General features: G+C 59.4%; 51 protein-coding genes, 1 tRNA gene and 3 pseudogenes (1 of these 55 cut by a window edge). 33 read left to right on the top strand and 22 right to left on the bottom strand.

Going from position 1 to position 57,494, the window contains the following annotated elements:
- Positions 1-65 precede the first annotated feature (65 nt).
- From ACEN2T_RS19990 to coq7, 4 genes are all read left to right on the top strand, one after another.
- On the top strand, positions 66-1,031 hold the full coding sequence (locus ACEN2T_RS19990; protein ID WP_032883827.1) for a DUF805 domain-containing protein: 966 nt from the start codon (positions 66-68) through the stop codon (positions 1,029-1,031).
- Between the two features lie 60 nt (positions 1,032-1,091).
- Positions 1,092-1,880, top strand: a complete 789-nt coding sequence (locus tag ACEN2T_RS19985) for an SDR family NAD(P)-dependent oxidoreductase (RefSeq protein ID WP_181642903.1) — start codon at positions 1,092-1,094, stop codon at positions 1,878-1,880.
- A 47-nt stretch (positions 1,881-1,927) separates the two neighbouring features.
- Positions 1,928-2,266 carry a histidine triad nucleotide-binding protein gene (locus tag ACEN2T_RS19980; RefSeq protein ID WP_032883829.1) on the top strand — a complete coding sequence of 113 codons (339 nt, stop codon included), beginning with the start codon at positions 1,928-1,930 and terminating at the stop codon, positions 2,264-2,266.
- Positions 2,267-2,404: 138 nt separating this feature from the next.
- Positions 2,405-3,052 (top strand): 2-polyprenyl-3-methyl-6-methoxy-1,4-benzoquinone monooxygenase, encoded by a 648-nt coding sequence (gene coq7 / locus ACEN2T_RS19975; protein ID WP_032883831.1) that lies wholly within the window; start codon positions 2,405-2,407, stop codon positions 3,050-3,052.
- A 62-nt stretch (positions 3,053-3,114) separates the two neighbouring features.
- On the opposite strand, the gene ACEN2T_RS19970 is transcribed toward coq7, so the two are convergent.
- Positions 3,115-3,537, bottom strand: coding sequence for an OsmC family protein (locus ACEN2T_RS19970; protein WP_003176451.1), 423 nt, complete (start codon positions 3,535-3,537; stop codon positions 3,115-3,117).
- A gap of 245 nt (positions 3,538-3,782) precedes the next feature.
- Between ACEN2T_RS19970 and crp the strand changes: the two genes are divergently transcribed.
- Positions 3,783-4,427 (top strand): cAMP-activated global transcriptional regulator CRP, encoded by a 645-nt coding sequence (gene crp, locus ACEN2T_RS19965; RefSeq protein WP_032883832.1) that lies wholly within the window; start codon positions 3,783-3,785, stop codon positions 4,425-4,427.
- Here crp and ACEN2T_RS19960 read toward each other — a convergent pair.
- From ACEN2T_RS19960 to ACEN2T_RS19895, 14 genes are all read right to left on the bottom strand, one after another.
- Complete coding sequence (locus ACEN2T_RS19960) at positions 4,424-5,119, bottom strand: lipoate--protein ligase family protein (RefSeq protein ID WP_032883833.1); 696 nt, start codon at positions 5,117-5,119, stop codon at positions 4,424-4,426. The genes crp and ACEN2T_RS19960 overlap by 4 nt on opposite strands.
- Positions 5,120-5,280: 161 nt before the next feature.
- Positions 5,281-6,117 (bottom strand): indole-3-glycerol phosphate synthase TrpC, encoded by an 837-nt coding sequence (gene trpC / locus ACEN2T_RS19955; protein WP_442117350.1) that lies wholly within the window; start codon positions 6,115-6,117, stop codon positions 5,281-5,283.
- Positions 6,114-7,163 carry an anthranilate phosphoribosyltransferase gene (trpD, locus tag ACEN2T_RS19950; RefSeq protein WP_032883837.1) on the bottom strand — a complete coding sequence of 350 codons (1,050 nt, stop codon included), beginning with the start codon at positions 7,161-7,163 and terminating at the stop codon, positions 6,114-6,116. The genes trpC and trpD overlap by 4 nt, the downstream gene beginning before the upstream one ends.
- A gap of 9 nt (positions 7,164-7,172) precedes the next feature.
- Complete coding sequence (locus ACEN2T_RS19945) at positions 7,173-7,766, bottom strand: aminodeoxychorismate/anthranilate synthase component II (RefSeq protein ID WP_024077700.1); 594 nt, start codon at positions 7,764-7,766, stop codon at positions 7,173-7,175.
- Positions 7,767-7,775: 9 nt separating this feature from the next.
- On the bottom strand, positions 7,776-9,257 hold the full coding sequence (gene trpE / locus ACEN2T_RS19940; RefSeq protein ID WP_032883839.1) for an anthranilate synthase component I: 1,482 nt from the start codon (positions 9,255-9,257) through the stop codon (positions 7,776-7,778).
- A gap of 70 nt (positions 9,258-9,327) precedes the next feature.
- Positions 9,328-10,146 (bottom strand): phosphoglycolate phosphatase, encoded by an 819-nt coding sequence (locus ACEN2T_RS19935; protein ID WP_099601621.1) that lies wholly within the window; start codon positions 10,144-10,146, stop codon positions 9,328-9,330.
- Positions 10,143-10,817, bottom strand: coding sequence for a ribulose-phosphate 3-epimerase (rpe, locus tag ACEN2T_RS19930; RefSeq protein ID WP_032883842.1), 675 nt, complete (start codon positions 10,815-10,817; stop codon positions 10,143-10,145). The genes ACEN2T_RS19935 and rpe overlap by 4 nt, the downstream gene beginning before the upstream one ends.
- An 84-nt stretch (positions 10,818-10,901) precedes the next feature.
- Positions 10,902-12,050, bottom strand: a complete 1,149-nt coding sequence (locus ACEN2T_RS19925) for an iron-containing alcohol dehydrogenase (protein WP_032883843.1) — start codon at positions 12,048-12,050, stop codon at positions 10,902-10,904.
- A 140-nt stretch (positions 12,051-12,190) separates the two neighbouring features.
- Positions 12,191-13,015, bottom strand: a complete 825-nt coding sequence (locus tag ACEN2T_RS19920) for an ABC transporter permease (RefSeq protein ID WP_017739612.1) — start codon at positions 13,013-13,015, stop codon at positions 12,191-12,193.
- A 12-nt stretch (positions 13,016-13,027) separates the two neighbouring features.
- Positions 13,028-14,275 carry an ABC transporter permease gene (locus tag ACEN2T_RS19915; RefSeq protein ID WP_032883844.1) on the bottom strand — a complete coding sequence of 416 codons (1,248 nt, stop codon included), beginning with the start codon at positions 14,273-14,275 and terminating at the stop codon, positions 13,028-13,030.
- Between the two features lie 214 nt (positions 14,276-14,489).
- Positions 14,490-15,530, bottom strand: a complete 1,041-nt coding sequence (locus tag ACEN2T_RS19910) for an ABC transporter substrate-binding protein (RefSeq protein ID WP_032883845.1) — start codon at positions 15,528-15,530, stop codon at positions 14,490-14,492.
- 43 nt (positions 15,531-15,573) lie between these two features.
- Positions 15,574-16,686, bottom strand: a complete 1,113-nt coding sequence (locus ACEN2T_RS19905) for an ABC transporter ATP-binding protein (protein ID WP_442117349.1) — start codon at positions 16,684-16,686, stop codon at positions 15,574-15,576.
- 214 nt (positions 16,687-16,900) lie between these two features.
- Positions 16,901-17,530 carry a response regulator gene (locus ACEN2T_RS19900; RefSeq protein ID WP_032883847.1) on the bottom strand — a complete coding sequence of 210 codons (630 nt, stop codon included), beginning with the start codon at positions 17,528-17,530 and terminating at the stop codon, positions 16,901-16,903.
- 18 nt (positions 17,531-17,548) lie between these two features.
- A complete protein-coding gene (locus tag ACEN2T_RS19895; RefSeq protein ID WP_122756339.1) occupies positions 17,549-19,543 on the bottom strand; it encodes a PAS domain-containing sensor histidine kinase in 1,995 nt (664 codons plus the stop codon).
- Positions 19,544-19,620: 77 nt separating this feature from the next.
- On the opposite strand from ACEN2T_RS19895, the gene ACEN2T_RS19890 reads away from it, so the two are divergent.
- Positions 19,621-20,595, top strand: coding sequence for an alpha/beta hydrolase family protein (locus tag ACEN2T_RS19890; protein WP_122763571.1), 975 nt, complete (start codon positions 19,621-19,623; stop codon positions 20,593-20,595).
- A gap of 78 nt (positions 20,596-20,673) precedes the next feature.
- Here ACEN2T_RS19890 and ACEN2T_RS19885 read toward each other — a convergent pair whose 3' ends face one another.
- From ACEN2T_RS19885 to ACEN2T_RS19875, 3 genes are read right to left on the bottom strand one after another with little or no spacing between them, the layout of a single operon-like run.
- Positions 20,674-21,441, bottom strand: coding sequence for a TerB family tellurite resistance protein (locus ACEN2T_RS19885; protein WP_032883850.1), 768 nt, complete (start codon positions 21,439-21,441; stop codon positions 20,674-20,676).
- A 1-nt stretch (position 21,442) separates the two neighbouring features.
- A complete protein-coding gene (gene murU / locus ACEN2T_RS19880; protein WP_122681324.1) occupies positions 21,443-22,117 on the bottom strand; it encodes an N-acetylmuramate alpha-1-phosphate uridylyltransferase MurU in 675 nt (224 codons plus the stop codon).
- Positions 22,114-23,139 (bottom strand): aminoglycoside phosphotransferase family protein, encoded by a 1,026-nt coding sequence (locus tag ACEN2T_RS19875; RefSeq protein ID WP_032883852.1) that lies wholly within the window; start codon positions 23,137-23,139, stop codon positions 22,114-22,116. The genes murU and ACEN2T_RS19875 overlap by 4 nt, the downstream gene beginning before the upstream one ends.
- A gap of 130 nt (positions 23,140-23,269) precedes the next feature.
- Here ACEN2T_RS19875 and ACEN2T_RS19870 point away from each other — a divergent pair, with 130 nt between their 5' ends.
- The 11 genes from ACEN2T_RS19870 to ACEN2T_RS19820 all read left to right on the top strand — a co-directional run bounded on the left by ACEN2T_RS19870 (position 23,270) and on the right by ACEN2T_RS19820 (position 37,340).
- A complete protein-coding gene (locus ACEN2T_RS19870; RefSeq protein WP_442117348.1) occupies positions 23,270-26,080 on the top strand; it encodes an LPS-assembly protein LptD in 2,811 nt (936 codons plus the stop codon).
- A complete protein-coding gene (locus ACEN2T_RS19865; RefSeq protein ID WP_032883854.1) occupies positions 26,055-27,395 on the top strand; it encodes a peptidylprolyl isomerase in 1,341 nt (446 codons plus the stop codon). The genes ACEN2T_RS19870 and ACEN2T_RS19865 overlap by 26 nt, the downstream gene beginning before the upstream one ends.
- Entirely contained in the window at positions 27,392-28,381 is a 990-nt protein-coding gene (gene pdxA / locus ACEN2T_RS19860; protein WP_122763575.1) for a 4-hydroxythreonine-4-phosphate dehydrogenase PdxA, read from the top strand. Before ACEN2T_RS19865 ends, pdxA begins: the two co-directional genes overlap by 4 nt.
- Positions 28,378-29,190, top strand: a complete 813-nt coding sequence (gene rsmA, locus ACEN2T_RS19855) for a 16S rRNA (adenine(1518)-N(6)/adenine(1519)-N(6))-dimethyltransferase RsmA (RefSeq protein ID WP_095185041.1) — start codon at positions 28,378-28,380, stop codon at positions 29,188-29,190. Before pdxA ends, rsmA begins: the two co-directional genes overlap by 4 nt.
- 103 nt (positions 29,191-29,293) lie before the next feature.
- Positions 29,294-29,674 carry a Co2+/Mg2+ efflux protein ApaG gene (gene apaG, locus ACEN2T_RS19850; RefSeq protein ID WP_032883857.1) on the top strand — a complete coding sequence of 127 codons (381 nt, stop codon included), beginning with the start codon at positions 29,294-29,296 and terminating at the stop codon, positions 29,672-29,674.
- Positions 29,674-30,525 carry a symmetrical bis(5'-nucleosyl)-tetraphosphatase gene (locus ACEN2T_RS19845; protein WP_122681320.1) on the top strand — a complete coding sequence of 284 codons (852 nt, stop codon included), beginning with the start codon at positions 29,674-29,676 and terminating at the stop codon, positions 30,523-30,525. Before apaG ends, ACEN2T_RS19845 begins: the two co-directional genes overlap by 1 nt.
- Before the next feature lie 32 nt (positions 30,526-30,557).
- On the top strand, positions 30,558-30,887 hold the full coding sequence (glpE, locus tag ACEN2T_RS19840) for a thiosulfate sulfurtransferase GlpE (protein WP_032883859.1): 330 nt from the start codon (positions 30,558-30,560) through the stop codon (positions 30,885-30,887).
- A 284-nt stretch (positions 30,888-31,171) separates the two neighbouring features.
- Positions 31,172-33,094: a PrkA family serine protein kinase gene (locus ACEN2T_RS19835; protein ID WP_003194732.1), complete on the top strand. Its 1,923-nt coding sequence runs from the start codon at positions 31,172-31,174 to the stop codon at positions 33,092-33,094.
- 113 nt (positions 33,095-33,207) lie between these two features.
- Positions 33,208-34,479 (top strand): YeaH/YhbH family protein, encoded by a 1,272-nt coding sequence (locus ACEN2T_RS19830; protein WP_016977872.1) that lies wholly within the window; start codon positions 33,208-33,210, stop codon positions 34,477-34,479.
- Entirely contained in the window at positions 34,476-36,041 is a 1,566-nt protein-coding gene (locus tag ACEN2T_RS19825) for a SpoVR family protein (RefSeq protein WP_032883861.1), read from the top strand. Before ACEN2T_RS19830 ends, ACEN2T_RS19825 begins: the two co-directional genes overlap by 4 nt.
- Before the next feature lie 63 nt (positions 36,042-36,104).
- On the top strand, positions 36,105-37,340 hold the full coding sequence (locus ACEN2T_RS19820) for a multifunctional CCA addition/repair protein (protein ID WP_099601627.1): 1,236 nt from the start codon (positions 36,105-36,107) through the stop codon (positions 37,338-37,340).
- Here the strand turns inward: ACEN2T_RS19820 and folK are convergent.
- Together folK and folB are read right to left on the bottom strand one after the other, a co-directional pair.
- Positions 37,329-37,853 carry a 2-amino-4-hydroxy-6-hydroxymethyldihydropteridine diphosphokinase gene (gene folK, locus ACEN2T_RS19815; RefSeq protein WP_095185045.1) on the bottom strand — a complete coding sequence of 175 codons (525 nt, stop codon included), beginning with the start codon at positions 37,851-37,853 and terminating at the stop codon, positions 37,329-37,331. The two genes, ACEN2T_RS19820 and folK, sit on opposite strands and share 12 nt — an antisense overlap.
- The gene (gene folB / locus ACEN2T_RS19810; RefSeq protein WP_032883867.1) at positions 37,844-38,197 is read right to left on the bottom strand and encodes a dihydroneopterin aldolase; all 354 of its coding nucleotides are present in this window, start codon (positions 38,195-38,197) and stop codon (positions 37,844-37,846) included. Before folB ends, folK begins: the two co-directional genes overlap by 10 nt.
- 72 nt (positions 38,198-38,269) lie before the next feature.
- On the opposite strand from folB, the gene plsY reads away from it, so the two are divergent.
- Positions 38,270-38,839, top strand: a complete 570-nt coding sequence (gene plsY / locus ACEN2T_RS19805; protein WP_032883869.1) for a glycerol-3-phosphate 1-O-acyltransferase PlsY — start codon at positions 38,270-38,272, stop codon at positions 38,837-38,839.
- A 43-nt stretch (positions 38,840-38,882) separates the two neighbouring features.
- On the opposite strand, the gene tsaD is transcribed toward plsY, so the two are convergent.
- Entirely contained in the window at positions 38,883-39,908 is a 1,026-nt protein-coding gene (gene tsaD, locus ACEN2T_RS19800) for a tRNA (adenosine(37)-N6)-threonylcarbamoyltransferase complex transferase subunit TsaD (RefSeq protein ID WP_442117347.1), read from the bottom strand.
- Between the two features lie 202 nt (positions 39,909-40,110).
- Here tsaD and rpsU point away from each other — a divergent pair, with 202 nt between their 5' ends.
- The 8 genes and pseudogenes from rpsU (at position 40,111) to ACEN2T_RS19760 (ending at position 50,329) form a co-directional block, all read left to right on the top strand.
- Entirely contained in the window at positions 40,111-40,326 is a 216-nt protein-coding gene (rpsU, locus tag ACEN2T_RS19795) for a 30S ribosomal protein S21 (protein WP_002551877.1), read from the top strand.
- Between the two features lie 443 nt (positions 40,327-40,769).
- The gene (gene dnaG / locus ACEN2T_RS19790) at positions 40,770-42,737 is read left to right on the top strand and encodes a DNA primase (protein WP_032883872.1); all 1,968 of its coding nucleotides are present in this window, start codon (positions 40,770-40,772) and stop codon (positions 42,735-42,737) included.
- Between the two features lie 67 nt (positions 42,738-42,804).
- On the top strand, positions 42,805-44,655 hold the full coding sequence (rpoD, locus tag ACEN2T_RS19785) for an RNA polymerase sigma factor RpoD (RefSeq protein WP_032883873.1): 1,851 nt from the start codon (positions 42,805-42,807) through the stop codon (positions 44,653-44,655).
- Between the two features lie 123 nt (positions 44,656-44,778).
- On the top strand, positions 44,779-48,522 hold the full coding sequence (locus ACEN2T_RS19780) for an EAL domain-containing protein (RefSeq protein ID WP_095185048.1): 3,744 nt from the start codon (positions 44,779-44,781) through the stop codon (positions 48,520-48,522).
- Positions 48,523-48,537: 15 nt separating this feature from the next.
- Positions 48,538-48,614, top strand: a tRNA-Ile gene (locus ACEN2T_RS19775).
- Positions 48,615-48,739: 125 nt separating this feature from the next.
- Positions 48,740-48,975: pseudogene (locus ACEN2T_RS19770) on the top strand (site-specific integrase); the annotation flags it as partial.
- A gap of 600 nt (positions 48,976-49,575) precedes the next feature.
- On the top strand, positions 49,576-50,076 hold the full coding sequence (locus tag ACEN2T_RS19765) for a hypothetical protein (RefSeq protein WP_442117346.1): 501 nt from the start codon (positions 49,576-49,578) through the stop codon (positions 50,074-50,076).
- A 10-nt stretch (positions 50,077-50,086) separates the two neighbouring features.
- Positions 50,087-50,329: a hypothetical protein gene (locus tag ACEN2T_RS19760; RefSeq protein ID WP_095185049.1), complete on the top strand. Its 243-nt coding sequence runs from the start codon at positions 50,087-50,089 to the stop codon at positions 50,327-50,329.
- 764 nt (positions 50,330-51,093) lie between these two features.
- On the opposite strand, the pseudogene ACEN2T_RS19755 reads toward ACEN2T_RS19760, so the two are convergent.
- A pseudogene (locus ACEN2T_RS19755) lies at positions 51,094-51,396 on the bottom strand (VOC family protein); the annotation flags it as partial.
- A gap of 8 nt (positions 51,397-51,404) precedes the next feature.
- On the opposite strand from ACEN2T_RS19755, the pseudogene ACEN2T_RS19750 reads away from it, so the two are divergent.
- The 7 genes and pseudogenes from ACEN2T_RS19750 to pqqB form a co-directional block, all read left to right on the top strand.
- Positions 51,405-51,557: pseudogene (locus ACEN2T_RS19750) on the top strand (LysR family transcriptional regulator); the annotation flags it as partial.
- A gap of 36 nt (positions 51,558-51,593) precedes the next feature.
- Entirely contained in the window at positions 51,594-52,040 is a 447-nt protein-coding gene (locus ACEN2T_RS19745) for an Lrp/AsnC family transcriptional regulator (RefSeq protein WP_442117345.1), read from the top strand.
- 146 nt (positions 52,041-52,186) lie between these two features.
- The gene (locus ACEN2T_RS19740) at positions 52,187-53,878 is read left to right on the top strand and encodes a flavin monoamine oxidase family protein (protein ID WP_032883896.1); all 1,692 of its coding nucleotides are present in this window, start codon (positions 52,187-52,189) and stop codon (positions 53,876-53,878) included.
- An 11-nt stretch (positions 53,879-53,889) separates the two neighbouring features.
- The gene (locus tag ACEN2T_RS19735) at positions 53,890-54,684 is read left to right on the top strand and encodes a carbon-nitrogen hydrolase family protein (protein WP_122681314.1); all 795 of its coding nucleotides are present in this window, start codon (positions 53,890-53,892) and stop codon (positions 54,682-54,684) included.
- A 48-nt stretch (positions 54,685-54,732) separates the two neighbouring features.
- Positions 54,733-57,087 carry a pyrroloquinoline quinone biosynthesis protein PqqF gene (gene pqqF, locus ACEN2T_RS19730; protein ID WP_442117344.1) on the top strand — a complete coding sequence of 785 codons (2,355 nt, stop codon included), beginning with the start codon at positions 54,733-54,735 and terminating at the stop codon, positions 57,085-57,087.
- Between the two features lie 174 nt (positions 57,088-57,261).
- Positions 57,262-57,336 carry a pyrroloquinoline quinone precursor peptide PqqA gene (gene pqqA, locus ACEN2T_RS19725; RefSeq protein ID WP_003194766.1) on the top strand — a complete coding sequence of 25 codons (75 nt, stop codon included), beginning with the start codon at positions 57,262-57,264 and terminating at the stop codon, positions 57,334-57,336.
- A 71-nt stretch (positions 57,337-57,407) separates the two neighbouring features.
- Positions 57,408-57,494: the beginning of a pyrroloquinoline quinone biosynthesis protein PqqB gene (pqqB, locus tag ACEN2T_RS19720; protein ID WP_442117343.1), read on the top strand. It continues 825 nt past the right edge of the window; only the first 87 of its 912 coding nucleotides appear in the window; its start codon is at positions 57,408-57,410; its stop codon lies beyond the right edge, outside the window.

Genomic DNA, 57,494 nt, shown 5'->3' with positions numbered 1-57,494 from the left:
AACCGACAGGCCTGCCAATTGAGCAGGCCCGCACCCCCACCTGAATAAGTGACAAGGAAGCCCGCATGAGCGACAACCGCTTCAAGATTGTTTTTGATGGAGCCTTGCTCCCGGGTGTCGAAAGCACCACGGCCAAGCTGAACCTGGCTGAGCTGTTCAAAAGCACCGTCGAGGACATCGAGAAACTCTTCACCGGTCGCCCGGTTGCACTAAAACGCGACCTGTCACGCCCCGACGCCGAAACCTACCTCACCGCTCTGAAGAACGCTGGCGTCGACGCGCGCATCGAGGCCGAACAGCCCGTAGCCTTCAGCCTTGCCGAAACACACGAGACGAGCTCTGGTGCAACAGACTTCTCTCGCCCAGCCGCTTCACCGTACGCGCCTCCGCGTGCTGCCGTGGGTGACAGCCACCCTGAATACGCCGATCTCAAGATCTTCACGATCAATGGCCGTATTGGCCGTCTGCGGTATTTGGCATGGACGCTGGTACTGACCGTCGCAATGCTCGTCGCAGCAGGCATCCTTAGTACTGTAGGCTTCGCCATCGCGACCGCGTCACCGACGATAGCCATCATTGTTGGCTCGCTGCTCGGTTTAGCGCTGTTCGTTGCGGTTGTAGTCGTGAGTGTGCAAATCGGGGTCCAGCGCTTGCACGACCTGGGCTGGTCTGGCTGGCTGTACCTGCTGAACCTCGTGCCGCTGGTAAACAGCATTTTCCCGCTGTTGCTGCTGGTAGTGCCAGGTAACTCGGGTGCCAACCAATACGGCGCACCGCCACCGCGTAACTCCACTGCGGTAAAGGTTCTGGCCTCTCTGTGGCTGGCATTCATTCCTCTGATGCTCATCCTCGTCGTGTCGCTGGGCATGAACGGCTACCTGGACCAACTCGAATCCAACGTCGACAGCAGCTACGAAAGCAGCTCCATCACCTCCGATGAAGACGCCGATCAAAGCGTCATCGTTGATGAAGAAGACGCCCAAAGTGCTGACGAAGCGGCCGAACCTGTAGACTCTGCAGAAGAACAGTAAAGAAACGCCCCCATCCGTGATGCCTCCATCATTGATGGGGGCGTTGCGATGGAGAAAGGCATGACCCGTTACGCTCTGATCACCGGTGCCTCCAGCGGCATTGGCCTCGCCTTGGCAGAAGCCCTGGCCCGTCGCGGCCGCAGCTTGATTCTGGTGGCCCGCCAGCGTGATCAGTTGGAAAGCATTGCACTCGAATTGACTCAGCGCTTCGGCGTCGAGGTGCTGTTTCGTGCCTGCGACCTGGGCGAGCCGCTGCGCTTGTCCGGATTCCTGTTGGAGCTTGAAGAAGGCGAGCGGCAGATTGATTTGCTGGTCAACTGCGCCGGCATCGGCACAAGCGGACCATTCCTGGCCCAGGACTGGATGACCGAGCAAGACCTTATTGAAGTCAACATCCTCGCCCTCACCCGCATGTGTCACGCCCTGGGCAATACCATGGCGCTGCAGGGCGGCGGACAAATTCTTAACGTTGCGTCGATTGCCGCGTTTCAACCCGGTCCGTGGATGAGCAGTTACTACGCCAGCAAGGCCTATGTGCTGCATTTCTCCGAGGGTTTGCGCGAAGAACTGAAGACCTGCGGCATCAAGGTATCGGTCCTTTGCCCTGGCCCGACACGCACCGCGTTCTTCGGTACCGCGCAAATGGACACCGCCAAGCTTGATCGCAGCGAACAACTGATGAGCCCGGAAGAGGTCGCGCTCTACACCGTACGCGCATTGGAAAAGAACAAAGCCATCATCATCCCCGGCCGCCGTAATCGCTGGCTGGCCTTCAGCCCACGTCTAAGCCCGCGCTGGCTGACGCGCAAAATAGCCGGTGCCATCAACAAGGCCTATTGCCCACGCTGACCGCGTGGGTACACTCACCCCTGCACGCTCATAATGGAGAAACAGCTGTGGATACTCTGTTCACCAAGATCATCAACAGAGAAATACCCGCGAAGATCATCTACGAAGATGATCAAGTCCTCGCTTTTCACGATATTGCCCCGCAGGCACCAGTGCATTTTCTGGTGATCCCGAAGAAGCCTATCCGCACCCTCAATGACCTCACGGAAGATGACAAATCCCTGGCCGGGCACATTCTGTTTACCGCCCAGCGCCTCGCCGTGGAACAAGGCTGCGAGAAAGGGTTTCGCGTAGTAATGAACTGCAATGAGGATGGCGGACAGACTGTCTATCACATCCATATGCACGTGCTGGGTCAGCGCCAGATGAACTGGCCACCGGGCTGAGGATTATTGGGGAGTTTGCGACTGCGACGCAGCCGGACGGCAGCAAGCTCCCTCGCCACAAAGGCAAATTGACTCAGGGCAAACGCTTGCCCATCTCTTGCGGTAAACTGGCCGCCGAGATTCTTCCCGGAGGTCAGCATGACTACCCAACGTCACTACTCGCCGATTGATCGCCTATTGCTGCAAGCCGACACGGCCATGCGCACACTCCTGCCCTTCAGTGGCCAACCGTACCGTCCGTCGCCCGCCATCGTGCAACCTGACGCGCAGATGAGCGAGACCGACACTCGTCATGTCGCCGGCCTGATGCGCATCAACCATACCGGCGAAGTCTGTGCCCAGGCGCTTTACCAAGGCCAGGCACTGACTGCCAAGCTGCCGCAGGTACGCGCGGCCATGGAGCACGCGGCCGAGGAAGAAATCGACCACCTGGCCTGGTGCGAGCAACGCATCCGTCAACTGGGTAGCCATCCCAGCGTGCTGAATCCACTGTTTTACGGTTTGTCGTTCGGCATCGGCGCTGCTGCCGGCTTGATCAGTGACAAGGTCAGCCTCGGTTTTGTCGCCGCGACTGAACATCAAGTGTGCAAGCACTTGGATGAACACCTGGAACAATTGCCGGCCGAAGACGAAAAATCCCGGGCCATTCTTGAGCAGATGCGTATCGATGAAGAACACCACGCTGAAAGCGCACTGGATGCAGGCGGTTTCCGCTTCCCGGCGCCAGTGCGTTTCGGCATGAGCCTACTTGCCAAGGTCATGACCAAAAGCACCTACCGCGTCTGAGCAAACCTGCAGCCGAAAAAAAGGGCGCTTTCAAAGCGCCCTTTTCTTTTGCCAATCGGCGATTAACCCAACTCGATAATCTCGTAGTCATGGGTAATGGCCACGCCGGCCGCACCGAGCATGATCGACGCCGAGCAGTACTTCTCTGCCGACAGCTCGATGGCGCGCTTGACCTGAGCCTCCTTCAGCCCTCGGCCCTTCACCACGAAGTGCATATGGATCTTGGTGAACACCTTGGGATCTTCAGTGGCGCGCTCGGCTTCCAGGAAGGCTTCACAGCTTTCCACGGCCTGTCGGGATTTTTTCAGGATGCTGACCACGTCGAAATTGCTGCAACCGCCCACGCCCAGCAGGAGCATTTCCATCGGACGTACGCCCAGGTTGCGGCCACCGGCTTCAGGCGGGCCATCCATGACCACTACATGGCCACTGCCCGACTCACCGAGGAACATGGCTTCGCCCGCCCATTGGATGCGTGCCTTCATCGCCCAGACTCCACTGCTAAAAAAGGGTCGCCAGCTTAGCACAGGGCCTGAGCGCGACAGCGTTTCCCATCTATGTGATCAATAACGGGGCTTGCTCGGTAAATTGGCTAATCGAGTCAGAATGTGTCTGTTAAGCTGACGCCAAATGAGTGGCGCATTGCCACCCTTTATAAAGCGTGTATCAATGCCGATACCGCCGAGTACAACAATTCCAACCACCTCGCGCTGCCTTTCGGGATACAACCATGGTTGCTCTGACGCCCATACCCAAGATCAAGAATCTCGACAAGCTGCTGATGCATTGCCAGCGCCGACGTTACCCGGCCAAGCACAACATCATCTGCGCCGGCGAGCGCTCCGAAACGTTGTTCTTCATTATCAAGGGCTCAGTCACCATTCTGATCGAGGATGAAGACGGCCGCGAGATGATCATCGCCTACCTGAACACGGGGGATTTCTTCGGGGAACTGGGGCTGTTTGAGCAAGCCGGCAAGGAACAGGAGCGTAGCGCCTGGGTGCGGGCAAAGGTCGAGTGCGAAGTGGCCGAGATCAGTTACACCAAATTTCGCGAGCTGGCTCAACACGATCCCGACATTCTCTACGCACTCAGCGGTCAGATCGCCCAGCGCCTGCGTGACACCACGCGCAAGGTCGGCGACTTGGCATTCTTCGACGTTACCGGTCGCGTGGCCCGTTGCCTGCTGGAGCTGTGCAAACAGCCCGATGCAATGACTCATCCCGACGGCATGCAAATCAAGATCACCCGTCAGGAAATCGGGCGAATTGTCGGCTGTTCACGAGAGATGGTCGGCCGCGTGCTCAAGGACCTGGAAGAGCGCAACCTGGTCCACGTCAAAGGCAAGACAATGGTGGTGTTCGGTACTCGCTAACCCGGCAGGAAGCTGGCCAGCATCTGACGGTACAAGGTATCCAATCGGCTGATGGCATCCGGCGCGGGGAAAGCTTCGTGCAAGGCGATATGGCTGTCGGCACGAACCCGTTGCTCCAGACCGCAGGCTTCGTTGAAGCGATTGACCGCCGCGATCAGTTCTTCGCGATCGTTATCCAGCAACAACGCACCGTGCACCAACCCTACCGGGCGGCCACCGCTTTGCCGCCAGCGCTGGGCCGTGCCGACCATTTTGCGCCCGTTCAGGTTGACGTTGTAACGACCGTCGCAGAATGCACCTTCGATTTCCCCGACGGAGGCATCGCCGCCCAACTCGATGAGTAAATCGCAAATCGGCTGGCATAGGCGCTGGTAACCGGTTTCGATGCGGCCTTGATCGCCTTCACTGCGCGGCGGAGCGTAGACCAGGGCGATATTGACCGTAGCGCTGGACTGCGGCACCGGTTCGCCACCGGTCTCACGCAGCAACACCGGCCAACCGTAATCGGCCGAGACTTGGCTGGCGGCTTCGAATGCCGGCAACCGACTCAGACGACGCGGCATCACCAAGGCTTGATCACTGGGTTGCCAGAACAGCAGGCCGAACTCCTGGTCACCAGCACAAACGGCAGCCAACAAGGCTTGCTCGGCGGCAAGGCCTGCTTCGACGGTCATCTTTACTGGCTGAGTCATCTAACACCTACCTATCGGCATAACCACAGGACCCAATGTGGAAGGGGGCTTGCTCCCGATGGCATTCTGTCAGTTGATGAACAAGTCAACTGACACTCCGCTATCGGGAGCAAGCCCCCTCCCACATTTGACTGCATTTCAAATATTGACCGTGGGTCAAATCAATCGAGATTTGAACCGCTGACCGCCACGCCACGCTCCGGGAAGAACAGACGCTGCAGTTCCGCCCCCGGGTTCTCGGCGCGCATGAAGGTCTCGCCCACCAGGAACGAGTACACGTTGCTGATTTCCATCAGCTCCACGTCGGCGCGGTTAACAATGCCGCTCTCAGTGATCACCAGGCGGTCGCGTGGAATACGCGGCAGCAGGTCGAGAGTGTTTTCCAGGCTGACTTCAAAGGTGTGCAGGTTACGGTTGTTGACCCCCACCAGCGGTGTGTCGAGGGTTTTGAGTGCGCGCTCCAGCTCATCGCCGTCGTGCACTTCCACCAGCACGTCCAGGCCGACGCTTTTGGCCACGGCCGCCAACTCGGCCATCTTCACGTCATCCAGAGCGGAGACGATCAGCAGAACGCAGTCGGCGCCCAAGGCACGGGCTTCGACGATCTGGTACGGGTCGACCATGAAATCCTTGCGGATCACCGGTAACTTGCACGCCGCACGGGCCTGCTGCAGGAACAGGTCGGAACCCTGGAAATAATCGATATCAGTCAATACGGACAGGCATGTCGCCCCGCCCTTTTCGTAGCTGACCGCGATTTCCGCTGGCACAAAGTGCTCGCGGATCACACCCTTGCTCGGCGAAGCCTTCTTGATCTCCGCGATCACCGCCGGATGCTTGAGCTTGGCCTGGGCGATCAGTGCATTGGCAAATCCACGCGGTGCGTCAGCGGCTTTCGCTTGGGCTTCCAGCTCGGCCAGGCTCACACGGGCACGGCGTTCGGCGACTTCTTCAGCCTTGCGGGCCAGGATCTTTTCCAGAACGGTCGGAACACTCATCCTTCATTCTCCATCTTGAATACAGCGGTGAATGCTCCCAGCTCTTCGAGCTTTTCACGAGCCAGACCGGTGTGCAGCGCATCGTGGGCCAATTCGACACCTTCCTTAAGACTATAGGCATGGTCGGCAGCGTAAAGTGCCGCGCCAGCATTCAGAACAATCATTTCCGCAGCTTTTTGACCGTTCTCAGTCTTACGCCGCCCCAAAGCATCGCGAATCAACTCCAGGGACGCCGCCGGGCTTTCTACCGCCAAGCCATGCAGGCTCTGGCTCTTCATGCCCAGGTCTTCTGGCTCGACCCAGTACTCGGTGATCTGGTCATTCTTCAGCTCCGCCACAAAGGTCGGCGCGGCCAGGCTGAATTCATCCAGGCCATCTTTGGAATGCACCACCAGCACATGCTTGCTGCCCAGGCGTTGCAGCACTTCAGCCAACGGTTTGCACAACGCCTGACTGAATACGCCCACCACCTGGTGCTTTACACCGGCCGGATTCGTAAGCGGGCCGAGCATGTTGAACAGCGTACGCAGGCCAAGGTCTTTGCGCGGACCGGCGGCGTGCTTCATTGCACCATGATGGGACTGGGCAAACATAAAGCCGATGCCGACGTTGTCGATGCAGCGCGCCACTTGTACCGGTGTCAGGTTCAAGTAGATACCGGCCGCTTCCAGCAGGTCGGCACTGCCGCTCTTACCGGACACCGCACGGTTACCGTGCTTGGCTACGGTGCAGCCCGCCGCCGCGACCACAAAGGATGAAGCCGTCGACACGTTGAAAATATTCGCACCGTCGCCGCCGGTGCCAACCACATCGACCACACCGTCGAGGGTTTTAAGCTCGACCTTGTCGGCCAACTCACGCATCACCGAAACCGCGCCGACGATCTCGTCGATGCTCTCGCTCTTCATGCGCATTGCCATCATAAACGCGCCGATCTGCGCGTCAGTGCATTGGCCGGTCATGATCTCGCGCATCACATCGCTCATTTCAGCGGTGCTCAGGTCCAGATGGCCGACGATACGGCTCAGGGCAGTCTTGATATCCATGGAAAGTCCTTAGCGCGTGCCGCCGCTCTGCTTGAGAAAGTTGGCGAACAGCTCGTAGCCCTGCTCGGTCAGGATCGACTCGGGGTGAAATTGCACCCCTTCGATGTTCAGTGTCTTGTGACGCAGGCCCATGATCTCGTCGACCGAGCCGTCTTCCAGCTGTGTCCAGGCAGTCAGCTCCAGACATTCCGGCAGGGTTTCGCGCTTGACCACCAGCGAGTGGTAGCGAGTCACAGTCACCGGGTTGTTGAGTGCCTGGAATACGCCCAGGTCCTTATGGAACACCGGACTGGTCTTGCCGTGCATCACTTGGCGCGCACGCACCACGTCACCACCAAAGGCCTGGCCAATGGATTGGTGGCCCAGGCATACACCCAGGATTGGCAGCTTGCCGGCGAAGTACTTGATGGCTTCGAGAGAAATACCCGCCTCGGTCGGCGTGCACGGGCCCGGCGAAACCACGATGCGCTCGGGATTCAGCGCGGCGATCTCGGCCACGGTCAGCTCGTCGTTGCGCACCACCTTGACCTCGGCACCGAGTTCGCCCAGGTACTGCACAACGTTGTAGGTAAAGGAATCGTAGTTATCAATCATCAGCAACATGGGGAAACCTCAGGAATTGGGGGTCTGTTCAGCCAGCGCAACAGCGCGGAACATCGCGCGGCGCTTGTTCAGGGTTTCTTCCCATTCGAGGGCCGGTACCGAGTCGGCGACGATCCCGCCACCGGCCTGCACATGCAGCTCCCCGTCCTTGATCACTGCCGTGCGGATCGCAATAGCGGTGTCCATGTTGCCGTTCCAGGCGAAATACCCCACGGCGCCGCCGTAGACACCACGCTTGACCGGTTCCAACTCGTCGATGATTTCCATCGCGCGAATCTTCGGCGCGCCCGACAACGTGCCCGCCGGCAGAATCGCCCGCAGTGCGTCCATCGCCGTCAACCCGGCTTTCAGCTCACCGGTGACGTTGGACACGATGTGCATCACGTTGGAATAACGCTCGATGACCATCTTCTCGGTCAGCTTCACCGAGCCAATTTCCGAAACACGCCCCGTGTCGTTACGGCCCAGGTCGATCAGCATCAAGTGCTCGGCGATTTCCTTATCGTCGCTGAGCAGGTCTTCTTCCAGCGCCAGATCCGCTTCTTCAGTCGCGCCACGCGGACGAGTGCCGGCGATCGGGCGCACGGTGATCAGGTTATCCTCGACACGCACCAGCACTTCCGGCGAGCTACCCACTACGTGGAAGTCACCAAAGTTGAAGAAGTACATGTACGGCGTCGGGTTGAAGCAGCGCAGCGCCCGGTACAGGTCGATAGGCGCGGCCTTGAAGTCGATGGACATACGTTGCGACGGCACCACCTGCATGCAGTCACCGGCGAGGATGTATTCCTTGATGGTATCGACGGCGCGCTCGTAGTCATCCTGGGTAAAGCTGGAGCGGAACACCGGATCGCTCGCCGGTGGACGGCTGAGGTCCAGGCCGCGACGCGGGGTGATCGGCTGGCGCAGTTTTTCCAGAAGGGCTTCCAGGCTGGCCAGGCCCTGTTCGAAGGCGTCAGCTTGGGATGGGTCAGCGAGCACAATCGCGTGCATCTTGCCGGCGAGGTTGTCGAAAACCACCACCGCGTCAGACACCATCAGCAGAATATCCGGCACGCCCAGCGGGTCCGGGTTCGGGCATTTGCCCAGGCGTTTTTCCACGTAACGCACGCAGTCGTAGCCGAAGTAACCCACCAGCCCGCCGTTAAAACGCGGCAGACCCGCAATGGTCGGCACGTTGTAGCGCGCCTTGAAGGCTTCGACGAAGGCAAGCGGGTCTTCAACGTCATGGCTTTCGATCTCGACGCCATCATGGGTAATGCTCACATGATGGTCGTGTACCCGCAGCACCGTGCGGCATGGCAGGCCGATGATCGAGTAACGGCCCCACTTCTCGCCGCCCTGTACCGACTCCAGCAGATAGGAGTTGGGCTCGTCGGCCAGTTTCAGGTAGATCGACAGTGGCGTGTCGAAGTCGGCCAGGGTTTCGCAGGCCAGGGGGATACGGTTATAGCCGGCAGCGGCCAAACGCAGGAATTCTTCGCGGATCATGATGTGCCTCGTGGCGTGAGGGTCTAACAGTCAGGTATGCAAACGTGCCGCAGGGCGCGGCCAGGATCAGTCAGGCGCGCCAACGCCAGCGGGCCAGGGCCTTGATGACTTTCATCCAGAGTTTGCGAGTGACCACCACGATGGAATTTCCAGAAGGGGACTTATCGATGTCGGGCAACGTTATCTCAGCGCCCGCTCCCAAGCAACCGGGGATTAGCAGTCGCAGGTCATCAATGACCAGCGCCGGCGACTCTTCGGCAATCGGCCGGCCATGGTTATAACCGTAGCTTAGGGCTACACACTGAACACCCGCGGCTTTTGCCGCCTGCACATCACTGCGCGAGTCGCCGACAAACAGCGACTGGGACGCCGGGATATTGGCCATTTTCATCACGAAAAACAGCGCCGCCGGGTCGGGTTTCTTCTGTGGCAAGGTATCGCCACCGATGATCCAGCGGAAATACCGGCCGATTTTCATCTGGTCCAACAGCGGCGCTACGAAGCGCTCCGGCTTGTTGGTGATCAGGGCCATTTCCACGCCCTGTTTGTGCAGCCATTTGAGGGTGTCGCGCACGCCGGGGTAAACCACGGTCAGTTCGTGGCCGTCCTCATAAGCAGCATTGAATAACTCCAGCGCGTGCTCGGCTTCCACGTCATCGACGCCTTCAGCGTCGATATGGTTAGCCAGGGCCCGGCGCACCAGCATCTGCACACCATTGCCAACCCATTCGCGTACAGACTCGATCCCCGCCGGCTTGCGTCCCAGCTTGAGCAGCATTTGGTCCACCGCCGCCGCCAGGTCTGGCACCGAGTCGATCAGCGTACCGTCCAGATCGAACATCACCAACCGTGGCAGTTTGCCGGGAAACAGCTGCTCAAAGCCGCTCATGGACGTGCCAGCGCCAGTTCGGCACGCATCTTGTCGATGACTTCCTGGTAGTTCGGCGCGTTGAAGATCGCCGAACCGGCCACGAACGTATCGGCGCCGGCCGCTGCGATTTCACGGATATTGTTGACGTTGACCCCACCGTCGATTTCCAGGCGGATATCACGACCGGACGCATCGATCAGCGCGCGGGCTTCGCGCAGCTTGTCGAGGGTGCCGGGGATGAACTTCTGCCCGCCGAAACCTGGGTTGACGCTCATCAGCAACACCATGTCGACCTTGTCCATCACGTACTTGAGCACGTCCAACGGGGTAGCCGGGTTGAACACCAGGCCCGCCTTGCAGCCGCCTTCGCGGATCAGTTGCAAGGTACGGTCGACGTGCAGCGAGGCTTCCGGGTGGAAGGTGATGTAGGTTGCACCGGCTTCGATGAAGTCGCCGATGATGCGGTCTACCGGGCTCACCATCAGGTGCGCATCGATCGGCGCGGTAACGCCGTATTTGCGCAACGCTGCGCAGACCATCGGACCGATGGTCAGGTTGGGCACGTAGTGGTTGTCCATGACATCGAAGTGCACGAAGTCGGCACCAGCGGCCAACACGTTGTCCACTTCCTCACCCAGGCGGGCAAAATCGGCGGAGAGAATCGATGGAGCAATGACGAAGGGCTGCATGACGCACCTTTTTTGAGCTAAATCACGATGGCGCGCATTGTATACCTCATGCTTTGCTGCGCGCACCGTGACCTGGCTCAATGGCTAGTAAGCGGCCCGGTAGATTTTCTCGATATCCGCCACGCTGAGCTTGCGCGGGTTGTTACGCATCAACCGTTCGATACCTGCCGCTTCGGCGGCCATGGTGGGAATTGCGCCTTCGGGAATCCCGAAACTGTGAAGCCCTTCCGGGATCTCCACTGCGGCGCAGAGTCGCGTCATCGCCTCGACCGCCTGGTCGGCCGCGTCATTGGCACTCAACCCCGTGATATTCACGCCCATGGCCTGGGCAATGTCCTGCATCCGCTCGACACACGCCAGCTTGTTCCAGTGCATCACATAAGGCAGTAACAGCGCGTTACTCACGCCATGGGCGATATTGAAACGCCCGCCCAGTGGATAAGCCAACGCGTGCACCGCACCCACCCCGGCATTCCCGAACGCCATGCCGGCCATCAGGCTGGCGGTGGCCATGTCGTCGCGGGCCTGGAGGTTGGCGGGGTTGGCGTAGGCCTTGGGCAGCGCCTTGGCGATCAGCTTGATTGCGCCGATGGCCAAGGCGTCCGTGATCGGAGAGGCATTCAGCGACAGGTAGGACTCAATGGCATGCACCAGTGCATCTACACCACTGGCGGCGGTGACACTGCGTGGGCAGGTCAGGGTCATTTGCGGGCTGATCAGCGCCACATCCGGCAAAAGGTAGTCGCTGACGATGCCTTTTTTCAGCTGTGCGGCCTTGTCGGAGAGGATCGCCACATTGGTCACCTCCGAGCCGGTGCCGGCCGTAGTCGGGATGGCGATCAGCGGCGGGCCCTTGCGCGGTACCTGGTCGACACCAAACAAGTCGGCCAGGGCGCCATGGTAACCGGCGTAGGCGGCCACACTTTTAGCGATGTCGATGGCACTGCCGCCGCCCAGCCCAATCAGGCCGTCGTGCCCGCCGTCGCGATAAGCCTGCATGCAGTCTTCGACGATGGCGATTTCCGGGTCGGGCAGCACGCGATCAAAAATTTCGTAGGGGCGTTCACCCAGGTGTTCAAGCGCCAGCGCCACGGTGCCGGATTTGACCAGCACGGCGTCGGTCACGATCAGCGGGTTATCCACATCCAGGCGCGTGAGTTCAAAGGCCAGTTGTTCGATGGCGCCAGCGCCGGTCAGCAATTTGTGGGCGATCTTGAATGAGGAAGTACTCATGTGCGCGGCCTCTTATTAGTCGATGGGCTGGCACAAGAGTAGCTGACCGAAACAGGTTGTCTTTCATTCAGCAGCTGAATGGTCACAGAACCCATATGGGAGGAGGCTTGCCCCCTCCCACATGGGTTCTGTGCTGGGCTTTAGACTTGGGCAGTACGCAGTTTCTCGCTACGGCCGCGCAGCCATTCCAGGGTCAGCAACAGCAACACCGAGAAGGCAATCAGCAACGTCGCCGCCGCCGCAATCGTGGGGCTGAGGTTTTCGCGGATACCGCTGAACATCTGCCGTGGCAGGGTCGCTTGTTCAGGGCCGGCGAGGAACAGCGTCACCACCACCTCGTCGAACGAGGTCGCGAACGCAAACAGCGCCCCGGAGATCACCCCCGGCGCAATCAACGGCAAGGTCACCCGACGAAACGCAGTCAGTGGCGAAGCCCCCAGGCTGGCCGCTGCACGCACCAGATTGTGGTTAAAACCCTGCAACGTCGCCGACACCGTGATGATCACAAAAGGGACACCCAACACCGCGTGCACCACGATCAGCGAGAAAAAGCTGTTACCCAAACCCAGCGGCGCAAAAAACAGGTAGCTGGCCACGCCGATGATCACCACCGGTACCACCATCGGCGAAATCACCAGCGCCATGACCAGTGCTTTGCCGGGGAAATTGCCACGGGTCAGGCCAATCGCCGCCAGCGTACCAAACACCATGGCCAGCACGGTGGCCGCCGGGGCGACGATGATGCTGTTCTTCAGCGCTCGCATCCATTCGGCCGAAGCGAAGAAGTCCTGGTACCAGTGCAGCGAGAAGCCCTGCAACGGGTACACCAGAAAACTGCCGCTGTTGAACGACAGCGGGATGATCACCAGCACGGGCAAGATCAGGAACAGCAGAATCAAGCCGCAGAGGATCCGCAAGCTGTAGAACCAAACCCGCTCAACGGGCGACATATAAGGGCTCAGCATCGCAAGGTCTCCTCAGCTCAGGCGCAGGCGGCTGGCGCCGACCAAACGGTTGTAGATCAGGTACAGCACCACGGTCGCCAGCAGCAGTAAGCCGCCCAACGCCGTCGCCATGCCCCAATTGATGCTGGTGTTGGTGTAGAAGGCCACGAAGTAGCTGACCATCTGGTCGTTCGGGCTGCCCAACAGTGCCGGGGTGATGTAGTAACCAATCGCCAGGATGAACACCAACAGGCAACCAGCGCCAACGCCGGCGTAGGTCTGCGGGAAGTACACGCGCCAAAAACTGGCGAACGGGTGGCAGCCCAGGGAAATCGCCGCACGCATGTAGGTCGGCGAGATGCCTTTCATCACGCTGTAGATCGGCAGAATCATGAACGGCAACAGGATGTGCACCATGGAGATGTAGACACCGGTGCGGTTGAACACCAACTCCAGGGGCTTATCGATCAGGCCCATGCCCATCAGCGCACTGTTGATCAGACCGCCGGATTGCAACAGCACGATCCACGCTGCCACTCGCACCAGGATCGAGGTCCAAAACGGCAGCAGTACGAGAATCATCAGCAGGTTGCTTTTACGCGCCGGCAGGTTGGCCAGCAGATACGCCAGGGGATAGGCCAACAACAGGCAGATCACGGTGATCACCAGGCCCATCCAGAAGGTACGGGCAAAGATATCCAGATAGATCGCCTGATCCGGGGTGGCCGGGGCCACTTCGCCGAGGTCGTCGATGCGGTGATCGACGGCCGCCAGCAGGTAGAACGGTGTCAGGCTGCTGGTATTACGCCGGATCGCTTGCCAGTACGCCGGGTCGCCCCAGCGTTCGTCGAGGGTTTCCAGCGCTTCTTTATAGGAGGCAGGCGCTTCGGTGAACGGCAGCGCCCGCGCGGTTTTGGTCAGCAGGCTGCGATAGCCGGCCAGCTCCATGTTCAAGCGTTTGGACAGATCGCCCAGGGTCTGGTTTTTGCGCGCCTCACCCAGGTCTTCACTGAGAGCCTGATACACCGGTTCACCCGGCAGACCACGGCCGTCCCAGGCAGTCACCGCCACCACGGTACGCGGCAGGCCGCCCACCACTTCCGGATTACCGACGCTCTTGAACAAAAGCGCGACGATCGGCACCAGAAACACCAGCAGCAAAAACAGCACCAGCGGTGCAATCAAGGCCTGGGCCTTCCAGCGATTGACCCGCTCGGCACGCGCCAGGCGCTGCTTGAGGGTGGGGCTGTTGACCTCGTTCGAGGGAACGGCGATGGCCATGGCTAACTCCGAAAATCTGAAAGTGACGACAAACCTGTGCCTGGGCTCAGACGCTGTGGTGAGCGGGCATGCCCCGCGCTGGGCGGCGAAGCGGCCCCTCTGACAGTCACCGCGTTCTTTCAGACAGAACACGGCGCCTGGTTTGGGACTGCTTCGCAGCCCAGCGCGGGGCAAGCCCGCTCACCACAAAAGCCCCTTGAACACAGCAGGCGGGTTACTTGGCAGCCCAAGAATTGAAGCGCTGCTCAAGCTGCTCGCCGTTGTCCGCCCAGAAGCTCACGTCGATCTGCACCTGGTTGGCGATGTTCTCTGGCGTAGTCGGCATGTCCTTGAGGATGTCCTTGGCCAGCAACGGTACGGCTTGGGTGTTGGCCGGGCCGTAGGCGATGTTTTCCGAGTAGGTCTTCTGCTGCTGCGGTGCGACCGAGAAGGCGATGAATTTCTTCGCTGCTTCTGCGCGATCCTTGGCCAGGCCTTTTGGAATCGCCCATGCATCGAAGTCGTAGATGCCGCCGTTCCACACCACTTTCAGGTTGCTTTCTTTCTGCACGGCAGCGATTCGGCCGTTGTAAGCCGAGCTCATCACCACGTCACCCGATGCGAGGTACTGCGGCGGTTGTGCGCCAGCTTCCCACCATTGGATCGACGGCTTGAGTTCGTCGAGTTTCTTGAACGCACGGTCTTGGCCATCTTTGCCGGCCAGCACTTTGTACACGTCCTTCGGCGCTACGCCGTCGGCCATCAAGGCGAATTCCAGGGTGTACTTGGCGCCTTTGCGCAGGCCGCGCTTGCCCGGGAATTTCTTGGTGTCCCAGAAATCCGCCCAACTGGTTGGCGCGGAAGCCAGTTTGTCGGCGTTGTACGCCAACACAGTCGACCATACGAAGAAACCCACGCCGCATGGCTGGATCGCACCCTTCACGTAGTTGGCGCTGTCGCCGAACAGTTTCGGGTCCAGCGGTTCGAACATGTCTTCGTCACAACCGCGGGACAGTTCCGGCGATTCCACTTCTACCAGGTCCCAGGACACGCTTTTGGTGTCGACCATGGCTTTGACCTTAGCCATCTCACCGTTGTACTCACCGGCGACGATCTTGCCGTTGCCCGCGCTTTCCCACGGTGCATAGAAGGCCTTGACCTGTGCAGCCTTGTTCGCGCCACCAAAGGACACGACGGTCAGGTCCGGGCCGGCCATGGCCTGTGTCGCGCCCATCAAGCTCAAGGCCAGGACGGAATACTTCAGGGATCTCAACATTGTTGTTCTCTCCACGTGCAGGGTTGGTGAAGCCATGGGGCGATCAATTCGCCTCTAGAAGTGGGTCGAGTGCGCGAACGTGCTCGACTTGCCAGCCAATCGGTACCACGTCGCCGACCGCCAGTGCTGGGTCCAGCTCGGCAATCGGTTGTTTCACAAAAAAATCGGTCTTGCCGCAGACTTCCAGGCGCACACGCACGTGGTCGCCCAGGTAGATAAATTCGGCCACCCGCCCGGAGAAGCGGTTGACGCAGCTTTCGCTGGAGCCATTGAGGCTGACCCGTTCCGGACGCACCGATAGCGTTACAGGGCCACCGATCTGGCCGACATTGATCGCCAGTGCTTCAACCTTCTCGCCCCGCGCCAGCTCGACCACGCAGCGGTCGCCGGTGTGGCTGTGCAAGCGGCCGTTGAGGCGGTTGTTCTCGCCAATAAAGTTAGCGACGAAGGTGTTCTTCGGTTCTTCATACAGCGTGCGCGGCGGGGCGATCTGCTGGATCTCGCCCTGATGGAACACCGCCACGCGGTCGGACATGGTCAGGGCTTCACCCTGGTCATGGGTCACGTACACCACTGTCACGCCGAGACGTTGGTGCAGGTGCTTGATCTCCATCTGCATGTGTTCGCGCAATTGCTTGTCGAGAGCGCCGAGCGGTTCATCCATCAGTACCAGTTGCGGTTCGAACACCAACGCGCGGGCCAGGGCCACACGCTGTTGCTGGCCGCCGGACAGTTGCGCCGGGTAGCGCTGGGCGAACGCGTCGAGCTGGACCATGCTCAGCACGCGCTTGACCCGCTCACTGACATCGGTCTTGCTCAAACCGCGCACGGACAAGGGAAACGCCAGGTTCTCGGCCACGGTCATGTGCGGGAACAGCGCGTAGTTCTGGAACACCATGCCAATGTCGCGCTTGTGCGGCGGCACGTTGTTGATGGAGCGCCCGGCCAGCTGGATTTCACCGGCAGTCGGCGTCTCAAACCCGGCGAGCATCATCAGGCTGGTGGTCTTGCCCGAACCGGAAGGCCCGAGCAAGGTGAGGAACTCGCCCTTGCGAATTTCCAGGTTGAGGTCTTTGACGATCAGGTTCTCGCCGTCGTAGCTCTTCTGCACGCCACGAAAGCTGACCAGCACATCATTTGAATCCACCTCGCTCATACCCGCACCTTTGTGTTTTGGACTGCTGTGGCACAAGCGTAGTCCAGGCGCGAGGCCCCGGAAATCGGGGGCCAGGAGAGAATTGCATCAGCAGGATGGAAGCTTGGGGGTAGGGATTGCCCTACACGGATGGCGGGGATGGAACAGTGCTGCGGTGCGAAGCGCCGGGAATGGCGTCAGCGGGGTTTGAAGCAGGTCGCAAACAGGCATGTCATCACAACAGCTTGTGTTCCATGGCGTACTTCACCAGCTCAGCCAGGGAGGTGATATTGAGCTTTTGCATCAATCGCGCCTTGTGAGTGCTGATGGTCTTGCTGCTCAGCGCCAGTTGCTGGGCGATGTCATTGACGTTGGCGCCCTGCGCCAAGCGTTCGAACACCGAGAACTCCCGTTCCGACAGCAACGAATGCAATGGCCGGGCGTCGGTCAGACCGACTTCAAACACCATACGGTCGGCCAGGTCCGGGTCTATATAACGCCCGCCGGCTGCGACTTTGCGGATCGCCGTCAGCAACAGCGCCGGGTCGCTGTCCTTGGTGGCGTATCCGGCGGCACCGACTTTCAGGGCTCGGGCTGCCATTTGCGCTTCGTCGTGCATCGACAGCACCAGGATCGCCGGCGGGTTGCTCAACGCACGGATACGCGCAATCGCTTCCAGGCCGTTGACGCCGGGCATCGAGATGTCCAGCAACACTACCTCGCACGGCACGTGGCGCAACGTCTCCAGCAACTGCTCGCCATTGCTAGCCTCCCCCACCACCAGCAGGTCTTTGGCCAGGCCGATCAGTTGTTTGATGCCTTCACGAACGATGGTGTGGTCTTCGGCTACCAGTACACGGATCACAGGGACTTCCTCTTGGCGTTATGCATCCAGCGGCACCGTCACACTCAGGGTGGTGCCCTCCCCCAACTCGCTGTGCAGGCTCAATTGCCCGCCCATGATCAGCACCCGCTCGCGCATACCGACCAGGCCAAACGATACCGCACGCCCTTCAGGCTGGACGAAACCCACGCCGTCGTCGCTGATGGTCAACCGCAAATCCGAGCCTTCTATGGCCAGCGTCAGCTCCACAGTATGCGCCTGGGCATGGCGCATCACGTTGGTCAGCGCCTCCTGCAGGATACGAAACAGGCCGATGGCCTTGGCGTCGCTCAGGGTCGGCAGGTTATCCGGCACCTGAACCAGGCAGGGAATCTGCGTGCGCGCTTCAAAACGACGGGCTTGCCATTCAACGGCGGAGGCAATGCCAGCATCGAGAATCGGTGGGCGCAGCGCCGTCGCGACGTCCCGCACCAGTTGGAACAGTTGAGCAATCAGGCGCTTCATGCTGTTCAAGCGCTCGTGCAGGCCAGGGTCCAGTTGCGCATAAGCCAGCTCGCACATGGACGTTTCCAACTTGAGCACGGTGAGCATCTGACCGAGTTCGTCATGCACTTCCCGGGCGATGCGGGCTTTTTCTTCCTCGCGCACGGTTTCCAGGTGGGCCGACAGTTCGCGTAGTTGCGCTTCGCTTTGCATCAACGCGGCCAGCGTGCGGCGCAACTCGGTGACGTCGTTCAGGTAAACCACCAAGTACTCAGCCTCGGCAAACCGCAAAAAGCTCAAGGACACGTTGGCCGGCAGGATGCTGCCGTCGGCGCGCAAACAATCGGTGGCGAAGTTCTGTGGTCCCTCTTCGCTGGCCCGTGCGCGCTTCCACAAATTGAGCCAGCGGTCCATGTCCAGGGTCGGGTCGAGGTCAACCAGCGGCCGCTCGATCAGTGCGCCAGGAGCATAACCGAGCATGCTTTCGGCGGCGTGGTTGGCGTAGCGCACATGGCTGTCCCAGTTGACCCACAGGATGCCGACGGTGCTTTGGTCGATGGAAAACTGTGTCAACCGCAGCGCTTCGGCACCAGCTGCGCGGGCGGCGCTTTCTTCACGGGCGGCCAGCAGGCCATGCTCCAACACACGTTGCTGGCGGCGCTGCCAGAACACGGTCGCCAAACTGGCGAGCAGCAGCAGGCTCAGTAACAGGCTGAGGTTCTGCCACAACCCAGGCGACTCCGATAACCGTGGGTATTTGGGTTGCAGCCAGCGGCTATGCAGTTGGTCAAGGTCTCGGGCGGGGATAGCGCCCAAGGCACTTTCCATGATGCCCGCCAGTTCGGGCCAATCGCGCCGTGTGGCCACCCGCAACAATTGCGGCAGACCGATGTCCCCCACCACCGCCAAACCGGCGAACTCGGCCTCGCCGGATAATCGGCTTAATTGCGCTTCATCTACCACGGCATAACGCGCTTGCTGGCTGACCAACAACTGCAAGGCCTGGCGTTCAATGGGCACACCTTGCAGGTTGAGGTTGGGATAAGTGCTGCGCAGGTAATCGGCCACGGCGCTGGGCATGCGCACGGCGACGCGGGATTGATCGTCCAGTTTTTCCAGCTCAACCGCGCCGCCGCCCTCGCGGATGCCGACGATATGCTGGGGCACACGCATGTACGGGTCGCTGAATAACCACAGGCGCAAGCCGGCTGGGGTTTGTTGCAGGCCGGGGGCAATGTCCACTTCGTCGTCGCGGACGGCGGCTTCCAGTTGCTCCTGGTTGGGGAAATTGCGCCAGGTCAGCTCGACATTCAGCGCCTTGGCCAGCCACTGCATCAACTCCACATTGGCCCCGGACAAGCGCTGCAAGCGACGGTCGTATTGCGCGTAAGGCAACTGCAGCACTACGCCCACCCGCAACTCCGGGTGCTGGGCCAGCCATTCGCGCTGCTGCGCATTGAGCTGCGCCTGCGGGGCGGCAGGCGTAGGGGAGGCGTTCGCCATCAAGGCGACGCACAAACAGCCGATAACCAGCAGACAGCGAAAACCCATGATCCACGTCTCACATCACTGACAAAAACTGACCAACCCATTAGGCTGCTGGAATCTCTTCTGGCCGGAAATCTACGATGCCCTATCGAAACCGTTCGGCACTGCCAGCATTGTGCCTGTCGCTGCTGTTTACCAGTGCCTTTTCTGTACAGGCCGCCGACGCCCCCGCGCCGGCCGACGAAAAACCCGTCGAGCGCCAGCCTCTGCTTGAGCGCAGCCAGGAAGACGCCACCGCGCTGGAGCGCACCATCCCTCAGCAGGAACAGCAACAATTGCAGGCTGGCAGCGACTCATTCCTCGCCCTGTGGAAACCGGCCAACAGCGCCGAACCCGAAGGTGTGGTGATTATCGTACCGGGCAGCGGTGAAAGTGCTGACTGGCCGCAAGCAATCGGCCCGTTGCGGCGCAAATTTCCCGACGCCAATTGGGGCAGCCTCAGCCTGTCATTGCCGGATGTGAGCGTAGATACCCTGCCGCCGCGCGTTATGGAAGCACCCAAAGCCACTGTCGACACCAGCAGCAAAGAAGCGAGCACCGCCGACAAACCGATCGAACAAGCCGCCAGCGCCGAAGCCGAGGGCACCGATCCGTCAGTGGTGCCGGGCGCCGACGAGCAGGACAAGACCGACGCCTCGCGCATCTTCGACCGCATCGACGCTGCCGTGGCCTTCGCCCAGACCCAGAACGCACGCAGTGTGGTGCTGCTGGGTCATGGCACAGGCGCCTGGTGGGCCGCGCGTTATCTCACCGAGAAACAACCGTCCCAGGTGCAGAAATTTGTGATGGTCGCGGCGCAGACGCCTAACGGACGCCATCCGGACGTGCAGCAACTGGCGCCCGGCCTGAAACTGCCGACTGCCGATGTCTTCTATCAAGACAACGCGCAGGCAAGCAAAAACGCTCAGGCCCGTGCGCAGGCTGCCAAGCGATTGAAGAATGATGGCTATAAGCAGGTGTCATTGAAAACCGTGCCCGGCAATAGCGCAGCCGAGCAGGAGCAGTTGTATCGCAGGATTCGCGGGTGGTTGAGCCCGCAGGCCAGCGCCGACTGAAGAACAGCACAAAAACAATGTGGGAGGGGCTTGCTCCTCTCCCACATCGGAATGTGGTTATCCGTGAAAGAGCGGCATCTAGCGAAAATCCCGGCGCTCGCGAATCAACGAGTAAGCATTGTGTAATTCACGGGTTCGCTCGGTCGCCTCACGCACTTGCGCGAGACTGGCGCCACTACCGGCCACCTTGTCCGGATGGTGACGGCTCAGCAGGCGGCGATAGGCACGTTTGATGACCGACGGCTCGGTGGTAGCGGTGACGCCGAGCAGTCGCAACGCTTCCTGATAGGTCGTGCCTCGATTGACCAGCGGCTTGCGCTCAGGCGTGTAGTCCGCCGCCAAGGCCTGAAGCTGCTGCGGCGTCCAGCCCAACCACTTGCCCCACAGGTTGATCAGGTCGCGCTCGGCATCATCCGCCTTGCCGTCCGCCCACACCATCCGCCAACAGGCGCGCAACACTCCCTCCGCCGCATGGGGCTGAGCCTTGAGCACGCGCAGATAACTGCGCATACGGTCGGAGCCCGACTTACCGCGATTGAACGCCGCAATCGCGCGGCGCTGGGCGGACTCGGTCATGTCCAGCGAGCGCATCTCCTGACGCGCCTGCTGGATATGCCCGTCCACCACGCGCCCGTTGCTTTTGGCCAGGCGCCCGAGCAATACAAACAACAACTCATCATTGCGCAGCACCGGGCGGCCGCCCATGCGCTCGCGCAACTGAGCCCAACTGCGCAATTGCATTCGGCGGTCCAACGCCTGCCCCAACAATGCACCCAACAAGGCCCCCGGAATACTGGCAATGGCAAAGCCAGCCCCGGCGCCGATCAGCGTCCCTGGCCACAACATGCTACTGCCCCGCTGTCAGCAGGGTTTCGACTTGCGCCAAGCGCTCCAGCGTGCCGACATCAATCCAGCGTCCCGCCATGTGTTCCCCCGTTACCTGACCCTTGGCCATCGCCGCACGCAGCAGCGGCGCCAGCTTGAAGGCACCGGCACTGCAACCCGCGAACAACTGGGGGTCGAGCACTGAAATGCCACTGAAGGTCAGGTTATCGGCACCGGGCGCCGCATCATGAAGCAGACCCTCATCAAGGAAGAAATCACCGCCCGAGGGATGATGCGCTGGGTTGTCGACCATCACTAGGTGAGCCAGGCCGCTGAGCGGTTGCTTGAGTTGGGTAAAGTCGTAGTCAGTCCAGATATCGCCATTGACCACCAGAAAAGGCTCGTCCCCCAGCAACGGCAACGCCTGGAAAATCCCACCGCCGGTTTCCAGCGGTTCGCCCTCCGGGGAGTAACGGATGCGTACGCCAAACTGCGCACCATCGCCCAAATAGCTCTCGATCTGCTGGCCGAGCCAGGCGTGGTTGATCACGATATCGGTGAAGCCGGCCTTGGCCAGCGCCTCCAGGTGGTATTCGATCAGACGCTTGCCGCCGGCCTGCACCAGCGGCTTGGGCGTGTGCAAGGTTAGCGGACGCATCCGCTCACCTTTGCCGGCGGCCAGGATCATGGCCTTCATACGCTGGCCTCAGCGGGTTGGCGCAGACTGGTCAGCAGCTCAGCCAATTCGCTCAACTCCGGGCGATCGGCGAGCACTGCTTCTATATAAGCAAAGAAGCGCGGCACGTCGGCCAAGTAGCGCGGCTTGCCGTCGCGATGGCAAATACGCGCGAAGATACCAATGACCTTGAGGTGGCGCTGCACACCCATCAGGTCGCTGGCACGCAGGAAGTCATCAAAATCCGGTTGCACCGGGATGCCCGCTTGGCCCGCACGCTCCCAATAACCGCGCTGCCAATCGCGTACGCGCGCCTGGGGCCAACTGAGGAAAGCGTCCTTGAACAGGCAGGTAATGTCATAAGTGACCGGGCCGTAGACCGCGTCCTGGAAATCCAGCACGCCGGGGTTCGGCTCGCTGATCATCAAGTTGCGCGGCATATAGTCGCGATGCACCAGCACTTTCGGCTGCGCCAAGGCGCTGTCGATCAGCCGGTCGCTGACGCGCTGCCAGAGGGCTTGTTGTTCTGCATCCAACTCGACACCCAAATGGCGCCGTACGTACCACTCGGGAAAGAGTTCCAGCTCGCGGCGCAACAAGGCAACGTCATAACTGGGCAGTGGTGCGTCCATCGGCAACTGCTGGAATGCCAGCAAGGCGTCGATGGCGTCGGCAAACAGCTGATCGGCGTTTTGTTCGTCAATCACGTCCAAGTAGGTTTTTCTGCCCAGGTCATTGAGCAAAAGAAAGCCGCGCGACAGATCTTCTGCATAAATTTTTGGAACATTTATGCCCGACTTCGCCAGTAAATGGGCGATATCGACGAAGGGTTTGCAGTTTTCCTGGGGGGGTGGAGCGTCCATCACCACGAAAGTCCGGCCGCCACCCTCCCAACGGAAGTAACGCCTGAAACTCGCGTCGCTGCTGGCCGCAGTCAGTGTGGCCGGGGGTACGGAGCCCCAGTCTTGAGCGTTGAAAAGGATCGGCAACTGCTCATCCAGCCAGACTTCCAGCTGTTGTAAACGTAGATCTTGCTCAGGCATTACAAGGGTCTCCGACGGCGCTAGCCGTCAAGCGGGTCATGCTTTATTATCACGCATCTTTTTCAGACCATCGAGAGGCGTGCGGCCCAAACCGCGGGCAGATGGCACGCAGGAAGCCCGGACTAATAAGATGGCATTGAAATCCCCCGCGTTTCGTAGAAAATTTCCGTTGCTGGTAACCGGCAGTCTGCTGGCCATGCAACCCTTCGCCACCTCATTCGTGGTCGCCGCGGAACAGTATGACTGCTCAGTCTCTGCTTCGGGTGCCTGGGATTGCGCGCCGAAAACCGCCGCAGCCCCATTGCCACCGCGCCCGGTGCATGACGGCGCTGCCGTCAGCTCGGCCAACAGCACGGCGCAGGCCGAAGCTGGTGGCACTGCCGCGGCCGAACCCAAGACCGCACTGGTCACAGAATCCAAGGGCCGTGGCCTGCGCTCACGCAGCGCCGACTACAGCCACTTGGACTGGGTACCTCGCGAAAAGTTGACCGCAGCCCAGTTGGCCGAAACCGGTCCTTATTGCGGCGGTGCGTACATCGAGCCGACTCGTCCTGGCATGAACGACAAGACGAACAAGAGCGATGCGCCCACCTTCATCGGTGCCAAGGCCTCTCGTTACGAGCAGGAACAACAAGTCGCGACCCTGGCAGGTGACGTCGTCATGCGCCAGGGCAGCATGCAGCTTGAAGCCGAAGAAGCCAGCCTGTACCAGGCCGAAAGCCGCGGCGAGCTGAACGGCAACGTACGACTGCGTGACAACGGTGCACTGATCGTCGGCGACCACGCTCAGGTTCAGTTGGACACCGGCGCGGCCCAGATCGACAACGCCGAATACGTACTGCACAAGTCGCGTATCCGCGGTAACGCGCTGTACGCCAAGCGCGCCGAAAACGCGATCATCCGTCTCAAGGACGGTACGTACACCACCTGCGAGCCGGACAGCAACGCCTGGCAGCTTCGAGGCAACAACATCACGTTAAACCCAGCCACCGGTTTCGGTACGGCCACCAACGCGACGTTGCGGATCAAGAACATCCCGATCCTGTACACCCCTTACATCTATTTCCCGATCGACGACCGTCGTCAGTCCGGCTTCCTGCCGCCTAGCTTCAGCACCGGCAGCGAAACCGGCTTCACCCTGGTTACGCCGTACTACTTCAACCTGGCGCCGAACTACGACGCCACGTTGTACCCGCAATACATGACCAAGCGCGGCATGATGATGGAAGGCGAATTCCGCTACCTCACCAAGTCCAGCGAAGGCCAGTTCGGCGGCGCGTACCTCAACGACGACAACGACGAACGCAAACTGCAGACCGATTACGAAAAAACCCGCTACATGCTCAATTGGCAGCATAAAGGCGGGTTGGATTCGCGTGTACTGACCCAGGTCGACTACACCAAAATCAGCGACCCTTATTACTTCCAGGACCTCAAGTCCTATCAGGAAGGTGTCGAGAGCCGGGACTTCGTCAACCAGCAGGGCTCCGTGAGTTATCGCGGCGACTCCTACCAGGCGCGCTTGAATGTCCAGGCTTACCAGCTGGCCACGATCTCCCAGATCACACCGTATGACCGACTGCCACAGATCACCTTCAATGGTCAGCTGCCATACCACCCAGGCGGGTTGAACTTCAGCTACGAAACCGAAGCAGTTCGGTTTGAACGCAGCCTGGAAAGCGGCAACTTTATCAATGAAAACGGTGATTCCGAGCGTCGCCTGGACACTTACATCAACGGCCTGACCCGTGCAAACGGTACTCGCCTGAACGTAGCGCCAGCCGTTTCATACCCGATGAACTGGACCTACGGCTTTGTGACGCCGAAGCTCAAGTACGTATACACGAAGTACGATCTTGATCTGGACAGCAAAGGCAAGAACGACATTGTTGTTGCCCAGGCAAACGCGACTGCAGCTAATCCGTATGCCGGCGGCACGTTCAAAAGCTCTCAGGATCGCGCAATTCCTGTAGCCAGCGTCGACAGCGGCCTGTACTTCGATCGCAATACCAACTGGTTCGGCAAAGACTATCGCCAGACCCTTGAACCGCGCGCGTTCTACCTTTACGTGCCGAATAAGGACCAGGCCGATATTCCGGTGTTCGACACCAGCGAGTACTCGTTCAGCTACGCGTCATTGTTCCGCGACAACCGCTTCAGCGGCTCCGACCGTATCGGCGACGAAAACAAGCTGTCCCTTGGCTTGACCAGCCGCTGGATCGAAGAAAACGGCTTCGAGCGTCAACGCGTGTCCGTGGGCCAAGCTGTGTACTTCAAGGATCGTGAAGTTCAACTGCCGGGTATCCTGGCCGCCGACCGTGCCGATGCACAGTCCGACGTGTCCCCGGTTGCCCTGGACTACGAGTTCCGCTTCAACCGCGACTGGCGCGCCACGGCCGACTACAACTGGGACACCGAAGAGCACAGCCCTCGCTCCGGCAGCGCGATGCTTCACTACCAGCCGGAAGACAACCCGAACAAGATCATCAACGTTGGTTACCGCTATCGTAACGACCAGGTTGTCTACAACCAGTTGACCGGTAAGTGGCAGTTCGGTGGCGACTACGGTCAGCCAGGCGACCAGAACTACGTGAAGGATTACTACAAAATCCAACAACACGACTTCTCGATGATGTGGCCGATCATTCCTCAGTGGAACCTGATCACCCGCTGGCAGTATGACTACGCACGCAACCGTACCCTGGAAGCCTTTGGTGGTTTCGAGTACGACAACTGCTGCTGGAAACTGCGCGTCATCAACCGTTACTGGGTTTCCAACGACGAATACAGCCAGATCGCCCCGCTGAACGAAAAGGGTGACCACGGGCTCTTCCTGCAGATCGTCCTCAAAGGACTCGGCGGCCTGACCGGCGCCAAGGTAGAGAGCTTCCTCGACAAAGGCATTGAAGGTTATCGTGAACGTGAAGACCAAGCTTTCTGATTGTCTGCGCCCGCTAGTGCTGGGCGCACTGTTCCTGGGGACCGCATCGGCACACGCTGCGGTTCAACAGCTGGATAAGGTAGTGGCCATCGTCGATAACGACGTGATCATGCAGAGCCAACTGGACCAACGGGTCAAGGAAGTTCAGCAAACCATCGCCAAGCGTGGCGGTGGTGTACCGCCTACCAGCGTCCTGGACCAACAGGTACTGGAACGCTTGATCGTCGAAAACCTGCAACTGCAGATCGGTGATCGTTCCGGTATTCGTATTTCGGACGAAGAGCTGAACCAGGCCGTCGGCACCATCGCTCAACGCAATAACATGAGCATCGACCAGTTCCGCTCAGCCCTGGCCCGCGACGGTCTTTCGTACGAAGACGCCCGCGACCAGATCCGCCGCGAGATGATCATCAGCCGTGTGCGTCAGCGTCGCGTTGCCGAGCGAGTGCAGGTGTCCGAGCAGGAAGTGAAGAACTTCCTGGCCTCCGACCTGGGCAAGATGCAGCTTTCCGAAGAACTGCACCTGGCCAATATCCTGATCCCGACCCCGGACAGTGCCAACTCCGAGCAACTGAATGCGGCAGCGGCGAAAACCCAAGCTATCTATGATCGCCTGAAAGGCGGTGCTGACTTTGCTCAGATGGCCATTGCCCAGTCCGGCAGCGACAACGCCCTTGAAGGCGGCGATATGGGCTGGCGTAAAGCCGCTCAACTGCCACCTCCGTTCGACCGTGAACTGAGTGCCATGGAAGTGGGCGGTATCACCCAGCCAGCCCGCACCCCAGGTGGCTTCATTATCCTGAAGTTGCTGGAACGTCGCGGTGGCGAGACCTCGCTGAAAGACGAAGTTCATGTTCGTCATATCCTGGTCAAACCAAGCGAAATCCGTACCGAGGCGCAAACCAAGGAGCTGGCCCAGAAGATCTATGACCGCATCGAAAGCGGTGAAGACTTCGCCACCTTGGCCAAGAGCTTCTCGGAAGACCCAGGTTCAGCCCTCAACGGCGGCGACCTGAATTGGATCGACCCGAAAGCGCTGGTGCCCGAGTTCCAACAGGTAATGGCCGATACTCCGCAAGGCGTACTGTCCAAGCCGTTCAAGACCCAATATGGCTGGCATGTACTGGAAGTCCTTGGCCGCCGCGCCACTGACAACACCAGCCAGGCCCGCGAGCAACAAGCGCTGAACGTACTGCGTAACCGCAAGTACGACGAAGAGCTGCAAACCTGGCTGCGTCAGATCCGTGACGAAGCCTACGTGGAAAACAAGCTGCCAGGCGCCGAGCAAACAGGCACCGACCAGGCAGCCCAGTGAAACCACAGCGTTTCGCGGTAACACCCGGCGAGCCGGCCGGCATTGGTCCAGACCTTTGCCTGCTGCTCGCCTCGCAGCCTCAGCCATACCCTCTGATTGCCATTACCAGCCGCGACCTGCTCCTTGAGCGGGCCGCGCAACTGAGTGTGGCTATCAACCTGCTGGACGTGGCGCCGGGCAACTGGCCTGACCTGCCGGCGCCCGCGGGCAGCCTCTATGTGTGGGATACCCCGCTGCAGGCCAAGGTGGTTGCAGGGCGACTGGACAAGGCCAATGCGGCGTTTGTGCTCGAAACCCTGACTCGTGCGGGGCAAGGCTGCATCGACGGTGACTTCGCCGGCATGATCACCGCACCGGTCCACAAGGGTGTGATCAACGAATCCGGCATCGCCTTTTCCGGCCACACCGAATTCCTCGCCGAACTGACACACACTGAACAAGTCGTGATGATGTTGGCGACACGCGGCCTGCGTGTCGCCCTGGTGACTACGCACCTGCCGCTGCGTGACGTCGCAGACGCCATCACCGCCGAACGCGTGGAGCGCGTCACGCGCATCCTGCACGCCGACCTGCAGCAAAAATTCGGCATCGCTCAACCGCGTATCCTGGTCTGTGGGCTCAACCCCCATGCAGGTGAAGGCGGGCACTTGGGCCATGAAGAAATCGACATCATCGAACCAACCCTGGAGCGTCTGCGCCAAGAAGGCATGGACCTGCGTGGCCCACTGCCAGCGGACACTCTGTTTACCCCCAAATATCTGGAGCACTGCGACGCAGTGTTGGCGATGTACCATGACCAGGGGCTGCCGGTGCTGAAATACAAAGGCTTCGGCGCCGCCGTCAACGTGACACTGGGCCTGCCGATCATCCGCACCTCCGTCGACCATGGCACTGCCCTGGACTTGGCGGGCAGCGGCAAGATCGATACCGGCAGCCTGCACGTGGCCCTGGAAACCGCCTATCAGATGGCCGAGACCCGTATATGACTGAGCATTACCAACACCGGGCGCGCAAGCGCTTCGGGCAAAACTTCCTGCACGACGCTGGCGTGATCGACCGCATCCTGCGCTCCATCCATGCCAAGCCCGAAGACCGCCTGCTGGAAATCGGCCCAGGCCAGGGCGCATTGACCCAAGGCCTGCTGGCCAGCGGTGGCCAGCTGGACGTGGTTGAACTGGACAAGGATCTGATCCCTATCCTCAACCAGCAGTTCGCCGGAAAATCCAACTTCAACCTGCATCAGGGCGATGCACTGAAGTTCGACTTCAACTCCCTCAACGCCGCGCCTAACAGCCTGCGCGTGGTCGGTAACCTGCCGTACAACATCTCCACACCGCTGATTTTCCACCTGCTGAACAACGCCGGGATCATCCGCGACATGCACTTCATGCTGCAGAAAGAAGTGGTGGAACGCCTGGCCGCAGGCCCAGGTGGTGGTGATTGGGGCCGTCTGTCGATCATGGTTCAGTACCACTGCCGCGTTGAACACCTGTTCAACGTGGGTCCGGGTGCATTCAACCCGCCGCCAAAGGTCGACTCGGCCATTGTGCGCCTGGTACCGCATGCCGTTCTGCCCCACCCGGCCAAGGACCACAAGTTGCTGGAACGTGTCGTGCGCGAAGCGTTCAACCAACGCCGCAAGACCCTTCGCAACACGCTCAAGGCCCTATTGAGCCAAGCTGAAATCGAAGCCGCCGGCGTCGACGGTAGCCTGCGTCCCGAGCAACTGGACCTGGCCGCGTTCGTGCGCCTGGCAGACCAGCTTGCCATCCAGCCTGCTCCAGCAGTCGACTGAAGCACCCAGGCATGGCCAGACACATGTCTGGCCTAGTGCCCACCTCTTGGCCTAGACTGATCCGCATCTGCTGTCCTCCGCTTTTGCTTTTAAGGCCTCTTGCATGTCCGATCCTCGCTACCAGATCGACGTCAGCGTCGTGACCCGCTTCCTGGCGGACCAATCGCAACCTGAACAGAACCGCTTTGCCTTTGCCTACACCATCACGGTGAAGAACAACGGGCAGGTGCCGGCCAAGTTGCTATCACGCCATTGGGTAATCACCGACGGTGACGGCCAAGTGGAAGAAGTGCGCGGCGCAGGCGTGGTTGGCCAGCAACCGCTGATCGACATTGGCGCCAGCCACACCTACAGCAGCGGCACGGTGATGACCTCCAAGGTCGGCACCATGCAAGGCTCGTATCAGATGAAAGCCACCGATGGCCAACTGTTCGACGCCATCATCAAGCCATTTCGCCTTGCCGTACCGGGAGCCCTGCACTGATGGCGACCTACGCAGTCGGCGACCTGCAAGGCTGCCTGGAGCCGCTCAAGTGCCTGCTTGAGCGCGTGGGCTTCGACCCGGCCAATGATCGGCTTTGGCTGGTCGGTGATCTGGTCAATCGCGGCCCCGAGTCCCTGGAAACCCTGCGCTACTTATATAGCCTGCGTGATTCCCTGGTGTGCGTGCTGGGCAACCATGACCTGCACTTGTTGGCGGCCGGCAATAATATCGAGCGCCTGAAAAAGGGCGACACCCTGCGGGAAATTCTCGAAGCGCCCGACCGAGCCGAGCTGCTCGACTGGCTGCGCCGGCAAAAGATCGTGCATTACGACGAAGGCCGCAACATGGCCCTCGTGCATGCGGGTATCCCGCCGCAATGGACGCTGAAGAAAGCCCTTAAGTGCGCAGCCGAAGTCGAAAGTGCCTTGGCCGATGACAGCCTGTACACCACCTACTTGGACGGCATGTACGGCAACGAACCGGTGAAGTGGGATAACGACCTGACGGGCGTCGCCCGCCTGCGGGTGATCACCAACTACTTCACACGCATGCGCTTCTGTACCGCCGAGGGCAAGCTGGACCTCAAGAGCAAAGAAGGTGCCGACACCGCCCTGCCCGGCTACAAGCCGTGGTTTGCCCATAAGGAACGCAAGACCCGTGATACGAAGATCATCTTCGGCCACTGGGCCGCCCTGGAAGGCAAGTGCAACGAACCCGGCGTATTCGCCCTCGACACCGGTTGCGTGTGGGGCGGCGCCATGACCCTGATGAACATCGACACTGGCGAGCGCCACAGCTGCCAGTGTGAATCTCCCCTTCCCATTACACTGCCGGCTGCCGCCAAGCGCTAGACGCTAAGCGCCGCCAAGACAAGGAGCCCGCCATGAGCGAATTCAAACGTATCCCTCCCGAACAAGCCCAAGCCCTGCGCGAGCAAGGCGCGGTGGTGGTTGATATCCGCGACCAGCCTACTTACTCGGCAGCCCATATCACCGGCGCCCAGCATCTGGATAACGTTAACATCGCCGACTTCATCCGCGCCGCCGACCTCGACGCGCCACTGATCGTGGCCTGCTACCACGGCAACTCCAGCCAAAGCGCCGCCGCCTACCTGATCAGCCAAGGCTTCTCCGACGTCTACAGCCTGGACGGTGGTTTTGAGCTGTGGCGTACGACCTATCCTGCAGAAATTTCTTCGGGCGATTCGCAATAAATATTTTCAAACCCCGCTACCCCGCGTGACGCTTGGGCTCGCGCCGTTTCTGACGAACGGCGCAGGCAAACTAATTGCGTATCACGCCTTGACCTCCCAGATTCCGAACTATCCTTAAGCGCAGGCCATCCGAATCAGGGGAGAGCCGGTACACCGGCGTGCGGGTCATCGGTAGCGTTTAGGGTGTTCTGGGGGGAAAACGGCCATTGGCGATCGTCAATGACTGCCAGCATCGACTGATAGATCCGGCGTCGGCTCCACGTATCGAGCGAGGTGACGACGTCATGAGTATCTTTAGCCACTTCCAACAACGCTTCGCGTCCACACAGCAGGAAGAACTCACGCTGCAAGAGTATCTTGAGCTGTGCAAGCAGGACCGCAGCACCTACGCATCTGCCGCCGAGCGCCTGCTATTGGCGATTGGCGAGCCGGAGCTGGTGGAAACCGCCAATAATTCGCGCCTGTCGCGAATATTCTCCAACAAGGTGATCCGCCGCTACCCGGCCTTTGAAGACTTCCACGGAATGGAAGAATGCATTGATCAGATCGTCTCCTACTTCCGCCATGCCGCCCAAGGCCTGGAAGAGAAGAAACAGATCCTCTACCTGCTCGGCCCTGTCGGCGGCGGTAAATCGTCCCTGGCCGAAAAGCTCAAACAGCTGATCGAGAAAGTGCCCTTCTACGCGATCAAGGGCTCGCCGGTCTTCGAGTCGCCACTGGGCCTGTTCAACGCCACGGAAGATGGCGCGATCCTCGAAGAAGACTTCGGCATCCCACGCCGCTACCTCAACACCATCATGTCGCCCTGGGCCACCAAGCGCCTGGCCGAGTTTGGCGGTGACATCAGCCAGTTCCGCGTGGTGAAACTCTACCCCTCGATCCTCAACCAGATCGGCGTTGCCAAGACCGAGCCGGGCGATGAGAACAACCAGGATATTTCGGCGCTGGTGGGCAAGGTCGATATCCGCAAACTCGAAGAATTCCCGCAAAACGACGCCGACGCCTACAGCTACTCGGGCGCACTGTGCCGGGCCAACCAAGGCCTGATGGAATTCGTGGAAATGTTCAAGGCACCGATCAAAGTGCTGCACCCACTGCTTACCGCGACCCAGGAAGGTAACTACAACAGCACCGAAGGCTTGGGCGCGATTCCGTTCACCGGGATCCTGCTGGCCCACTCCAACGAATCGGAATGGCACACCTTCCGTAACAACAAGAACAACGAAGCCTTCATCGACCGGATCTACATCGTCAAGGTGCCTTATTGCCTGCGAGTCAGCGATGAGATCAAGATCTACGACAAGCTACTGTTCAACAGCTCCCTGGCGAAGGCCCATTGCGCACCCGACACCCTGAAGATGCTCGCCCAGTTCACCGTGCTGTCGCGCCTCAAGGAGCCGGAGAACTCGAACATCTACTCTAAGATGCGCGTGTACGACGGTGAAAACCTCAAGGACACCGACCCTAAAGCCAAGTCAATCCAGGAATACCGCGACACGGCAGGCGTGGATGAAGGCATGAACGGCCTATCGACGCGCTTTGCGTTCAAGATCTTGTCCAAAGTCTTCAACTTCGACCCGCACGAGATCGCCGCCAACCCGGTGCACCTGCTCTATGTGCTGGAACAGCAGATCGAACAGGAACAGTTCCAGGCGGAAACCCGTGAACGCTACCTGCGCTTCCTCAAGGAGTACCTCGCGCCGCGCTACATCGAGTTTATTGGCAAGGAAATCCAGACCGCGTATCTGGAGTCCTACAGCGAGTACGGCCAGAACATTTTCGACCGCTATGTGCTGTATGCGGACTTCTGGATCCAGGACCAGGAATACCGCGACCCGGAAACCGGCGAGATCCTCAACCGCGTAGCCCTCAACGAGGAATTGGAAAAGATCGAGAAACCCGCTGGCATCAGCAATCCGAAGGATTTCCGCAACGAGATCGTCAACTTCGTACTGCGTGCCCGTGCCAACAACAACGGCAAGAACCCTACCTGGCTCAGCTACGAGAAGCTGCGGGTGGTCATCGAGAAGAAAATGTTCTCCAACACCGAGGATCTGCTACCGGTCATCAGCTTCAATGCCAAGGCCAGCAAGGAGGATCAGCAAAAACACAACGACTTCGTCACACGAATGGTCGAGCGTGGCTACACCGACAAACAGGTACGACTGCTCTCCGAGTGGTATCTGCGGGTTCGCAAATCGCAGTAAGGCAGCGATAGGCGTGCACTGCCAGGTCATGGGCCTGGCAGTTGACCGCTTGTCTCTAAGCTTCCAGCTCGCCGCTTGAAGCTTGTAACGTGAAGCTGCCCGGAGGGCTCCTCATGAGCTATGTGATCGACCGACGCCTCAATGGCAAGAACAAGAGCACGGTAAACCGCCAGCGTTTCCTGCGGCGTTACCGTGACCACATCAAAAAGGCCGTTGAAGAGGCCGTCAGCCGCCGCTCCATTACCGACATGGAGCATGGTGAGCAAATCAGCATTCCCGGACGGGATATCGACGAACCGGTCCTGCACCATGGCCGCGGCGGCAAACAGACCGTCGTGCACCCTGGTAACAAGGAGTTCACCACCGGCGAACATATCCAGCGACCTCAAGGCGGTGGTGGTGGCAAAGGTCCAGGCAAAGCCGGCAATTCTGGCGAAGGCATGGACGAGTTTGTGTTCCAGATTACCCAGGAGGAATTCCTCGAATTCATGTTCGAGGACTTGGAATTGCCCAACCTCGTCAAACGAAACCTGACCGGTACCGACACCTTCAAGACCGTGCGGGCAGGTATCAGTAACGAGGGCAACCCGTCACGGATCAATATCATCCGTACCCTGCGCTCGGCCCATGCACGGCGTATCGCCCTGTCGGGCAGCAGCCGCGCCAAATTGAAAGAGGCCAAGGAAGAGTTGGCGCGCTTGAAGCGCGAAGAACCGGATAACTTCGGCGATATCCAGGAAATCGAGGCGGAAATCGAGAAACTCAGTGCGCGCATCCATCGTGTGCCGTTCCTCGACACCTTCGACTTGAAATACAACCTGCTCGTCAAACAACCGAACCCCAGTTCCAAGGCGGTGATGTTTTGCCTGATGGACGTTTCCGGCTCCATGACCCAGGCCACCAAGGACATCGCCAAACGGTTCTTCATCCTGCTCTACCTGTTCCTGAAGCGAAACTACGACAAGATCGACGTAGTGTTCATCCGCCATCACACCAGCGCCCGGGAAGTCGACGAAGAAGAGTTCTTCTACTCGCGGGAAACCGGCGGCACCATCGTGTCCAGCGCCCTGAAGCTGATGCAGGAGATCATGGCCGAGCGCTACCCGGCCAATGAATGGAATATCTACGCCGCTCAAGCCTCTGACGGCGACAACTGGAATGATGATTCGCCCATCTGCCGCGACATTCTGATCAACCAGATCATGCCGTTCGTGCAGTACTACACTTACGTTGAAATTACCCCCCGTGAGCACCAGGCCCTGTGGTTCGAATATGAGCGCATCGGCGAAGCTTTTGCCGACACGTTCGCCCAGCAGCAACTGGTCTCGGCCGGCGATATCTATCCGGTCTTCCGTGAACTCTTCCAGCGCAGGTTAGTGACATGACCGCCAAAAAAGAGACTAAGCGCCAACCCATTTCCACCGGTTCCGAGTGGACCTTTGAGCTGATCCAGGCCTATGACAAGGAAATCAGTCGGATCGCGGCGGGTTATGCCCTGGACACATACCCCAACCAGATCGAAGTGATCACCGCTGAGCAGATGATGGATGCCTACGCGTCTGTTGGTATGCCGCTGGGTTATCACCATTGGTCCTACGGTAAACACTTCCTCAGCACCGAGAAGTCCTACACCCGCGGCCAGATGGGGCTGGCCTACGAGATCGTGATTAACTCCGACCCATGCATCGCCTACTTGATGGAAGAAAACACCATCTGCATGCAGGCATTGGTGGTGGCCCACGCTTGCTATGGGCATAACAGCTTTTTCAAAGGCAACTACCTGTTCCGCACCTGGACCGATGCGAGTTCGATCATCGATTACCTGGTGTTCGCCAAGCAGTACATCATGCAGTGTGAGGAGCGCCACGGGATCGACGCAGTGGAGGACTTGCTCGACTCTTGTCATGCCCTGATGAACTACGGGGTCGACCGCTACAAGCGCCCGTACCCGATTTCCGCGGAGGAAGAACGCCTGCGTCAGAAGGAGCGCGAAGAGCACCTGCAGAAGCAAATCAACGACCTGTGGCGCACTATTCCTAAACGCGCCGACAAAAACAGCGACAAGGACAATGCACGCTTCCCCGCCGAACCTCAGGAAAACATCCTATATTTCCTGGAAAAACACGCCCCACTGCTGGAACCATGGCAACGGGAAATCGTGCGCATCGTGCGCAAGATCGCCCAGTACTTTTATCCACAGCGCCAAACCCAAGTGATGAACGAAGGCTGGGCGACGTTCTGGCACTACACGCTCATGAACGACCTGTACGACGAGGGCTTGGTCACCGACGGCTTTATGATGGAGTTCCTCACCTCCCACACCAGTGTGGTATTTCAGCCTGGCTTTGACAGCCCGTATTACAGCGGCATCAACCCTTACGCTCTGGGTTTTGCCATGTACCGCGACATCCGGCGCATGTGCGAACACCCGACCGAAGAGGACCGCCGCTGGTTTCCGGAAATCGCCGGCAGCGACTGGCTGTCCACCATCAAGTTCGCCATGAGCAGCTTCAAGGACGAGAGCTTTATCCTGCAGTACCTGTCACCCCAGGTGATCCGCGACCTCAAGTTGTTCAGCATCCTCGATGACGACCTCAAAGACGATTTGGTGGTCCCGGCCATCCACGATGAGCCCGGCTATCGCATCATCCGTGAAACCTTGGCCGCGCAGTACAACCTGGGCAACCGGGAGCCCAACGTACAGATCTACAGCATTGATGTCCGCGGAGACCGCTCGCTGACCTTGCGTCACCAGCAACATGACCGCAAACCCCTGGGCGAATCCACCGAGGAAGTACTCAAGCATCTGCACCGGCTGTGGGGTTTTGACATCCATCTGGAAACACTGCAAGGCGATCAGGTGATGAAAACTCACCATGTTCCACCGCGCAGTGATCACAACGATAACGACTATGGTCGCCTGGACATGGCCGTCGTTCACCTCTGAAACAGCAAAGCCTCCATTGGTCAGGCACAGGCGGTATCCTGTGCCGCTAATGGAGGCTTTTTCATGAAAATCTACAAAGTCGGCGGCGCCGTGCGTGACCGCCTGCTGGGCATCAAGGTCACTGATATCGACCGCGTCGTTGTCGGTGCGACCACCGAGGAGATGCTTGCGAAGGGCTTCAAGCCGGTAGGCGCTGACTTCCCGGTGTTCCTGGACCCGAAGAACGGCGACGAATATGCTTTGGCCCGCACTGAGCGCAAGAGCGGCCGGGGCTATGGCGGTTTTGTCTTTCACGCCAGCCCCGAGGTCACGCTGGAAGAAGACCTGATCCGTCGCGACCTGACCATCAACGCAATGGCTGAAGACGATGACGGCAACCTGACCGACCCCTACAACGGCCAGCGTGACCTCGAAGCCCGCGTTCTGCGCCATGTTTCCCCCGCTTTCGCCGAAGATCCCCTGCGAGTTCTGCGCGTCGCACGTTTTGCCGCTCGCTATGCACATCTTGGTTTTACAGTGGCACCGCAGACTCTGGAACTGATGCGTCAACTCAGCGAGTCAGGCGAATTGGAAGCCCTGACGCCGGAGCGCAGCTGGAAGGAAATCTCCCGAGCGCTGATGGAAGATCAGCCTCAGGTGTTTATTCAGGTCCTGCGCGACTGCGACGCACTGAAAACCTTGATGCCGGAAGTGAATGCACTCTTCGGCGTCCCCCAACCCGAGGCCCACCACCCCGAGATAGACACTGGCGTGCATACCTTGAGCGTGCTGGAGCAGGCCGCCTTGCACAAACAGCCACTGACCGTGCGCTGGGCCTGCCTGCTGCATGACCTGGGCAAAGGTCTAACGCCTGTGGATAAGTTGCCGCAGCATATCGCCCATGAGCATCGGGGCTTGAAGCTGATCAAGGCAGTCAATGAACGTTTCAAAGTGCCAAGGGATTGCCAGGAGCTGGCGCTGCTGGTGGGTCAATATCACACCCACGGCCATCGAGCGCTGGAGCTGAAAGCCTCGACGCTGCTGGAGTTACTGCAAAGTTTTGACGTATATCGCCGACCGCAGCGCTTTGAGGAGTTTGTGGTCGCCTGTGAAATGGATGCCCGGGGCCGCAAGGGCTTCGAGCAACGCAGTTATCCACAGGCAGATTATTTGCGCGGTGCGGCGCAGACAGCACGCGAGGTGGCGGTGGCGCCATTGGTGGAGAAGGGTTTCAAAGGCCCTGAGCTGGGCGAAGCCTTGAAGCGCGAACGGCTCAAGGCGTTGCAGGCCTACAAGGAACAACGCGCCCTATCGAATTAGAAGCGCATTCGGCGTCAGGTGCTGGCCCTGCCACTCAAAGGCGACAGGCGCCAGCAACTGATCGATCTGCGCATCCCGCCACAGATCAGCCATCGTTTTACCCACCTCAGGATGCACGCGGTCCGGCGCCATCAACGACAGCGGCCACAAAACAAAAGCGTTTTTCAGGATTTCCGCACGGGGCAGAATCAAACCGTCGAAATCCCCCACCAACTCGCCGTACAGCAGCACATCGATGTCCAATGGCAGGCCTTTGCGGTCCGGCGCGTAGCGGCCGTTTTCAGCTTCGATGGTCTTAAGACGGCGGTCCAATTCTGTCAACGACAGGTCGGTATAGGCCGACACCACCAGATTGAAGAATGGCCCGCTTTTGATGCCCACCGGCTGGCTTTCAAACACCGCCGAGCAGCGCATATCCGTCAGAAAGCTCGCTAACGCGTCGAGCCCGGCACACAGATGGAGCTCGCGCTCGATATTGCTACCGAGGCCAAGGTAAACCTGAGTTAGCGACATCCGCGCTCAATCTCCACGCCCACACCTTTGGCGGCCGGTACTGCGCCGGGCTTGGTCAGTTTGAGGTGCAGCCAGGGAATCTGGAACTCACTCATCAACACTTGGGCCAAGCGCTCAGCAAAGGTTTCCACCAGTTGGTACTGGGACTGTTCGGCAAACGCCTGGATACGCGCCGAAACGCTGGCGTAATCCAGCGCCAAGGTCAGGTCGTCACCTGCGGCGGCCGGGCGGTTATCCCACGCGAAGCTCAGGTCCAGACGCAGGCATTGGCGGATCCCGCGCTCCCAGTCGTAGGCCCCGATCACGGTGTCGACTTCCAGGCCTTCGATAAACACTCTGTCCAAGCTCTTCTCCGCAGCACGACAAGGGCGCGATGCCCCGTTAGAATCAGGGCGTCCTCGCCCGGAATAGTTAGCATGTTTTGGTCACTGGCGATTCTCGCCTACCTGCTCGGCTCGCTGTCCTTCGCCATTTTGCTCAGCCGCCTGACGGGAAACCCCGACCCGCGAATGAGTGGTTCCGGCAATGCTGGCGCCACCAACATGTTGCGCCTGGCCGGCAAGAAGCTCGCCGTGCTGACGCTGCTGGGCGATCTGTGCAAGGGCTTGCTGCCCGTGCTGATCGCCAGCACCGCCGGCCTTACCCTGCAACAGCAGGCCTGGGTGGGCGTGTGCGCCGTCCTGGGCCATCTGTTTCCACTGTACTTCCGATTTCGCGGCGGCAAAGGTGTCGCCACGGCGGCCGGTATGCTGCTGGGGATCTACCCACCGGCGGCACTACTGGCCGTGCTTGCCTGGCTGCTGACGTTCTACCTGACCCGCACCAGCTCACTGGCGGCGCTGATCGCCACGCCGCTCACCCTGCCATTGCTGGCCTGGCAGGAACCGGCGGCGCTGCTGCCGATGAGCGTGCTGACATTGCTGATCGTCTGGCGCCATCGGGGCAATTTACGCGACCTGTTTGCCGGGCGCGAACGGCATTTTTAAATCCCCCAGATGAGCCTGGCTCACGTCGCGCCCAAATAACGGCCTACAACGGCGGCAGCTGCTCCATCGGCCAACGTGCCTGCACGCTGATCGCCAGGCTTTCGTGCTGCCCCGCCAGCAGACGCTGGCAACCGGCATAGGCGATCATGGCGCCATTGTCGGTGCAAAACTCAGGGCGGGCGTAGAACACATCCCCCTTCATATCACCGAGCATTTTTTCCAATGAACTGCGCAGCGCCTTGTTTGCGCTGACGCCGCCAGCAATCACCAGACGCTTCATGCCAGCCTGCTTCAGAGCACGCTTGCACTTGATGGTCAAAGTCTCCACCACGGCCTGCTGGAACGCCAGAGCGATGTCGCAACGGGCTTGCTCACTGTCGTCCCCGGCGCTGACGCTGCGCTGCCAGGTATTCAGCGCAGAGGTTTTCAACCCGCTGAAGCTGAACATCAAACCGGGGCGATCGCACATCGGACGCGGGAATGTGTAGCGACCAGCAACGCCCTTTTCGGCGAGACGGGCGATTTCCGGCCCGCCGGGGTAATTGAGGCCCATCATCTTCGCAGTCTTGTCGAAAGCTTCGCCGGCGGCGTCGTCCAGCGACTCGCCCAAAAGCGTGTATTGACCGATTCCGTCGACCTGAACCAGCTGCGTATGCCCCCCCGAAACCAACAAAGCGACGAACGGGAACTGCGGCGGGTTTTCTTCCAGCATCGGCGCCAGTAAATGGCCTTCCATATGGTGCACACCCAGGGCTGGAATACCCCAGGCGAAAGCCAGCGCCTGTGCGCAAGAGGCCCCAACCAGAAGGGCTCCGACCAATCCAGGGCCCGCCGTGTAGGCAATCGCGTCGATCTCGGTCGGCACACAACCGGCCTCGTCCAGCACCTGGCGAATCAAGGGCAGCATGCGCTTGACGTGATCACGGCTGGCCAGCTCCGGCACCACGCCGCCATAAGCGCGGTGCAGGTCGATCTGACTGAACAGTGCATCGGCCAAAAGCCCGCGTTCACTGTCGTAAAGTGCGACACCGGTTTCGTCGCAGGAGGTTTCAAGTCCCAGTACTAGCATGGGTTTGCGCCTTGTAGAGGCTAAATTCGAAGGCGCGCATAATAGTCGCCACTCCCCCTCCCGACTAGCGGTTTTCGATCAGAGGCTTTGCATTCCGGTCAATGAGGGGTTAACATCCGCAACCCTTAAAAACCGACGACCTCAGCCGCGAATTTTTTGCGACGAGAACGTTGATCCCGGTAATGAAAGAAGGTAGCTCTGGATGCCAGCCGTCAAAGTTAAAGAGAACGAACCCTTCGACGTAGCTCTGCGTCGTTTCAAGCGCTCCTGCGAAAAAGCCGGTGTACTGGCCGAAGTTCGTAGCCGCGAATTTTACGAGAAGCCAACTTCTGAGCGTAAGCGTAAAGCAGCAGCCGCTGTTAAGCGTCACGCCAAGAAAGTTCAACGCGAGCAGCGCCGCGCCGTTCGTCTGTACTAATACACAGACGTTCGTAGCAAGCTTCTGCCAAGCCCGGCCCTTCAGCCGGGCTATTGGCATTTGCAGATATCGCTTGATGCTTCATCGTCGAAGCCGCACATGCGACTGAGACAACTGCTTCACACGTCAGGACTGGCTCTTTTGCCAGCGGTGCACGTCTCTTCTGACGAGCCTAACAAGGCTACTGACGAGCACACTTATTCTGTAAACAGGCGATCAACGGTCGGCTGTGCCCATCGATGAGCTTCCGAGGCCGCCAGCGGCCAAGACCGGAGCCAGGGGCAACACTTCTTCGCCGAAGACTGATAGAAATTAACGTCAGTGAATGTTCGGCAGATACACTTCCATACAGCCCAAGCAGACGATTGATGGTCGAGCCACTCGACCCAAGCGCTTGAGCACTTCACGGGCCCTCATTTACACGCAGTGATGACGAGAACGCCATGGCCGGGCTAATTCCCCAGAGCTTTATTGACGACCTTCTGAACCGCACCGACATCGTCGATGTTGTGAGCTCGCGCGTGCAATTGAAGAAAGCCGGCAAGAATTACACCGCCTGCTGCCCGTTCCACAAAGAAAAAACCCCGTCGTTCAGCGTCAGCCCGGACAAGCAGTTCTATTACTGCTTTGGCTGCGGCGCAGGCGGTAACGCCCTCGGTTTCTTGATGGACCACGACAACCTGGACTTCCCCCAGGCAATCGAGGACCTGGCGAAAGCCGCCGGCATGGAAGTCCCCCGCGAAGAAAGTGGCCGCCCGCACAAACCACGGCAACCCACCGATTCGCCGCTATACCCGCTGCTCACTGCCGCCGCCGACTTTTACCGGCAGGCACTGAAGAGCCATCCTCAGCGCAAGGCGGCCGTCGATTACCTCAAGGGCCGCGGCCTTACCGGTGAAATCGCTCGCGACTTCGGTCTCGGCTTCGCGCCACCCGGCTGGGACAACCTGTACAAACATTTGAGCAGTGACACTCTGCAGCAAAAAGCGATGATCGACGCAGGCCTCCTGGTGGAAAACGCCGAGACCGGCAAGCGCTACGACCGCTTCCGCGACCGCGTGATGTTCCCTATCCGTGACAGCCGCGGCCGTATCATCGCCTTCGGTGGCCGCGTACTGGGCGACGACAAACCCAAGTACCTGAACTCCCCGGAAACCCCGGTGTTCCACAAAGGCCAGGAACTCTACGGCCTGTTCGAAGCGCGCAAGAACAATCGCAACCTCGATGAAATCATCGTGGTTGAAGGCTATATGGACGTGATCGCCCTGGCCCAGCAAGGCTTGCGCAACGCCGTCGCCACCCTTGGCACCGCCACCAGCGAAGAACATCTGAAGCGCCTGTTTCGCGTCGTGCCCAGCGTGCTGTTCTGCTTCGACGGCGACCAGGCTGGCCGCAACGCCGCTTGGCGCGCACTCGAAGCCACGCTGTCGAGCCTGCAGGATGGGCGCCGCGCGCGCTTCCTGTTCTTGCCCGAGGGAGAGGACCCGGACACCCTGGTGCGCTCCGAAGGCACTGACGCATTCCGTGCACGCATCAACCAACATGCGCAGCCGCTGGCCGATTATTTCTTCCAGCAACTGACTGAGGAAGCCGATCCGCGCTCCCTTGAAGGCAAGGCCCATATGGCCACCCTCGCAGCGCCGCTGATCGACAAGGTGCCTGGCGCCAACCTGCGCACCCTGATGCGCCAACGCCTGCTGGAAATTACCGGGCTAAGCGGCGAAGCCGTCAGTCAGTTGGTGCACAGCGCACCGCAGGATGCTCCGCCCGCCTACGACCCGGGCATGGATTACGACGCCATGCCGGACTATGCCGACTTCCAGCCGCAGGAGGCCTACGCGCCCCAGCAGGAATGGACGCCGAAGAAGCCCGGTGCCGGCGGCAAGAAATGGGACAAGAAACCGTGGAGCAAGAACGGCAAGCGTGGCGATCGCGATGAGGCCTACGCCCCACGCACGCCAGTTGCCGTAGAAGCGCCCACGCTGATCGCCCTGCGCACGCTCATTCACCACCCGCAACTGGCGGGCAAGGTCGAAAGTGCCGACCATTTTGCCAATGCGAGCAATACCTACGCTCAGGTGCTGATCGCGCTGATCGAAGCCGTGCAGAAAAATCCTAAGCTAAACTCAATTCAGCTGATGGCACGCTGGCACGGCACAGAACAAGGGCGCTTGTTGAAAGCACTTGCGGAAAAGGAGTGGCTAATTGACGGCGATAACCTTGAACAACAGTTTTTAGACACCATTACTAGGTTATCTGCGGGTCAGCATACGCAAACCCTCGATGAACTCATCAAGAGAGCAAGACAGCCAGGATTATCGGCTGAAGAGCAAATTCAGATAGCAAAACAGATGCGCGACCTCTTAAAACAGAATGTTTCCGCATCAAACCCGACCTCAGCTGGCGTGTGAGGTCATAGCTCGGGTATAATCCTCGGCTTGTTTTTTGCCCGCCAAGACCTTCAGTGGATAGGGTGTTATGTCCGGAAAAGCGCAACAGCAGTCTCGTATCAAAGAGTTGATCACCCTTGGTCGTGAGCAGAAGTATCTGACTTACGCAGAGGTCAACGACCACCTGCCTGAGGATATTTCAGATCCTGAGCAGGTGGAAGACATCATCCGCATGATTAATGACATGGGGATCCCCGTACACGAGAGTGCTCCGGATGCGGACGCCCTTATGTTGGCCGACGCCGATACCGACGAGGCAGCCGCTGAAGAAGCCGCTGCTGCGTTGGCCGCGGTGGAGACCGACATCGGTCGCACGACTGACCCTGTGCGCATGTATATGCGTGAAATGGGTACCGTCGAGTTGCTGACACGCGAAGGCGAGATCGAAATCGCCAAGCGTATCGAAGAGGGCATCCGTGAAGTGATGGGCGCAATCGCGCACTTCCCTGGCACGGTTGACCACATTCTCTCCGAGTACACTCGCGTCACCACCGAAGGTGGCCGCCTGTCCGACGTCCTGAGCGGTTATATCGACCCGGACGACGGTATTGCGCCGCCTGCTGCCGAAGTACCGCCGCCTGTCGATGCGAAAGCCGCAAAAGCGGACGACGACTCCGATGACGACGAGGCTGAAGCCAGCACCGACGACGAAGAAGAAGTCGAAAGCGGTCCAGACCCGATCATCGCTGCCCAGCGTTTCGGTGCGGTTTCCGATCAAATGGAAGTCACCCGCAAGGCCCTGAAAAAGCACGGTCGCTCCAACAAGCTGGCAATTGCCGAGCTGCTGGCGCTGGCTGAGCTGTTCATGCCAATCAAGCTGGTTCCGAAGCAATTCGAAGGCCTGGTTGAACGCGTTCGCAGCGCCCTTGAGCGTCTGCGCGCACAAGAGCGTGCGATTATGCAGCTCTGTGTTCGTGATGCTCGCATGCCGCGTACTGACTTCCTGCGCCAGTTCCCGGGCAACGAAGTTGACGAAAGCTGGAGCGACGCTCTGGCCAAAGGCAAGGCGAAGTATGCTGAAGCCATTGGTCGCCTGCAGCCGGATATCATCCGCTGCCAGCAGAAGCTGACTGCACTTGAGACCGAAACCGGTCTGACGATTGCCGAGATCAAGGACATCAACCGTCGCATGTCGATCGGTGAGGCTAAAGCCCGCCGCGCGAAGAAAGAGATGGTAGAAGCGAACTTGCGTCTGGTGATCTCCATCGCCAAGAAGTACACCAACCGTGGCCTGCAATTCCTCGATCTGATCCAGGAAGGCAACATCGGCTTGATGAAGGCTGTGGACAAGTTCGAATACCGTCGCGGCTACAAGTTCTCGACTTATGCCACCTGGTGGATCCGTCAAGCGATCACTCGCTCGATCGCCGACCAGGCCCGCACCATTCGTATTCCGGTGCACATGATCGAGACGATCAACAAGCTCAACCGTATTTCCCGGCAGATGTTGCAGGAAATGGGTCGCGAACCGACCCCGGAAGAGCTGGGCGAACGCATGGAAATGCCTGAGGATAAAATCCGTAAGGTATTGAAGATCGCTAAAGAGCCGATCTCCATGGAAACCCCGATCGGTGATGACGAAGACTCCCACCTGGGTGACTTCATCGAAGACTCGACTATGCAGTCGCCAATCGATGTCGCCACTGTTGAGAGCTTGAAAGAAGCGACTCGCGACGTACTGTCCGGCCTCACTGCCCGTGAAGCCAAGGTACTGCGCATGCGTTTCGGCATCGACATGAATACCGACCACACCCTTGAGGAAGTCGGTAAGCAGTTTGACGTGACCCGTGAACGGATCCGTCAGATCGAAGCCAAGGCGCTGCGCAAATTGCGCCACCCGACGCGAAGCGAGCATCTGCGCTCCTTCCTCGACGAGTGATACCAGAACCCCCGGCCCATGCCGGGGGTTTTGTTTTGCATAGATAAAATCCCGTACTGCCCCACTCCCCCCGCAATGCCCGTCTACACTCGACACATTCCCCCGTGCCATAACGAGACCGTTATGCCCAGATTGCCGACCGTGATACTGCTGTCGCTGCTGAACTGGACCGCAACGGCTGGCGCGTTGACTCTTACTGATGATGAGCGTGGCTGGCTGGCGGACCATCAGGAGCTGAGACTGGGAGTGGACCCCTCGTGGCCACCCTTCGAATACCGTGATGAAAATGGTCGATACCAAGGCTTGTCGGCGGATTATGTGCGTCTGATCCAGGATCGCCTGGGCGTCAGGGTCAAGATAATCGAGCCGCCGAGCTGGGGTGCCGTATTGGAGATGGCTCGAAGCAATCAGCTCGACCTTATCCCCAGCATCATGTCGACACCGGAGCGCCAGAATTATCTGGCTTTCACCCGGCCTTACATCGACTTCCCGATGGTGATTCTTGCCCACGAAGGCGGGGCACGGCCGCGTAATCTCAAGGACCTTTACGGATTGAAGGTTGCCGTGGTGGAGAACTACGCCCCTCACGAGTTGCTGCGCACCCACCATCCTGACCTCAACCTGGTCGCGATGCCCAACGTCAGTTCCACGCTGCAAGCCTTGGCGACCGGCGAAGTCGATACTGTGGTCAGCGACCTGGCGTCCAGCGTCTGGAGCCTGCGCGAACTAAAACTCGATGGTCTATACGTCAGCGGCGATACACCTTACCGCTATCAATTGGCGATGGGAGTGCCACGGGACGACAAAATACTGGTGGGCATCCTGGATAAAGTCCTGGCCGACCTCAGCCCCGATGAAACCAATGCCATCCAACAGCACTGGGTAGGCAACTTCACGGATAACCGCACGTTCTGGCGCGACCTGCTGATGTACGGCCTGCCCGCCGTGCTGCTGCTAATCGCCGTATTGGCCGTCGTGATTCGGATCAATCGCCGGCTGAGTTCGGAAATTTCGCGCCGCGTCGCGCTTGAACAAGAATTGCGCAGCAGCGAGTACCACTATCGCGGCCTGGTAGAAAGCTTGTCCGCTATTGCCTGGGAAGCCAGCATCACCGATTTCACCTACAGTTACGTGTCGCCCCACGCCGAGGACCTGCTCGGTTACCCAAGAGCCCATTGGCTGATTCCGGGCTTCTGGCGCAACATCATTCACCCCGCCGACCTGATCCGCACCGAAGCCTATTGCTATCGCGAAACCCGCGCCAACCGCGACCACAGCATTGATTACCGAGTGATCACCGCCGACGGCCGCTGTTTGTGGGTACGCGATATTGTCAGCCTGATCGAACACGGCCATGAGCCGGTGCTGCGCGGCTTGATGATTGATATCAGCGAGGCCAAGCGCACCGAGGAGGCGCTGCAGCTGTCCGAGCAGAAGTTTGCCTCGGTCTTCCAGCAATGCCCCGACATCCTTGTGATCGCGCGGCTTTCCGATGGCTGTCTGCTGGAGGTCAATAAAGCGTTCGAAGATCAAATCGGCCTGACCGCCGAGGAAGTGATCGGCAGAACCGGCACGGAACTGGAAATATGGGGCATCCCGGGCATCGGTCCGGAGTTGTTGCAACGCGTCCAGACAACCAGTATTCGCAACCTTGAAATGCCGTTTTTGCGCAGCAACGGCCAAGCCTTCACCGGGCTTATCTCCGCGGAGCCCTTCCAGCTCGACGCGATTGAAGCCATCGTGGTGGTGGTGCGCGATATCACCCAACTCAAGGAAACCCAGCAACTGCTGCAAACCTCCGAAGAGAAGTTCGCCAAAGCCTTCCATGCTTCGCCCGACGGCTTGCTGCTGAGCCGCCAACGCGACGGCCTGCTGATTGAAGTCAACGAAGGTTTCAGCCGCCTGACCGGTTACACCAGCGCCACCTCTCTCGACCAATCAACCCTGGAACTGGGCATCTGGGTCGATCTCAACGAACGCAAACACATGCTGGAACTGATGCAGCGAGATGGCTTTGTGCGTGATTTTATCTGCCACATACGACGTAGCGACGGTGAAATTCGGATGTGTGAAGTGTCCAGTCGCCCGCTGCCGATCGCCGGGGAAGACTGCATGCTGACCATCGCCCGCGACATCACCGAACGTCAATTGATGCAGGAAAAACTGCAACAGGCCGCGACGGTATTCGAGAGTACCGCCGAAGGCGTGTTGATCACCGACACCCGGCAGAACATCAGCGCCGTCAACCGCGCCTTCAGCGAAATCACTGGCTACAGCGAAGCCGAAGCCCTCGGCCAAACACCCCGCCTCCTCGCCTCTGGCCTGCATGACAGCGCGTTTTACGCCGCGATGTGGCACCAATTGACGGCCCAAGGTCATTGGCAGGGCGAGATTTCCAACCGTCGAAAGAACGGCGAACTGTACCCCAGTTGGCTGACCATCAGCGCCGTGCGCAACCGGGATCAATTGATCACTCACTTTGTGGCGGTGTTTGCAGACATCTCCAGCCTCAAACTGGCCCAGGCGCGCCTCGATTATCAGGCGCACCACGATCCACTGACCGGGCTGCCCAACCGCACTCTATTTGAAAACCGGTTGCAGGCAGCCCTAAACGGCCATCAAGAGACTGGCAAACAGGGCGCGGTGTTGTTCCTCGATCTGGACCGCTTCAAACACATCAACGACAGCCTCGGCCACCCGATCGGCGATCTGCTGCTCAAAGACATTGCCGTGCGCCTCAAGGACCAACTGCGAGACATCGATACCGTAGCGCGCCTGGGCGGCGATGAATTCATCATCCTGCTACCCGGCCTGCAACACGCCAATGACGCCGAGCAATTGGCCAATAAGTTACTGACCTGCTTCACCCCGCCATTCCAGGCTGGCGAGCACGAGTTCTTCATCAGCGCCAGCATCGGCACCAGCCTTTACCCGCAGGACGGTACGGATGTCGCCACCTTGGTCAAGAATGCCGACGCTGCGATGTATCGATCCAAAGCCAAGGGACGTAACCGGGTCGAAAGCTACACCCGCGACCTGACGGCTCAGGCCAACGAGCGTGTGGCACTGGAGCATGAACTGCGGCGAGCCATCGAACGTAAAGAGCTGAGCCTGTATTACCAGCCGAAACTGAGCCTGGTAACACAAGAACTGATCGGTGCCGAAGCCCTGATCCGCTGGCATCACCCCACCTTTGGCGACGTACCGCCAGAACACTTTATTGCCCTGGCCGAAGAGAACGGCACGATCCTGCAAATTGGCGATTGGGTCTTGGAACAGGCCTGCCGACAACTGCATGCGTGGCAGGGCACCTACGAAGATTTCGGCCCGCTGTCGGTCAACCTCGCCGGTGCGCAGCTACGCCATCCCGGCTTGCTGAGTCGAATAGAACAACTGTTGCGCGACTACCACCTCGACCCAGGTCACCTGCAACTGGAGATCACTGAAAACTTCATCATGAGCCAGGCCGAAGAAGCACTTGAGGTGCTGCACCAACTCAAACAACTGGGCGTACAGCTGGCAATTGATGACTTCGGCACTGGCTACTCGTCCCTCAGCTACCTTAAACGGCTACCGCTGGATTTCCTGAAGATCGACCAATCCTTCGTCCGCGGTCTGCCGGACGACCCCCACGACGCCGCCATCGTGCGCGCTATCATCGCCCTGGGCCACAGCATGCAATTCACCATCATCGCCGAAGGCGTGGAGAACCCCGCGCAGCAAGCCTTCCTGGCAGCTGAGGGCTGCGAACAGATGCAAGGCTACATCGTCAGCTTGCCACTGCCGCCGGAGCTTTTTGTCGCTACCTTCCTTCGTATGAGCATTGAGGATTTTTCGGATAGCACACAGAAGAAACCATCGCTATAATCCGCGACCTGTTAAGGGCCTATAGCTCAGTTGGTCAGAGCAGAGGACTCATAATCCTTTGGTCCACGGTTCAAGTCCGTGTGGGCCCACCAACTCCAAAGCCGCGCATTGCGCGGCTTTCGCGTTTCTGGCTGGTCCACCACAGATACAGTCCTATGGTCCAAGGGTACAATTTAGGTACAGTGCTGGTTCGCCAGCCGCCTAGGAGCACCCTTTCATGGCTACTCTCGTCAAAACTCCTTCCGGCACCTGAAGGCGCTCATTCGTAAAAATGGCTGGCCCACAGTCGCCAAAACCTTCCGCACAAAGCGTGATGCGGAGGACTGGTCGAGGCGTACCGAAGAAGAAATGGTGCGTGGCGTGTACATCCGATGTAGCGGCTCGGAGAAAATGACGCTAGAGGCTGCACTCAAGCGCTATCTGAGCGACATAACCCCCACCAAGAAACCCACCATTTGTTATCGCTGATGCAGAATTAACCCAGATGCCGACTTAAAGCCGCTCCATCAGTGATCCGCTCAAAGTCAGACCTGCTAATACTTACACCGCCAAGGCTTGGGTCAGCCAAATTTCGGTAGCCGGGTCAATTGGGCATCAGCGACAACAGAGTTTGGTTCAAGGTCTGGGCTTAGACCTATCGGAAGTCACCGACGTCTACAAGCATCACGCGAAATACTTCTGGGCTTCTGCACGTGGTGAGCGCACAGAGGGGCATGCCGATTATCATCCGCCGCCTTCAGGCTCGTGAGAGAGGTGCGGCGGGATTCCGCGATTGCAGTTTGATTGCACGCCCTTAACCCTCAGCGCAATGCAGAAGTTGTCGACGGAGCTTTACACGGTCACAGCATACCCCGGCCAGTGCCTCGTGCGGAGGCGCCTCGGCCTAACGTCTCCAAAACCGACGAGCTCGATGTCTTGTTACCGGGGAGTTGGCTTACTGGCGATGAGACCCGTGCAGACGTCAAATTCCCCGGGGCCTCACATCAAAGACCGTTTGCATCTTAGTCACCGCTTGTAGAAGATCATCGTCTTTTTGCACGAATGGATACGCGCATGAAGTTCGAGAAAACCACGCAGTACAGGTCCGAGGAAGGAATCGTCTTCAATCTGTCTCAAATCACCCTCATGGAAAGCGACCGAGGTCGCCTGCGCGAGCTGCACTTTGGCGAAGCGAAACGCGCCCATTACCAAGTCAACAGCATCGTCGTCGATATGTACGACCGAATGCAGGCTCGAAACCTGCCATGCCTGCTGACAGTCTGCATTTCCAATCCCCTGACCCGGCAGCACGCCGACGCTATCACTACTATGCGCGGCAACGTCGCCAAGGGAATTGCTGCGGCCTCAGGTGGCGTTGCCGGGAAGGTAGGTGCGTTGGGCGGGCCGCTCATTGGTTGGGCTTCAGGTGCAGTCGTGACGACAGGTGTCAACTGGTACCTCAAAGGGGCCCTGCCGAACCTGCATGCAGGTGACGTGCTGGTCAGCATCGAGGGAGAGGTCCATGGCGGGATTGGCCCACAGCGCTCTGTCGTGACGCTGGTCATCAAGGTCTGAGGAACTGCACATGCCCTACATCATGCAAACTGTCGTCCTTCTGGTGCTGGGCGCGATCCTCGTTCAGTTTCTGAAACCATACCCGCTGCGCAAGTGGCTGGGTTTGGCGCTGCTGGCAACGGGCTTGGTCAGCATCTTCAAGGTTGGTGAGCAGCAGGTGCTGGGCTTTGACCTGGAGCTGCTAGCACTGCTGGCCGTGCCGCTGGGCGTGGTGCTTTTCCTGACGCGGCGGCGGTTCACGGAGAGGGACTGAAGCCCTTGCACGATTTCTCGGTGCCGTCTCTGACCCAAAATCATATGGGACAACAGTCGATCAACAGCGCGTTGATCGATAATCTTAGCGTTGGACCTTGCAGGCGGATTGAGGGGTTACTTTGAACATACTGGTAACTCCTAACGTAGGTTAGATGCCGCCAAAATCACTGCTAAATGATGGGTGGCGGCTGTAACGCAGACCAGGTGCAGTCGGAAATGTGTAATGCCACATTGACCAGCCTCGCCAACTCTGCGGGCGCGGCCTAATTCTGATCCTAGACAGCACGGATCTAGCGCACATGAAAGGTCACCGCAATCGCCAACCTTTAAAGTCAGACTATACGCATGCCTTAGGCCAAGTCGCGCTTTGCTTCTCGATCTGTGAATGGAACGTGGTTTTGAGATGCGAGAGAATTAGCCCGGGGGCACTACAGAAGATCGTGGGCGAAGAATTCACTGCGGGGCAAATTGCGAAACTCAAAGGGCGCAAAATCAGTACAACCACGGTACAGTACTCAGCTTGAGCAACCTTCTCAAAATTACGCTTAACACCAAGTACTACGGGGCCTCCAGCTATGCCAACTTACGTTCACCTACGAACGATTTCTCTAGGCATATCACCTCGTCCAGCAACTCATAATCCTTTGGTCCACGGTTCAAGTCCGTGTGGGACCACCAACTCCAAAGCCGCGCATTGCGCGGCTTTTGTGTGTCTGAAGACCCACTCTCAGTGTCCGCACTGTCCACACAACGTCCACCGCCTCACTTCGCAAACAACTGCCCAATATCCCTGGATGCTTTGAACTCAAGCGCATTACCGCACGGGTCAAACAGGAACAATGTCGCCTGCCCTCCTACTTGGCCCTTGAACCGAATATGCGACTCCAGCGCAAACGTCGTACCTCGCGCCTGCAAGCGTTACGCCAGTACGTGTCAATCTTCACAGCCCAATACCACGCCGAAATACGGCACGGGGACATCGTGGACGTCGACGGCATTGGTGTAGGCCGCGTCCTGGAAGGCGGTTTTCGGATGTTCGGGGATGACCAATGGGTGGCCGAAGAAACTACTGACTGTGGCTGGAGCGCTCGCCCCAAGTAAGAATAATCCCGCTGGGCAACCTGACGTTTTACCGAGAGGTCATCCTACTGAGTCGCTATAGCCAACGGCACTTACCAGTGCCACAACTGTTTGCCCGCTGCCTGCTGGACGATTCAAGCCTGTAACATGCGTTCCCATTGCAGCCCGTCACGGAGCCTCCCTTGCCTGTCCTCGATGAAATCGATCGCCAACTGATCGCCGCCTTGCAGATCAACGCCCGCGAAAGCGTAGCCATGCTTGCGCGGCAGTTGGGCATCGCGCGCACCACGGTGACCTCCCGCCTGGCGCGCCTGGAGAAAACCCAAGTGATCACCGGTTATGGCGTGCGCTTGGGCCAACGGGTGACGGACGGTGGTTTGCAGGCCTACGTGGGCATCACTGTGCAACCTCGCTCAGGCAAAGAAGTGTTGCGCAGGCTGAGTGCCATGGCTCAGGTGCAACAGTTGTGCGCGGTGAGCGGCGAGTTTGATTACGTGGCTTGGCTACGGACGGATTCGCCGGAGCAACTGGATCAGTTACTGGACCAGATCGGCAGTGTCGATGGTGTAGAGAAAACCACCACCTCGATCATCCTCAGTAACAAATTGGATCGCGGACAACCAATATGACCAGCAACCTCGTCACTTCGACTGAAAACAATTCATTCCGACGACACATTGCGTCTTATTAACGAGCGCAACGCTCCCTAAACTGGCTGCCATCTTTTCCTATACTCAGCGGGTCGTGCCCCGCCGGGTATCCAGCCAGGTCAGCCATGAATACGTCGAACAAAAACAGTCGCCACCCTGCAGACGGTAAAAAGCCCATCACCATCTTCGGCCCGGATTTTCCGTTTGCCTTTGATGACTGGATCGAGCACCCCGCAGGCTTGGGCAGCATCCCCGCCGCCAACCATGGTGCAGAAGTAGCCATCATCGGCGCAGGTATCGCCGGGCTGGTTGCCGCCTATGAGCTGATGAAGCTGGGCCTCAAACCCGTGGTGTACGAAGCCTCGAAAATGGGTGGCCGTTTGCGCTCCCAGGCTTTCGAAGGTGCCGAAGGCATCATCGCCGAGCTGGGCGGCATGCGCTTCCCGGTGTCGTCCACCGCCTTCTATCACTATGTGGACAAGCTGGGACTGGAAACCAAACCGTTCCCCAACCCACTGACGCCGGCCTCCGGCAGCACCGTGATCGACCTCGAAGGCCAAACCCACTACGCACAAAAGCTGTCCGACTTGCCTGCACTGTTCCAGGAAGTGGCTGACGCTTGGGCCGACGCCCTGGAAGCCGGCTCGCAGTTCGGTGATATCCAGCAAGCCATTCGCGACCGCGACGTACCGCGCCTCAAAGCGCTGTGGAATAAGCTGGTGCCCCTGTGGGACGACCGCACCTTCTACGATTTCGTCGCCACGTCCAAGGCGTTCGCCAAGTTGTCGTTTCATCACCGTGAAGTGTTTGGGCAAGTCGGTTTCGGCACCGGCGGCTGGGACTCGGACTTTCCCAACTCGATGCTGGAAATCTTCCGCGTAGTGATGACCAACTGCGACGACCACCAACACCTGGTGGTCGGTGGCGTGGCCCAAGTGCCAATGGGTATCTGGCGCCATGTACCGGAACGCTGCGCCCACTGGCCGGCCGGCACCAGCCTCAGCTCGTTGCACAGCGGCGCGCCGAGAGCCGGGGTCAAGCGCATTGCACACGCAGCCGACGGCCGCTTCGCGGTGACCGACAACTACGGCGACACCCGCGAATATGCCGCCGTCCTCACCACCTGCCAAAGCTGGCTGCTGACCACCCAAATCGAATGCGATGAAACCCTGTTCTCGCAAAAGATGTGGATGGCCCTAGACCGCACCCGCTACATGCAATCCTCGAAAACCTTCGTGATGGTCGACCGCCCGTTCTGGAAAGACAAAGATCCGGAAACCGGCCGCGACCTCATGAGCATGACCCTCACCGACCGCCTCACCCGCGGCACTTACCTGTTCGACAACGGCGACGACAAACCAGGGGTGATCTGCTTGTCGTACTCGTGGATGAGCGACGCGCTGAAAATGCTTCCGCAGCCTATCGAAAAGCGGGTAAAGCTGGCCCTGGATGCCTTGAACAAGATCTACCCGAAAGTCGATATCAAGGCGCGCATCATTGGTGATCCGATCACCGTGTCCTGGGAGGCCGACCCGCATTTCCTCGGGGCCTTCAAAGGCGCGCTGCCTGGCCACTATCGTTACAACCAGCGTATGTATGCGCACTTTATGCAGAAGGACATGCCAGCCGAACAGCGTGGGATTTTTATCGCCGGCGACGACGTTTCCTGGACACCTGCCTGGGTGGAAGGCGCAGTACAAACCTCGCTGAACGCGGTGTGGGGCATCATGACCCACTTCGGTGGCAGTACTCACGCCGAGAACCCAGGGCCGGGCGACGTGTTCGATGACATCGGGCCAATCGCCTTGGCCGAATAAGGAGTTACGCCATGCGTGTCGCCCTGTACCAATGCCCGCCGCTGCCACTGGAAGTGGCGGGCAACCTCAAGCGCCTGCGCCAGCTCGCACACGAAGCGACCGGCGCCGATGTGCTAGTGCTGCCGGAGATGTTCCTGACCGGTTACAACATCGGCGCAGAAGCCGTCGGGGCATTGGCCGAAGCGCAGGATGGCGAGTCTGCCCAGAGCATTGCCGACATCGCGCAAAGCGCCGGACTGGCCATTTTGTATGGTTATCCTGAGCGGGCCGACGATGGGCAGATCTACAACGCCGTGCAGCTGATAGACGCCAACGGCCAGCGCCTCTGCAACTATCGCAAGACCCATCTGTTCGGGGATCTGGACCATTCGATGTTCAGTGCCGGCGACGATGACTTCCCACTGGTGGAGCTCAACGGTTGGAAGCTGGGATTCCTGATTTGCTACGACCTGGAGTTCCCGGAAAACACCCGGCGCCTGGCCTTGGCCGGGGCCGAATTAATACTGGTGCCCACCGCCAACATGGTGCCGTTCGATTTCGTTGCCGACGTCACCGTGCGGGCGCGGGCCTTTGAAAACCAGTGCTACGTGGCCTATGCCAACTATTGCGGGCACGAAGGCGAGATTCAGTACTGTGGCCAAAGCAGCATCGCCGCACCGGATGGCCAGCGCATCGCCCAGGCCGGTCTGGATGAAGCCTTGATTGTCGGCACGTTGGATCACCAATCGATCCTCGACGCCCGCGCCGCCAATCACTACCTGCAAGACCGTCGCCCCGAGCTTTACGGCCCGCTGCACAAGCCCTGATCCGATGGGTTTGTTAGCATAGGCACTTGCCCCGTTCTGGAAGTGCCCATGCCTGTCCCGGCCCACCCTTATCCCGTTCATTTGACCCTGGCCAACGGCCTGCGGGTTTGCCTGCGCCATGCGCCACGTTTGAAGCGTTGCGCCGCAGCGTTAAGGGTGGCTGCCGGCAGCCATGACGTACCGTTGGCTTGGCCGGGTCTGGCGCATTTTCTTGAGCATTTGTTGTTTCTCGGCACCGAGCGATTTCCCAGCGGTGAAGGGTTGATGGCCTACGTACAACGTCACGGTGGCCAAGTGAATGCCAGCACCCGCGAACGCACCACAGACTTCTTCTTTGAACTGCCCGTTCCGACCTTTGCAGAGGGACTTGAACGGCTGGCCGACATGCTGACCCATCCGCGCCTGACGCTGGAGGATCAACTGCGCGAGCGCGAAGTGCTGCACGCAGAGTTTGTCGCCTGGTCTCAAGATGCCAAGGCTCAGCAACAGGTGGCGCTGTTCGAAGGCTTGGCGGCGGATCATCCGTTGCGTGGTTTTCATGCCGGGAACCGCGACAGCCTGCCGGTGGAGCGCGAGGCGTTTCAACAAGCCTTGCGGGAATTCCACACACATTTCTATCAGAGCGGGCAGATGACTTTGAGCCTTGCCGGTCCGCAGTCGCTGCAAGAGCTGGAAGCCCTGGCGCAGCAGTTCAGTGTGCAACTGGTCTCTGGCCCGCAACATCCGCAGGCGTCGCCACCGGCCCTGATGCAAGGCCAGGCTCGGCGGTATCAGCACACCGAAGGCGGCCACCTGCACCACGTCATCACTTGTGACGTACCCCGCGAAGCACTGGATTTCCTCTGCACTTGGCTAAACGCCTCTGCACCGGGCGGGCTGCTCGCTGAGTTGAAAGCACGGCAATTGGTCAGCGCACTGCAGGCGTCAGTGCTGTACCACGCCGCCGGACAAGCAGTGCTGGATATCGAATTTACGCTCGGGAACGCAGACAAACCGGCGACACACATTGAGGCACTGTTGCACGACTGGCTGAGCTTTTTCTCACACAGCGACTGGACTCCGCTGCGCGAAGAGTTCGCGCTGCTGAACGTGCGACAACAACAGATCCAGGGCGCCCTGGCATTGGCCCGAAACGACAGCGACGATCTGGGTGAAAAAGGCATCGCCGCGCTCAAGGCCCTGTTTGAATCACTGCAACTACCGCCCGCCGAACATCGCTGGCAACTCCCATCGAACAATCCGTTCCTGCGCCCACCGGTCAAGCAAGAGCGCGCAGGCCTGATCCGCGGCCAAACCAGCGCCCACCGAGGGCTGCGAACCTTTGCCCAGGATCGCTCGCGGGGTCGCCGGGAGGTAGCGGCGCTAACATTCAGCCAGGCCTTGGCGGATGACAGCGACGAAGGCGCGCTGTACCTGCAATGGCGGTTTGGCTCGCCAGCTGCCGCGGGGGTGGAAAGCAGCTTGCAGCCCTTGCTTGAAAATGCACGTCAGGCGGGTGTTGAAGTGTCCTTTGAAGCCACCGGCAGTGACTGGCTGGTGAAAATGACCGGCCTGCACGAGCCCATGCCGGCCGTGCTGGAGGTCTTGGCGCAAAGCCTGAATCAGCCGCAAGAAGCTGTCATCGCGCCACCTCCCATGATCCCAATCCGAGCGTTGCTCAAGGCGCTGCCCTCGTGCTGCGCCGCTGGTAATGTCGCCCCCCACGAGCAGCCTGCATCCTGGGCCACCGCACGCTGGCATGGCCTGGGCCTGGGTTTACCCATCGCAACTCAAGCGTTGATCAAAGCGGCCGCCGCCCGTCTGCCTGGGCAACCTGCCCACATCGAACAAACACTGCAAAACCTCAGTGGTCAACGCGTGTGGCATGAGATAAAAACCAGCTCCACCGAAGCCGCCTTGCTGCTGTTTTGCCCGACCCCAAGCCAATCCCTGGCCGATGAAGCGTCGTGGCGACTGCTTGGACACCTGCTCCAAGCTCCCTTCTACCAACGCCTGCGGGTTGAGCTGCAGTTGGGCTACGCAGTATTCAGCGCAGTCCGACAGATAAACGGGCAAACCGGCCTGTTGTTTGGCGTGCAGTCTCCCAGCGTGTCCCTAGAAGGCATCGTTGAACACCTGGAAACTTTCCTGGCCCAACTGCCAGCGTTGGTCGGCAGTTTCGAAGATCTGGGCAACCTTGCCCTGGCTCAACAATTTTCACCTCAGGCGTTGCCGGTCGCCCAAGCTGCCGAGCTGCTGTGGCACGCACACTTGGCCGGCCATCCGTCGGGTTATCTCACGCACATTCAGCAACTGATCCACAGCGTTAGCCGTGAAGACCTGCTGCGGGCCGCCCAGCAATTGAATGACGCCCTAGGTGGCTGGCGCTACGTAGCCAACGGCTCGGAGACGTTGAGCGCCTGAACGCCAGCAGGCTGATCATTGCCAACCCTGCAACAGGCTTTTTCCACCAAGACAGCGCTAACCTGACAAGAATTGAGTAACATTCCTACCCACACATCTGAACATCTCCGACTGGAGGTGGACTATATGTATTACTTGGTAGTAAACGTCCCATCACTTCGTAGGAGTAAGAATATGACTTGGTCCAAACCTGCTTACACTGATCTGCGCATCGGTTTCGAAGTCACCATGTACTTCGCCAGCCGTTAATCCGCTGGGTAATACAACGCCTCGGTTCGCCCGGGGCGTTTTTGTTTTGAGCTTTGCGTGATGGAGTAACCATGTTCGTCCAGATTCTAGGTTCCGCCGCCGGCGGTGGTTTCCCGCAGTGGAACTGCAACTGCGTGAACTGCGCAGGTTTTCGTGAT

It is taken from the genome of Pseudomonas sp. W22_MBD1_FP4 (assembly GCF_052113765.1).
Classification (GTDB): Bacteria; Pseudomonadota; Gammaproteobacteria; order Pseudomonadales; family Pseudomonadaceae; genus Aquipseudomonas; species Aquipseudomonas sivasensis.
This window is presented reverse-complemented; position numbering and strand designations above follow the sequence as displayed.

Excerpts from the sequence above, each read along its gene's own strand:
- dnaG (WP_032883872.1), top strand. The coding sequence starts at position 40,770 with ATGGCCGGGCTAATTCCCCAGAGCTTTATTGACGACCTTCTGAACCGC.
- ACEN2T_RS19835 (WP_003194732.1), top strand. The coding sequence starts at position 31,172 with ATGAGTATCTTTAGCCACTTCCAACAACGCTTCGCGTCCACACAGCAG.
- ACEN2T_RS19845 (WP_122681320.1), top strand. The coding sequence starts at position 29,674 with ATGGCGACCTACGCAGTCGGCGACCTGCAAGGCTGCCTGGAGCCGCTC.
- trpC (WP_442117350.1), bottom strand. The coding sequence starts at position 6,117 with ATGAGTGTTCCGACCGTTCTGGAAAAGATCCTGGCCCGCAAGGCTGAA.
- tsaD (WP_442117347.1), bottom strand. The coding sequence starts at position 39,908 with ATGCTAGTACTGGGACTTGAAACCTCCTGCGACGAAACCGGTGTCGCA.
- murU (WP_122681324.1), bottom strand. The coding sequence starts at position 22,117 with ATGAAGGCCATGATCCTGGCCGCCGGCAAAGGTGAGCGGATGCGTCCG.
- ACEN2T_RS19765 (WP_442117346.1), top strand. The coding sequence starts at position 49,576 with ATGAAGTTCGAGAAAACCACGCAGTACAGGTCCGAGGAAGGAATCGTC.
- ACEN2T_RS19760 (WP_095185049.1), top strand. The coding sequence starts at position 50,087 with ATGCCCTACATCATGCAAACTGTCGTCCTTCTGGTGCTGGGCGCGATC.
- ACEN2T_RS19920 (WP_017739612.1), bottom strand. The coding sequence starts at position 13,015 with ATGCTGAGCCCTTATATGTCGCCCGTTGAGCGGGTTTGGTTCTACAGC.
- coq7 (WP_032883831.1), top strand. The coding sequence starts at position 2,405 with ATGACTACCCAACGTCACTACTCGCCGATTGATCGCCTATTGCTGCAA.
- ACEN2T_RS19990 (WP_032883827.1), top strand. The coding sequence starts at position 66 with ATGAGCGACAACCGCTTCAAGATTGTTTTTGATGGAGCCTTGCTCCCG.
- ACEN2T_RS19885 (WP_032883850.1), bottom strand. The coding sequence starts at position 21,441 with ATGTTGTGGCCAGGGACGCTGATCGGCGCCGGGGCTGGCTTTGCCATT.
- glpE (WP_032883859.1), top strand. The coding sequence starts at position 30,558 with ATGAGCGAATTCAAACGTATCCCTCCCGAACAAGCCCAAGCCCTGCGC.
- rpsU (WP_002551877.1), top strand. The coding sequence starts at position 40,111 with ATGCCAGCCGTCAAAGTTAAAGAGAACGAACCCTTCGACGTAGCTCTG.
- ACEN2T_RS19915 (WP_032883844.1), bottom strand. The coding sequence starts at position 14,275 with ATGGCCATCGCCGTTCCCTCGAACGAGGTCAACAGCCCCACCCTCAAG.
- apaG (WP_032883857.1), top strand. The coding sequence starts at position 29,294 with ATGTCCGATCCTCGCTACCAGATCGACGTCAGCGTCGTGACCCGCTTC.
- ACEN2T_RS19740 (WP_032883896.1), top strand. The coding sequence starts at position 52,187 with ATGAATACGTCGAACAAAAACAGTCGCCACCCTGCAGACGGTAAAAAG.
- ACEN2T_RS19890 (WP_122763571.1), top strand. The coding sequence starts at position 19,621 with ATGCCCTATCGAAACCGTTCGGCACTGCCAGCATTGTGCCTGTCGCTG.
- ACEN2T_RS19870 (WP_442117348.1), top strand. The coding sequence starts at position 23,270 with ATGGCATTGAAATCCCCCGCGTTTCGTAGAAAATTTCCGTTGCTGGTA.
- ACEN2T_RS19925 (WP_032883843.1), bottom strand. The coding sequence starts at position 12,050 with ATGAGTACTTCCTCATTCAAGATCGCCCACAAATTGCTGACCGGCGCT.
- plsY (WP_032883869.1), top strand. The coding sequence starts at position 38,270 with ATGTTTTGGTCACTGGCGATTCTCGCCTACCTGCTCGGCTCGCTGTCC.
- ACEN2T_RS19905 (WP_442117349.1), bottom strand. The coding sequence starts at position 16,686 with ATGAGCGAGGTGGATTCAAATGATGTGCTGGTCAGCTTTCGTGGCGTG.
- crp (WP_032883832.1), top strand. The coding sequence starts at position 3,783 with ATGGTTGCTCTGACGCCCATACCCAAGATCAAGAATCTCGACAAGCTG.
- ACEN2T_RS19830 (WP_016977872.1), top strand. The coding sequence starts at position 33,208 with ATGAGCTATGTGATCGACCGACGCCTCAATGGCAAGAACAAGAGCACG.
- ACEN2T_RS19970 (WP_003176451.1), bottom strand. The coding sequence starts at position 3,537 with ATGAAGGCACGCATCCAATGGGCGGGCGAAGCCATGTTCCTCGGTGAG.
- trpD (WP_032883837.1), bottom strand. The coding sequence starts at position 7,163 with ATGGATATCAAGACTGCCCTGAGCCGTATCGTCGGCCATCTGGACCTG.
- rpe (WP_032883842.1), bottom strand. The coding sequence starts at position 10,817 with ATGCAGCCCTTCGTCATTGCTCCATCGATTCTCTCCGCCGATTTTGCC.
- ACEN2T_RS19895 (WP_122756339.1), bottom strand. The coding sequence starts at position 19,543 with ATGGGTTTTCGCTGTCTGCTGGTTATCGGCTGTTTGTGCGTCGCCTTG.
- pqqF (WP_442117344.1), top strand. The coding sequence starts at position 54,733 with ATGCCTGTCCCGGCCCACCCTTATCCCGTTCATTTGACCCTGGCCAAC.
- ACEN2T_RS19910 (WP_032883845.1), bottom strand. The coding sequence starts at position 15,530 with ATGTTGAGATCCCTGAAGTATTCCGTCCTGGCCTTGAGCTTGATGGGC.
- ACEN2T_RS19820 (WP_099601627.1), top strand. The coding sequence starts at position 36,105 with ATGAAAATCTACAAAGTCGGCGGCGCCGTGCGTGACCGCCTGCTGGGC.
- ACEN2T_RS19825 (WP_032883861.1), top strand. The coding sequence starts at position 34,476 with ATGACCGCCAAAAAAGAGACTAAGCGCCAACCCATTTCCACCGGTTCC.
- trpE (WP_032883839.1), bottom strand. The coding sequence starts at position 9,257 with ATGATCCGCGAAGAATTCCTGCGTTTGGCCGCTGCCGGCTATAACCGT.
- rsmA (WP_095185041.1), top strand. The coding sequence starts at position 28,378 with ATGACTGAGCATTACCAACACCGGGCGCGCAAGCGCTTCGGGCAAAAC.
- ACEN2T_RS19960 (WP_032883833.1), bottom strand. The coding sequence starts at position 5,119 with ATGACTCAGCCAGTAAAGATGACCGTCGAAGCAGGCCTTGCCGCCGAG.
- ACEN2T_RS19780 (WP_095185048.1), top strand. The coding sequence starts at position 44,779 with ATGCCCAGATTGCCGACCGTGATACTGCTGTCGCTGCTGAACTGGACC.
- ACEN2T_RS19875 (WP_032883852.1), bottom strand. The coding sequence starts at position 23,139 with ATGCCTGAGCAAGATCTACGTTTACAACAGCTGGAAGTCTGGCTGGAT.
- folK (WP_095185045.1), bottom strand. The coding sequence starts at position 37,853 with ATGTCGCTAACTCAGGTTTACCTTGGCCTCGGTAGCAATATCGAGCGC.
- ACEN2T_RS19945 (WP_024077700.1), bottom strand. The coding sequence starts at position 7,766 with ATGTTGCTGATGATTGATAACTACGATTCCTTTACCTACAACGTTGTG.
- ACEN2T_RS19935 (WP_099601621.1), bottom strand. The coding sequence starts at position 10,146 with ATGAGCGGCTTTGAGCAGCTGTTTCCCGGCAAACTGCCACGGTTGGTG.
- rpoD (WP_032883873.1), top strand. The coding sequence starts at position 42,805 with ATGTCCGGAAAAGCGCAACAGCAGTCTCGTATCAAAGAGTTGATCACC.
- ACEN2T_RS19735 (WP_122681314.1), top strand. The coding sequence starts at position 53,890 with ATGCGTGTCGCCCTGTACCAATGCCCGCCGCTGCCACTGGAAGTGGCG.
- ACEN2T_RS19985 (WP_181642903.1), top strand. The coding sequence starts at position 1,092 with ATGACCCGTTACGCTCTGATCACCGGTGCCTCCAGCGGCATTGGCCTC.